Origin of the sequence: Mitsuaria sp. BK041 (assembly GCF_014193085.1) — a bacterium.
Taxonomy (GTDB): Bacteria; Pseudomonadota; Gammaproteobacteria; order Burkholderiales; family Burkholderiaceae_C; genus Roseateles.
Genome location: NZ_JACHYT010000002.1, coordinates 2,039,648 through 2,090,932, shown reverse-complemented (window position 1 = coordinate 2,090,932; position 51,285 = coordinate 2,039,648). Strand labels below are relative to the sequence as shown.

At 69.7% G+C, this 51,285-nt stretch carries 44 protein-coding genes and 1 pseudogene (1 of these 45 running past the window's edge); 21 read left to right on the top strand and 24 right to left on the bottom strand.

Annotated features, from left to right (window positions below; all coding sequences use genetic code 11):
• Positions 1 to 283: 283 nt before the first annotated feature.
• Positions 284 to 2,059, bottom strand: coding sequence for a phosphoenolpyruvate--protein phosphotransferase (gene ptsP / locus FHT38_RS24985; RefSeq protein WP_091731309.1), 1,776 nt, complete (start codon positions 2,057 to 2,059; stop codon positions 284 to 286).
• A gap of 197 nt (positions 2,060 to 2,256) precedes the next feature.
• On the opposite strand from ptsP, the gene FHT38_RS24980 reads away from it, so the two are divergent.
• Positions 2,257 to 3,105, top strand: coding sequence for a GNAT family N-acetyltransferase (locus tag FHT38_RS24980; protein ID WP_183493563.1), 849 nt, complete (start codon positions 2,257 to 2,259; stop codon positions 3,103 to 3,105).
• A gap of 65 nt (positions 3,106 to 3,170) precedes the next feature.
• Here FHT38_RS24980 and FHT38_RS24975 read toward each other — a convergent pair whose 3' ends face one another.
• The 3 genes from FHT38_RS24975 to FHT38_RS24965 all read right to left on the bottom strand — a co-directional run bounded on the left by FHT38_RS24975 (position 3,171) and on the right by FHT38_RS24965 (position 4,463).
• On the bottom strand, positions 3,171 to 3,440 hold the full coding sequence (locus FHT38_RS24975; protein ID WP_091731299.1) for an HPr family phosphocarrier protein: 270 nt from the start codon (positions 3,438 to 3,440) through the stop codon (positions 3,171 to 3,173).
• Positions 3,437 to 3,859 carry a PTS sugar transporter subunit IIA gene (locus tag FHT38_RS24970; protein WP_254783511.1) on the bottom strand — a complete coding sequence of 141 codons (423 nt, stop codon included), beginning with the start codon at positions 3,857 to 3,859 and terminating at the stop codon, positions 3,437 to 3,439. The genes FHT38_RS24975 and FHT38_RS24970 overlap by 4 nt, the downstream gene beginning before the upstream one ends.
• An 85-nt stretch (positions 3,860 to 3,944) precedes the next feature.
• On the bottom strand, positions 3,945 to 4,463 hold the full coding sequence (locus FHT38_RS24965) for a hypothetical protein (protein ID WP_183493562.1): 519 nt from the start codon (positions 4,461 to 4,463) through the stop codon (positions 3,945 to 3,947).
• Between the two features lie 74 nt (positions 4,464 to 4,537).
• Between FHT38_RS24965 and FHT38_RS24960 the strand changes: the two genes are divergently transcribed.
• The 9 genes from FHT38_RS24960 to FHT38_RS24920 all read left to right on the top strand — a co-directional run bounded on the left by FHT38_RS24960 (position 4,538) and on the right by FHT38_RS24920 (position 19,493).
• The gene (locus FHT38_RS24960) at positions 4,538 to 5,803 is read left to right on the top strand and encodes a CaiB/BaiF CoA-transferase family protein (RefSeq protein ID WP_183493561.1); all 1,266 of its coding nucleotides are present in this window, start codon (positions 4,538 to 4,540) and stop codon (positions 5,801 to 5,803) included.
• Positions 5,800 to 6,555 carry an alpha/beta fold hydrolase gene (locus FHT38_RS24955; RefSeq protein ID WP_183493560.1) on the top strand — a complete coding sequence of 252 codons (756 nt, stop codon included), beginning with the start codon at positions 5,800 to 5,802 and terminating at the stop codon, positions 6,553 to 6,555. The genes FHT38_RS24960 and FHT38_RS24955 overlap by 4 nt, the downstream gene beginning before the upstream one ends.
• Before the next feature lie 172 nt (positions 6,556 to 6,727).
• Positions 6,728 to 7,897, top strand: a complete 1,170-nt coding sequence (locus tag FHT38_RS24950; protein ID WP_183493559.1) for a hypothetical protein — start codon at positions 6,728 to 6,730, stop codon at positions 7,895 to 7,897.
• A 66-nt stretch (positions 7,898 to 7,963) separates the two neighbouring features.
• Positions 7,964 to 8,473, top strand: coding sequence for a TlpA disulfide reductase family protein (locus FHT38_RS24945; RefSeq protein WP_091731282.1), 510 nt, complete (start codon positions 7,964 to 7,966; stop codon positions 8,471 to 8,473).
• A 232-nt stretch (positions 8,474 to 8,705) separates the two neighbouring features.
• Entirely contained in the window at positions 8,706 to 10,346 is a 1,641-nt protein-coding gene (locus FHT38_RS24940) for an MdtA/MuxA family multidrug efflux RND transporter periplasmic adaptor subunit (protein WP_183493558.1), read from the top strand.
• 25 nt (positions 10,347 to 10,371) lie between these two features.
• Positions 10,372 to 13,629: an MdtB/MuxB family multidrug efflux RND transporter permease subunit gene (locus FHT38_RS24935; protein ID WP_183493557.1), complete on the top strand. Its 3,258-nt coding sequence runs from the start codon at positions 10,372 to 10,374 to the stop codon at positions 13,627 to 13,629.
• The gene (locus FHT38_RS24930) at positions 13,626 to 16,802 is read left to right on the top strand and encodes a multidrug efflux RND transporter permease subunit (protein ID WP_183493556.1); all 3,177 of its coding nucleotides are present in this window, start codon (positions 13,626 to 13,628) and stop codon (positions 16,800 to 16,802) included. The genes FHT38_RS24935 and FHT38_RS24930 overlap by 4 nt, the downstream gene beginning before the upstream one ends.
• Before the next feature lie 3 nt (positions 16,803 to 16,805).
• Complete coding sequence (locus FHT38_RS24925) at positions 16,806 to 18,260, top strand: efflux transporter outer membrane subunit (protein ID WP_255488917.1); 1,455 nt, start codon at positions 16,806 to 16,808, stop codon at positions 18,258 to 18,260.
• Positions 18,261 to 18,449: 189 nt separating this feature from the next.
• A complete protein-coding gene (locus FHT38_RS24920) occupies positions 18,450 to 19,493 on the top strand; it encodes a hypothetical protein (RefSeq protein ID WP_183493555.1) in 1,044 nt (347 codons plus the stop codon).
• 86 nt (positions 19,494 to 19,579) lie between these two features.
• Here FHT38_RS24920 and lipA read toward each other — a convergent pair whose 3' ends face one another.
• Together lipA and lipB are read right to left on the bottom strand one after the other, a co-directional pair.
• Positions 19,580 to 20,590, bottom strand: coding sequence for a lipoyl synthase (gene lipA, locus FHT38_RS24915; RefSeq protein WP_183493554.1), 1,011 nt, complete (start codon positions 20,588 to 20,590; stop codon positions 19,580 to 19,582).
• Positions 20,591 to 20,620: 30 nt separating this feature from the next.
• Positions 20,621 to 21,289, bottom strand: a complete 669-nt coding sequence (gene lipB / locus FHT38_RS24910; protein WP_183493553.1) for a lipoyl(octanoyl) transferase LipB — start codon at positions 21,287 to 21,289, stop codon at positions 20,621 to 20,623.
• A gap of 61 nt (positions 21,290 to 21,350) precedes the next feature.
• Here lipB and FHT38_RS24905 point away from each other — a divergent pair, with 61 nt between their 5' ends.
• On the top strand, positions 21,351 to 21,899 hold the full coding sequence (locus tag FHT38_RS24905) for a tetratricopeptide repeat protein (RefSeq protein WP_183493552.1): 549 nt from the start codon (positions 21,351 to 21,353) through the stop codon (positions 21,897 to 21,899).
• Between the two features lie 15 nt (positions 21,900 to 21,914).
• Here the strand turns inward: FHT38_RS24905 and FHT38_RS24900 are convergent, their stop codons facing one another.
• The 7 genes from FHT38_RS24900 to FHT38_RS24870 form a co-directional block, all read right to left on the bottom strand.
• A complete protein-coding gene (locus tag FHT38_RS24900) occupies positions 21,915 to 22,205 on the bottom strand; it encodes a DUF493 family protein (protein WP_091731258.1) in 291 nt (96 codons plus the stop codon).
• Between the two features lie 24 nt (positions 22,206 to 22,229).
• A complete protein-coding gene (locus FHT38_RS24895; RefSeq protein WP_091731254.1) occupies positions 22,230 to 23,111 on the bottom strand; it encodes a D-amino acid aminotransferase in 882 nt (293 codons plus the stop codon).
• Between the two features lie 108 nt (positions 23,112 to 23,219).
• Positions 23,220 to 24,389: a D-alanyl-D-alanine carboxypeptidase family protein gene (locus tag FHT38_RS24890; protein WP_091731251.1), complete on the bottom strand. Its 1,170-nt coding sequence runs from the start codon at positions 24,387 to 24,389 to the stop codon at positions 23,220 to 23,222.
• Between the two features lie 13 nt (positions 24,390 to 24,402).
• Entirely contained in the window at positions 24,403 to 25,038 is a 636-nt protein-coding gene (locus FHT38_RS24885; RefSeq protein WP_183485826.1) for an alpha/beta hydrolase, read from the bottom strand.
• 16 nt (positions 25,039 to 25,054) lie between these two features.
• Positions 25,055 to 25,387, bottom strand: a complete 333-nt coding sequence (locus tag FHT38_RS24880; RefSeq protein ID WP_091731244.1) for a ferredoxin — start codon at positions 25,385 to 25,387, stop codon at positions 25,055 to 25,057.
• Positions 25,384 to 26,595, bottom strand: a complete 1,212-nt coding sequence (locus FHT38_RS24875) for a VanZ family protein (RefSeq protein ID WP_091731238.1) — start codon at positions 26,593 to 26,595, stop codon at positions 25,384 to 25,386. The genes FHT38_RS24880 and FHT38_RS24875 overlap by 4 nt, the downstream gene beginning before the upstream one ends.
• Before the next feature lie 7 nt (positions 26,596 to 26,602).
• Positions 26,603 to 27,031 (bottom strand): CopD family protein, encoded by a 429-nt coding sequence (locus tag FHT38_RS24870; protein ID WP_183493551.1) that lies wholly within the window; start codon positions 27,029 to 27,031, stop codon positions 26,603 to 26,605.
• Between the two features lie 218 nt (positions 27,032 to 27,249).
• Here FHT38_RS24870 and hemB point away from each other — a divergent pair, with 218 nt between their 5' ends.
• Both hemB and FHT38_RS24860 read left to right on the top strand, forming a co-directional pair.
• Positions 27,250 to 28,257, top strand: coding sequence for a porphobilinogen synthase (gene hemB / locus FHT38_RS24865; protein ID WP_091731231.1), 1,008 nt, complete (start codon positions 27,250 to 27,252; stop codon positions 28,255 to 28,257).
• A 31-nt stretch (positions 28,258 to 28,288) separates the two neighbouring features.
• Entirely contained in the window at positions 28,289 to 29,383 is a 1,095-nt protein-coding gene (locus FHT38_RS24860) for a magnesium transporter CorA family protein (RefSeq protein WP_091731227.1), read from the top strand.
• Between the two features lie 40 nt (positions 29,384 to 29,423).
• On the opposite strand, the gene ybeY is transcribed toward FHT38_RS24860, so the two are convergent.
• Together ybeY and FHT38_RS24850 are read right to left on the bottom strand one after the other, a co-directional pair.
• Positions 29,424 to 29,870, bottom strand: coding sequence for an rRNA maturation RNase YbeY (gene ybeY / locus FHT38_RS24855; protein WP_091731224.1), 447 nt, complete (start codon positions 29,868 to 29,870; stop codon positions 29,424 to 29,426).
• Positions 29,871 to 30,178: 308 nt separating this feature from the next.
• Positions 30,179 to 31,153: pseudogene (locus FHT38_RS24850) on the bottom strand (PhoH family protein); the annotation flags it as partial.
• Between the two features lie 92 nt (positions 31,154 to 31,245).
• Between FHT38_RS24850 and FHT38_RS25705 the strand changes: the two are divergent.
• From FHT38_RS25705 to ruvB, 4 genes are all read left to right on the top strand, one after another.
• Positions 31,246 to 32,724, top strand: a complete 1,479-nt coding sequence (locus FHT38_RS25705; RefSeq protein WP_310737427.1) for an ATP-binding protein — start codon at positions 31,246 to 31,248, stop codon at positions 32,722 to 32,724.
• A 159-nt stretch (positions 32,725 to 32,883) separates the two neighbouring features.
• A complete protein-coding gene (locus tag FHT38_RS24840) occupies positions 32,884 to 33,537 on the top strand; it encodes a response regulator transcription factor (RefSeq protein WP_091731221.1) in 654 nt (217 codons plus the stop codon).
• A 110-nt stretch (positions 33,538 to 33,647) separates the two neighbouring features.
• Positions 33,648 to 34,217 (top strand): Holliday junction branch migration protein RuvA, encoded by a 570-nt coding sequence (ruvA, locus tag FHT38_RS24835; protein ID WP_091731218.1) that lies wholly within the window; start codon positions 33,648 to 33,650, stop codon positions 34,215 to 34,217.
• Between the two features lie 28 nt (positions 34,218 to 34,245).
• A complete protein-coding gene (gene ruvB / locus FHT38_RS24830; protein WP_091731215.1) occupies positions 34,246 to 35,310 on the top strand; it encodes a Holliday junction branch migration DNA helicase RuvB in 1,065 nt (354 codons plus the stop codon).
• A gap of 111 nt (positions 35,311 to 35,421) precedes the next feature.
• Here the strand turns inward: ruvB and FHT38_RS24825 are convergent, their stop codons facing one another.
• From FHT38_RS24825 to FHT38_RS24800, 6 genes are all read right to left on the bottom strand, one after another.
• Positions 35,422 to 36,366: a porin gene (locus tag FHT38_RS24825; protein ID WP_183493548.1), complete on the bottom strand. Its 945-nt coding sequence runs from the start codon at positions 36,364 to 36,366 to the stop codon at positions 35,422 to 35,424.
• A 125-nt stretch (positions 36,367 to 36,491) separates the two neighbouring features.
• Positions 36,492 to 37,568, bottom strand: coding sequence for a sterol desaturase family protein (locus FHT38_RS24820; protein WP_183493547.1), 1,077 nt, complete (start codon positions 37,566 to 37,568; stop codon positions 36,492 to 36,494).
• Between the two features lie 93 nt (positions 37,569 to 37,661).
• Positions 37,662 to 38,339, bottom strand: a complete 678-nt coding sequence (locus FHT38_RS24815; RefSeq protein WP_310737426.1) for a histidine phosphatase family protein — start codon at positions 38,337 to 38,339, stop codon at positions 37,662 to 37,664.
• A gap of 1 nt (position 38,340) precedes the next feature.
• Positions 38,341 to 38,664: a DUF1840 domain-containing protein gene (locus tag FHT38_RS24810; RefSeq protein WP_183493546.1), complete on the bottom strand. Its 324-nt coding sequence runs from the start codon at positions 38,662 to 38,664 to the stop codon at positions 38,341 to 38,343.
• A gap of 105 nt (positions 38,665 to 38,769) precedes the next feature.
• Entirely contained in the window at positions 38,770 to 40,932 is a 2,163-nt protein-coding gene (locus FHT38_RS24805) for a bifunctional diguanylate cyclase/phosphodiesterase (RefSeq protein WP_183493545.1), read from the bottom strand.
• On the bottom strand, positions 40,929 to 42,221 hold the full coding sequence (locus FHT38_RS24800) for an HD-GYP domain-containing protein (RefSeq protein WP_091731197.1): 1,293 nt from the start codon (positions 42,219 to 42,221) through the stop codon (positions 40,929 to 40,931). Before FHT38_RS24800 ends, FHT38_RS24805 begins: the two co-directional genes overlap by 4 nt.
• Positions 42,222 to 42,419: 198 nt before the next feature.
• Here FHT38_RS24800 and pcaF point away from each other — a divergent pair, with 198 nt between their 5' ends.
• Positions 42,420 to 43,619, top strand: coding sequence for a 3-oxoadipyl-CoA thiolase (gene pcaF / locus FHT38_RS24795; RefSeq protein ID WP_183493544.1), 1,200 nt, complete (start codon positions 42,420 to 42,422; stop codon positions 43,617 to 43,619).
• A gap of 591 nt (positions 43,620 to 44,210) precedes the next feature.
• Complete coding sequence (locus tag FHT38_RS24790) at positions 44,211 to 45,047, top strand: IclR family transcriptional regulator C-terminal domain-containing protein (protein WP_091731190.1); 837 nt, start codon at positions 44,211 to 44,213, stop codon at positions 45,045 to 45,047.
• A gap of 85 nt (positions 45,048 to 45,132) precedes the next feature.
• On the opposite strand, the gene FHT38_RS24785 is transcribed toward FHT38_RS24790, so the two are convergent.
• The 3 genes from FHT38_RS24785 to FHT38_RS24775 all read right to left on the bottom strand — a co-directional run bounded on the left by FHT38_RS24785 (position 45,133) and on the right by FHT38_RS24775 (position 48,662).
• Positions 45,133 to 46,656 carry a 3-hydroxyacyl-CoA dehydrogenase gene (locus tag FHT38_RS24785; RefSeq protein WP_183493543.1) on the bottom strand — a complete coding sequence of 508 codons (1,524 nt, stop codon included), beginning with the start codon at positions 46,654 to 46,656 and terminating at the stop codon, positions 45,133 to 45,135.
• Positions 46,657 to 46,788: 132 nt separating this feature from the next.
• Positions 46,789 to 47,583, bottom strand: a complete 795-nt coding sequence (locus FHT38_RS24780; protein WP_147239802.1) for an enoyl-CoA hydratase-related protein — start codon at positions 47,581 to 47,583, stop codon at positions 46,789 to 46,791.
• Positions 47,584 to 47,783: 200 nt separating this feature from the next.
• Positions 47,784 to 48,662, bottom strand: a complete 879-nt coding sequence (locus FHT38_RS24775; protein WP_183493542.1) for a LysR family transcriptional regulator — start codon at positions 48,660 to 48,662, stop codon at positions 47,784 to 47,786.
• A gap of 137 nt (positions 48,663 to 48,799) precedes the next feature.
• Between FHT38_RS24775 and FHT38_RS24770 the strand changes: the two genes are divergently transcribed.
• Positions 48,800 to 49,777, top strand: coding sequence for a DMT family transporter (locus FHT38_RS24770; RefSeq protein ID WP_183493541.1), 978 nt, complete (start codon positions 48,800 to 48,802; stop codon positions 49,775 to 49,777).
• 135 nt (positions 49,778 to 49,912) lie between these two features.
• Positions 49,913 to 51,285, top strand: partial view of a M13 family metallopeptidase gene (locus FHT38_RS24765; RefSeq protein ID WP_183493540.1) — the 5' portion only. The gene runs 649 nt beyond the window's last position; only the first 1,373 of its 2,022 coding nucleotides appear in the window; the start codon lies at positions 49,913 to 49,915; the stop codon falls past the right edge of the window.

Sequence of the window (51,285 nt, the reverse complement as noted above, 5' to 3'; positions counted from 1 at the left end):
AGATTATGAACGATTCTTTTTGAATCCGTCAAGCAGTCTGCGAAATTATTTTCAGCGTCGACTGCGAGAATCTCGCCGCCAAATGAAAACCGGGAAACCCAGTCAAATCATTTGACTACCTCGGCATATCCTCCGAGGCCGCCGCTCAAAACGTTGTCGTGAGCAGCGAAGACCGAGAGTCTAGCACGAGTTTTTTCGGTCGCGCAACTCCCTCGTCATCTGATCGTCATGACGCGCGTTTGGCGAGCCCCACCCCTATATAGGGAGCGCCGGCCGTCCTGCGTCAATGCAGCCGTGACTGCGGCGCCAGCGCCTCCAGCGCCGCTTTCGCGGGCTCATCGCTTTCCAGGATCCGCGGCAGCGCTGCCGACAGTCGCGGCACGTCCGCCCGAAGGATCCGCTGTTTGACCGACGGGATCTGGGAAGGGTGCATCGAGAAGCAAGTCAGCCCCATGGCCAACAGCAGGTCGGTGAAGGCCGAATCCCCCGCCATCTCGCCGCATACGCTGACTTCCTTGCCGGCCGCCCGAGCCTGGGCGATGGCATTGGCCAGTAGGTGAAGGACCGCGGGATGCCAGGGGTCATACAGATGCGCGACCGCCTCGTCGGCGCGATCGATGGCCAGCGTGTACTGGATCAGGTCGTTGGTCCCGATGGACACGAAGTCCACGTGCCTGAGCAACTGCGGCAGCATGATGGCCGCCGCCGGCACCTCCACCATGACGCCAAGTTGCACCTCGCCGTACGCCTGGCCGGTCTCGTCCAGTTGGCCCTTGACCCGCTTGATGGTTTCCTGGATCTGACGGATCTCCCCCAGGTGGGCCACCATCGGCACCAGCAGCTTCACCTTGCCAAAGGCGCTTGCCCGATAGATGGCCCGCAATTGCTGACGGAACATGCTCGGCTCCGCCAGGCTCCAGCGGATCGCTCGCAGGCCCATCGCCGGATTGAGCACATGCTCGTGGCGGAGTTCATTGACCGACATCCGATCCAGGGGCTTGTCCGCGCCGATGTCCACCGTGCGGATCGTCACCGGCAGGCCGGCCATCGCCTCGACGGCACTCTTGTAGGCAGCGAACTGCTCTTCCTCGCTGGGCAGGTCGCCCTCGCGGTTCATGAACAGGAACTCGCTGCGGAACAGGCCGACGCCGGTCGCGCCCGAGGCCAGCGCCGCCACGGTGTCGCCCGGCAGTTCGATGTTGGCGTGAAGCTCGATGCGCTGCCCGTCCATCGTGATCGCCGGCGTGTGGCGCAATCGGGCCAGCCGCGCGTTCTCGAGCTCCGCCTGGCGCTGCCTGAACCGGTACTCCTCCAGCACGATGGGGGAAGGATTGACGATGACCGTCCCGGCATCGCCGTCGATGATCACCCAATCGTCCTGGCGGATCAGCCGCGAGGCCTCGCGCGTTCCCACCACGGCGGGAATGGCCATGCTGCGAGCCACGATGGCGGTGTGAGAGGTCTTCCCCCCGATGTCGGTGATGAAGCCCTGGAAGACGCTGCGCTTGAACTGGATCATGTCCGCCGGCGCGATGTCGGCGGCTACCAGCAGCAAGGGATCCTCGCCGGCGAAGTCGCGCGCGACCACGGCCGAGGCGCCACTGGGCGACTCGTCCTGCTCGGTGGCGAGCGCAGCCAGCACGCGCTCGACCACCTGCTCCAGGTCGGCCTTGCGCTCGCGCAGGTAGTCGTCCTCCATTTCGTCGAACTGGCGCGCCAGCACCTCGAGTTGCGCCGACAGCGCCCACTCGGCGTTGTAGTGGCGGTCGACGATCCAGTCGCGGGCGGCATCGACGAGCGCCTCGTCGTTCAGCAGCAGCAGGTGGACATCCAGCAGCGCGTCGAGCTCATGCGGCGCGTCCTCCGGCAGCTCGGCCTTGAGGGCCTGCAGCTCGCGCGTCACCGCGTCGCGACCGCGGACCAGCCGCGCATATTCCTGCTCCGCGTCGGCGGCGCCAATGAAGTAGTGGGCGACGTCGACGCGGCTGGACGCGACCAGCACGGCTCGGCCGATCGCCACGCCGCGGGAAACGGGAATGCCGAAGACCTGGAAACTCATGCGCCGACTTTAGCAGCGGGTGTCGAAGCCCTCTTGAGCCGCAGGTGAACTTGCGAAAACCCCTGTGAGCCCGGCGTCAATCGTCCGTGCGGGCGAGCGTGACGACGGCACGACTGTCATGGTTCGTTCACTTGAGGGTCACCGACGCGTCACCGCCGCCGCTCAGCATCCCGGCATCACTTCAGCGAGGCTTTGCCATGAGGGATCTGCCGCTGCCCACCCTGCCCTTCTCCGATCTGCGCCCCGCCGAGGCGCCCCGGAGGTCACTTCCAGCCAGCTCCCAAGACGTCGTTGTCGACGCTGCGCGCGCTCGCTTCCATGTGGGTTGGGCGCGCACGGAGGACGAGGTCCGGCAGGCCCAGCGCCTGAGGTACCAGGTCTTCGTCGACGAAATGGGCGCGCGGCTGAGCGTGCCCGCCGGTGCGCCCGCCGGTCATGACATCGACCTCTTCGATCCCTTCTGCGAGCACCTGCTCGTGCGCACGCTCGACGAGCACGGCCAACCGGCCGAGGTGATCGGCACTTACCGGGTGCTGACGCCGGAGGCGGCCCGCCGCGCCGGCGGCCTGTACAGCGAGACGGAGTTCGACCTGACCCGACTGCGCTCGCTGCGCCCCCGCATGGTCGAGCTGGGCCGCTCCTGCGTGCATCCGGACCACCGCCATGGCGGCGCCATCATGGCGCTGTGGGGCGCGCTGGCCGAATTCATGGTCCGCAACAACCTGGACACGATGATCGGCTGCGCCTCCATCAGCATGCGCGACGGCGGCCACTACGCGGCCAGCCTGTGGCGCCAGCTCGAAGGCAGCCATCTGGCCGACATCGCGTGGCAGGTGCGCCCCCGCCTGCCGCTGCCGGTCGACGACCTGCGCCAGGACCTGGTCGTCGAGCCGCCGCCGCTGATCAAGGGTTACCTGCGCGTTGGTGCGCGCATCCTGGGCCGTCCCGCCTGGGATCCGGACTTCAACACCGCCGACCTGCCGATGATCATGCGCATCGCGGACCTGCCGGCGCGCTACCGCAAGCACTTCCTCGGCGGTCTTTGAGGACGCCCGTCCATGCAGAAATGAAAAGGGCTGCCTCGGCAGCCCTTTCTCGTGACGTGGCCGCCTTACTGGCCTTCGCCGAACTTGTCGTTGACCAGCGCGGTGATCGCCTCGTGCGCGGCCTGCTCGTCCTCGCCCGTGGTCTCGAGTTCCACTTCGGCGCCGATCCCGGCGGCCAGCATCATCACGCCCATGATGCTCTTGGCGTTCACGCGCCGGCCGTTGCGGGTCATGAACACCTCCGCCTTGAATCCCCCCGCCAGTTTGGTCAGCTTCGCCGAGGCACGGGCATGCAGGCCCAGCTTGTTGCTGATGGTGAGGGTCGACTTGATCATGAGCAGGAAGGTTGGGACGAGGAGTGGGTGGAGCACGGCGCCGTCGCGTCGCACAGGATCCCCTGGGTACCGCCCTGGCTGGCGCGCTGCAGCAGCGCATCCAGTCCTTCGCCGGCGTAGCACAGCGAGCGCCACAACATCGGCACGTTGACGCCGGTCAGCACCTTGACCTGCTCGCCTTGCAGGCGCAGCGCGGCATTCGTCGGTGTGGCGCCATAGACGTCGGTCAGCACCAGGGTCTGCAGATGTCCGGAGGCGCTGATCAGCGCCCGCGCCAGCGACTCGACATCGTCGGCGCTCATCTCCGGCGTCACGTCCAGCACGCTGAGCTGCAGCGCGCAGTGCGGGAACGTGTGCTCGGCCACCTGCTTGAGCGCGGTGGCCAGCGGAGCATGGGCGATCAGCAGCAGGCCGGACATGGGGCGCATTATCGTGCGGCGCAGCATGGCGCGGGCGGGGCCCGCACAAATCCTCAATCCGGGGGAGGACGCCTTGGTGGTCCCCTCAAAGGGGCAGTTGCACCGACCCCAGGAACACGTCCCAGGCTTCCGCGTCCAGGCGCTCGCCCTGCAGCAGCAGCTGGTACAGGCGCCCCTCCCGGGAGAACACGGCCTGGCGCACCTGCTGGGCCGGCCGGCCCGGCCGGGCCTCGAAGGCCTGCTGGAACGCTTCGGGATCGACGGCGATCCCGCGGACGCCGAGTGGCGCCGAGGCGCCGGGAGCCATCTGCCGGGCGATGCCGTCGTGCATGCGGCGCATCGCCGCGGAGGTCGCGCGCGCGTCGCCCAGGTCGGTCCAGGTGAAGGAGAACTGCCCGCCGCGGGCCTTGCAGCTCATGGAGCGCACGACGACCGGCTGGCCGGCGGGTCCGGGCTGGGTGCGTTCCTCGCGTTCGGGCTTGCAGGGGAACATCAGCGAGACCTGCGCGCCTTCCGGATCGACCTTGCGCCAGTTCAACGCGGGACTGCAGCCGGCGGCCAGCACCAGCGGCAGGATCGGAACGAGCGGGGCCAGTCGTCGCATCGGGCGATTATGGCGGCCGTGCGACCGGCGCCTGCCTCGCGGGCGACCCCGGCGGCATCCCCCACAATGCCCCGATGAGCGAAGCGAACTCCCCCCGTCCCTCCGCCATGGCCCTGCAGGGCGTGCGCGTTCTGGATCTTTCCCGCGTGCTGGCCGGACCCTGGTGCACGCAGACCCTGGCGGACCTCGGCGCCGACGTCATCAAGGTCGAACGCCCCCCCAGAGGCGGCCATCCCGGCGGGGACGACACCCGCGGATGGGGGCCCCCCTATCTGAAGGACCGCGACGGCCAGGACACCGCCGAGGCGGCGTACTACCTGGGCGCGAACCGCAACAAGCGCTCGATCGGCGTCGACATCGCCAGTCCCAAGGGCCAGGCGCTGATCCGCGAACTGGCCCTGCGCGCGGACGTGGTGGTCGAGAACTACAAGGTCGGCGACCTGACCCGCTACGGCCTGGATGCGCCGGCGCTGCTCGCGCTCAATCCGCGGCTGGTGTTCTGCTCGGTCACCGGCTTCGGCCAGACCGGCCCCTACCGGGACCGCGCCGGCTACGACTACGCGGTCCAGGGCCTGGGCGGTCTGATGAGCGTCACCGGCGAGGCCGACGCGCTGCCCGGCGGCGGACCGCAGAAGGTCGGCGTGGCGGTGGCCGACCTGTTCACCGGCATGTATGCGACGGTGGCGATCCTGGCCGCGCTGCGCCACCGCGACGCGACCGGCGAGGGCCAGGTCGTCGACATGGCGCTGCTGGACACGCAGGTGGCGATGCTGGCCAACCTGGGCGCGAACTACCTGAGCACCGGCCAGGCGCCGCGCCGCATGGGCAATGCCCACCAGAACATCGTGCCGTACCAGGTCTTCCAGGCCAGCGACGGCCACCTGATCGTCGCCGTCGGCAACGACGGCCAGTTCGTCAAGTTCTGCGAACTGCTCGGCGTGCCCGAGCTGGCCCGCGACCCGCGCTACGCGACCAACGCCCAGCGGGTGCGGCACCGCGAGGCGCTGGTCCCGCTGCTGGCCGAGCGCATCGCCGCGCGCCCGCGTCAGCACTGGCTGGGCGCGATGGAAGCGGCCAAGGTGCCGGGCGGCGCGATCAACGACCTGGCCGAGGTCTTCGAGGATCCGCAGGTGCGGCATCGCGGCATGGTCGTGCCGATGGCGCATCCGCTGAGCGACGCGCTACGCGTCGTCGCCAGCCCGATGAAGCTGTCCGGCACGCCGGTGGCCTACCGATTGCCCCCGCCGCTGCTGGGACAACACACCGACGAGGTCCTGGCCGAGCTCGGCCACGGCCCCGAGGCCATCGCCGCCTGGCGCGAGGAAGGAGTCATCGCATGAGCAGCACCGATCGAGACGGCGCGGATCGACCGCGGGGCGTGGACATCGTGCTGGTGCACGGCGCGTGGCTGGGCGCCTGGGCGTGGAAGCGGGTGCTGGCGCCGCTGCGGGCGGCCGGCCATCGTGTCTTCCCGGTGACGCTGAGCGGCGTCGGCGAGCGGGCGCACCAGCCCCACGAGGGCATCCGCCTGCAAACCCACATCGACGACGTCAAGGCCGTCATCGAGTGCGAAGAACTGAGCGACGTGCTGCTGGTCGGCCACAGCTACAGCGGCATGGTGATCACCGGCGTGGCCGACCAGTTGCCGACCCGCATCGCGCGGCTGGTCTACCTGGACGCGGTGGTGCCGGAACCGGGCGAGTCCTGGTCCAGCCGCCACACGCCGGAGACGCAGGCGCAGCGGCGCGAGCTGATCGCGAAATTCGGCCACCTGCCGGTGACCGAGCCGCACGGCATGGGGCTCAAGCCGGAGGACTTCGACTGGATGATGCGCTGCCAGCGCCCGCAGCCGGGCGGCGTCTACGACAGCCCGCTGGACTTCGACAAGGAGGCCTGGCTGGCGCGGCCGCGCACCTTCATCGACTGCAACCGGCCGGCCCTGCTCACCATCGCGGCCGCACGCGAGCGCGCCCGCAGTCAGCCCGGCTGGGAACGCTTCGAGATCCCGACCGGCCACCAGGTGATGATCTCGGCGCCCGAGGCGCTCATCGAGCGCTTGCTCATGCTGGCCGACCGCCAGGCCCAGGGCTGACGGATCGTCCGCCATCCGCCCCCGCCCCCCTGGGAAACGTGAGCCATTTCACGGCATCCCCCCAGGGGGGCGGTTGCCCCCGACTCACGGGATGGCCTCCCCCAGGACCGCGCGGAACCATGGCGCCTCCCCGCCCCGGCATGCCGCCGGCGGCCCACCCGAACGAGAGAGCATGTCCCGCCCGCCCCCCACCGTGGCCGCGCCGCTGGCCGCCAATGACATGGTGCAGCGCCCCAGCGATTCCCAATGGGGCGACATCGTCCAGCAGCTCGGCGCCGAGATCGCCGGCCCGCTGAGCGGGGCCCTGGAGCGCATCCACGCCTTGATCAGCAGTGGCCAGATCGATCGCCAGGGCCTGCGGGCGCTGCGCGACGCGGTGGCGCAGGCCCGCGAGGCCGGGATGGTCAGCCAGCAACTGGCCCGGCTGGCCTCGGGCCGGCTGCGGCTGTCGCGCGAGCAGGTGTCGCTGACGCAGGTGCTGCGCGGCGTGCTGGCGCAGCGCAGCCGCGAGACCCAGGCGCGCGGCATCCAGATCCGCCAGCTGCTGCAACCGATCGAGGTGATGACCGACGCGTCGCTGCTGTTCTCGCTGCTGAACGCGGTGATGGACTGGGCGCTCACGAACACGCATTCCTCGCTGGAGATGCGGCTGGACCTGACGCCCTGGCCCGCCAAGGCGCGGCTGCTGTGCCGCTTCGCCCACCGCTCGCTGGACCTGGGCAGCGCGCCCTCGTCGGCGATCAACGAACCGCCCGAATCGCTGAACTCGCTGACCTGGCGCCTGATCGAGCAGACCGCGCTGACGATCGGCGCGCTGCCGCTGCGCGAGGACGAGGCCGGCATCACGATGCTGACGCTGGAGTTCCCGCACCTGGCCGGCGACGAGCCCGGCGCGCAGCACGGCCCCGCGCCGGTCGCGCCGCCGGACCGGCCCGAACTCGACGATCCGACGCCGTCGCACAACTCCAAGCCGCTGGCGGGCTGCCACCTGCTGATCGTCTCGCCGCGCCGCGAGTTGCGGCAGGAGATCCAGGCCGCGGTGCGCCACATGGGCCTGATCATCGACGCCGTGGGCTCGATGGACGAAGCCCTGCAGTTCTGCGAGGAAGGCCTGCCGCACGGCATCGCCTTCGAGCAGTCGCTGCGCGACGCGGACTTCGATCGCCTGCGCGCCGACATCACCGGCGAGGTGCCCAACTTCAGCTTCGTCGAGGTGATGGACGGCGACCAGCAGACGCAGCTCTCGACCGCGACGGCCGACCACATGGCGCGGATCTCGCGGCAGAACCTGCAGGACGCGCTGCCGTCGGTGCTGCTCTTCGAGCTGTCCAAGGCGCTGTGAGGCCCCCCCCCGCCCAAGCCCCTGCCCGGTGACGGGCCACGGACGACCGGCATACACTCGCCCCCCATGAAGCTGCCTCGCTGGACCGGACTCCTGTTGTTGGTTGCCGCCGTCGGTGTCGGCGCCGGCCTCGCCTACGAGGGCCTGAAGCCCGAACCCGCCCCCCAGGTGGATTACGTGCTGCTCGACGGTTCGAAGCACGCGTCCGCGCAGGCCTGGTCCGGCAAGGTGATGCTGGTCAACTTCTGGGCCACGTCCTGCACCACCTGCGTCAAGGAAATGCCCAACGTCATCGCGACGCATCAGAAGTACAAGGACAAGGGTTTCGACACGCTGGCGGTGGCCATGAGCTATGACCCGCCGGCCTATGTCGCGAACTATGCCGAGACCCGCCAACTGCCCTTCGGCGTCGCGATGGACAGCACCGGCGAGATCGCGCGCCGCTTCGGCAAGGTGCAACTCACGCCCACCACCTTCCTGATCAACAAGCGGGGCGAGATCGTCAAGCGCTTCGTCGGCGAGCCCGACTTCGCCGCGCTGCACGGCACGATCGAGAAGCTGCTCGCCGAGAGCTGATCCGCCCTCGCCGCCCCGAAGCATGCCGCTCCTCGAGCGGCATTTTTCTTGGCCGCTCCTCGGGCGGGGCCGGACGCTTTGCGATTCTTTTCGTCGGCGACACCAGGCTGCTGTCGCCAGATACTAGGGTGTCGACATGCCCGCCGACCCTGCGCCCTGACGGCGCCGCGACGGCCAGCCCGCGTCCCGCTCCCGGCCCGCCAGAGGCCCTCCGCACCAGCGACCGACCCGCATGAACACCAACAACAAGCTGCCCTGCCCGCCGGTCCCCGGCCCCGTCCGCATCCCTGGCGTCCCGAGGCGCCGCCAACAACAAGGCCGCGCGACGCCGTGGATCCTCGCCCTCGTCGTGCTGGCCGCGGCCGCCGGCGGCTGGTGGTGGTGGAAGGGCCGCGGCGCGGACGGCGAGGCCGGCGGCGGACCCGCGCGCGCCGCCAGCGGTCCCGGCGGCGCCAGCCCGGCCGGCGCCGGCGGACGGGGCGGCCGCTTTGCCGCCAACCGGGTGCAGCCGGTCTCGGTGACGCCCGCGCGGCTGCAGGACATCCGTCACACCGCCTCCGCCATCGGCACCATCAGCGCTTCCAACACCGCCGTCGTGCGCGCGCAGGTCAGCGGCGTGCTGCAGCAGCTGCACTTCACCGAGGGCCAGCAGGTGAAGGCCGGACAGCCGCTGGCGCAGATCGACCCGCGCGCCTTCCAGGCCGCGCTCGGCCAGGCCGAGGGCCAGCTGGCCCGCGACAAGGCCACGCTGGACAACGCGCGCATCGACCTGGCCCGCTACCAGGACCTGCTCGCCAAGGACGCGATCGCCCGCCAGCAGGTCGACACGCAGCAGGCGACGGTCCGCCAGCTCGATGGCACGGTGAAGGCCGACCAGGCCGCCGTGGACAGCGCCCGGCTGCAGGTCACCTACACCCGGGTGCTGGCGCCGATCTCGGGCCGCGTCGGCCTGAAGCAGGTCGACATCGGCAACGTCGTGCAGACCAGCGACGCCAACGGCGTGGTCAGCATCACGCAGACGCGGCCCATCGCGCTGACCTTCGCCGTGCCGTCGGCGCTGCTGCCCCAAGTGACCGCCGGCCTGAAGGACAAGGCGTCGCTGACGGTGGAAGCCTGGAGCCGCGACGGCAAGACGCGCCTGGCGACCGGCCGGCTCGCGACCGCCGACAACGCCATCGACCTGAGCACCGACACGATCAAGCTCAAGGCGCTGTTCCCGAACGAGGACGACGCGCTCTACCCCAACCAGTCGGTGAGCGTGAAGCTGCAACTCGCCACCGAGGCCAACCGCCTGGCCGTGCCGGCCGCCGCGGTGCTGCGCGGCGCGCAGGGCTTCTACGTCTACGTCGTCGGCCCGGACAACACCGTGAGCACGCGCGTCGTGCAGACCGGCGCGGTCGACGGCGACTGGATGGCGGTGGACGGCCCGCTGCAGGCCGGTGACCGCATCGTCGTGGACGGCGTCGACCGCCTGCGCGAGGGCGCCAAGGTCGAGGTCATCGCCAACGACCCGAAGCAGCGCGCCGGTGCCAACGCGGCGCCGCGACGCGGCCGCGGCGCGAGCGCACCGGGCGGCGCGGCCTCCGGCGCGCGCGGCGGCAGCCGTCACGCCTCGGGCGCTTCCGCTCCCGCCACTTCCGCGACCCCCGGCGACAACGGCAACCCGGCCGACGCGGCGCTGCGCGCGCCCACCGCCGAGGCGCGCAACGACGCGGCCCAGTCCGGCGGCGAGCGCCCGGCCTGGCTGGATCGGCTGCCGCCGGACCTGCAGGACAAGGTCATGAAGATGAGCCCCGCCGAGCGCGAGGCCTGGATCGCCGAGCGCCGCGCCGAACGCGCCAAGCGCCAGGCCGCCTCCGGCAACGCCCGCTGACCGCGACGAGGGCAAGGCCATGGCCATGAACCCGTCCCGTCCCTTCATCGAGCGGCCGGTCGCGACCTCGCTGCTGATGCTGGCCATCCTGCTGGCGGGCCTGCTGGCCTACCGGCTGCTGCCGCTGTCGGCGCTGCCCGAGGTCGACTACCCCACCATCCAGGTCACGACGCTCTATCCGGGCGCGAGCCCCGACGTCATCTCCACCACCGTCACCGCGCCGCTGGAGCGCCAGTTCGGCCAGATGCCGGGGCTGGGGCAGATGACCTCGTCGAGCTCGGGCGGCGCCTCGGTGATCACGCTGCGCTTCTCGCTGGGCCTGTCGCTGGACGTGGCCGAGCAGGAGGTGCAGGCCGCGATCAATGCCGGATCGAACCTGCTGCCCTCCGACCTGCCGATGCCGCCGGTCTACAGCAAGGTCAATCCGGCCGACGCGCCGGTGATGACGATCGCGGTGACCTCGCCCTCGCTGCCGGTCATCAAGGTGCATGACCTGGTGGAGAACCGCCTCGCGCCCAAGCTGTCGCAGGTCGACGGCGTGGGCCTGGTGAGCATCGCCGGCGGCCGCCGGCCCGCCGTGCGCATCCAGGCCAACCCGAGCACGCTGGCCGCGCTGGGCCTGTCGCTGGACGACGTGCGCAGCGCCATCGCCTCGGCCAACGTCAACCAGGCCAAGGGCAGCTTCGACGGCGCGCAGCGCGCCTCCACCATCGACGCCAACGACCAGCTGCGCTCCGCCGCCGAGTACCAGAACCTGATCATTGCCTGGAAGAACGGCAACCCGCTGCGGCTCAGCGATGTCGCCCAGATCGTCGACGACGCCGAAAACCTGCGCCTGGCGGCCTGGGCCGACACGACGCCGGGCGTGATCCTGAACGTGCAGCGCCAGCCCGGCGCCAACGTGATCCAGACCGTCGACCGGGTGAAGGCGCTGCTGCCCAAGCTGCAGGGCACGCTGCCGGCCTCGGTCGACGTGCAGATCCTGGCCGACCGCACCACCACGATCCGCGCCTCGGTCGACGACACCGAGATCGAGCTGCTGCTCGCCATCGCGCTGGTGGTGGCGGTGATCTTCCTGTTCCTGCGCAGCGGCAGCGCCACGCTGATCCCCAGCGTCGCGGTGCCGCTGTCGCTGGTGGGCACCTTCGGCGTGATGTACCTGGCCGGCTTCTCGATCAACAACCTGACGCTGATGGCGCTGACGATCTCCACGGGCTTCGTCGTCGACGACGCGATCGTGATGATCGAGAACATCGCCCGCTACGTCGAGGAAGGCGACTCGCCGATGGAGGCCGCCTTCAAGGGCTCGAGGCAGATCGGCTTCACCATCATCTCGCTGACCGTCTCGCTGATCGCGGTGCTGATCCCGCTGCTGTTCATGGGCGACGTGGTGGGCCGGCTGTTCCATGAATTCGCGATCACGCTGGCGGTGGCCATCCTGATCTCGGCCTTCGTGTCGCTGACGCTGACGCCGATGATGAGCGCGCGGCTGCTGAAGCCGGAGACCGAGCAGAAGCACTCGCGGCTGGGCACCTGGTTCGGCGAGAAGTTCGAGGCCATGATCCAGGGCTACGGCCGCGCGCTGGACTGGGTGCTGGACCGTCCGGTGCTGACGCTGCTGGGCTTCGCCGCCACGCTGGCGCTGACCGCGCTGCTGTACGTGGTCGTGCCCAAGGGCTTCTTCCCGGTGCAGGACACCGGCCTGGTGCAGGTGATCACCGAAGCGACGCAGAGCACTTCCTTCGATGCGATGAGCGAGCGCCAGCAGCAGCTCGCCGAGGTCTTCCTGAAGGATCCGGACGTCGACCACATCGCGTCCTTCATCGGCGTGGACGGCGCGAACGCGTCGCTGAACACCGGCCGGATGCAGATCACGCTCAAGCCCTTCGCGCAGCGCCACGCGTCGGCCACCGAGGTCATCGCGCGGCTGGGCGACCTGAACCGCCAGGTGCCCGGCATCACCGCCTACATGCAGCCGGTGCAGGACCTGACCATCGAGGATCGCGTCTCCAAGACGCAGTACCAGTTCCTGCTGAGCTCGCCGGACTCGACCGACCTGCAGAAGGCCAACGACGCGCTACTGGAGCGGCTCAAGCAGCTGCCGCAGCTGGCCGACGTCGCCAGCGATCTGCAGAACCAGGGCCTGCAGGCCTGGGTGCAGATCGACCGCGAGGCGGCCGGCCGGCTCGGCGTCACGGTCGCATCGATCGACACCGCGCTCTACAACGCCTTCGGCCAGCGGCTGATCTCGACGATCTACACGCAGGCCAGCCAGTACCGCGTGGTGCTGGAGGCGGCGTCGGAATTCCGCAGCGGCCCGCGCGCGCTCGAAGGGCTGTATGTGCCGGGCAGCACAACGACGACCAGTGCGACCAGTGCGACCGGCACGGCCGCCACCACGACGGTGCAGGTGCCGCTGAGCTCGGTGGCGCAGATCGTCGAGCGGCCGGCGGCGCTGGCGATCAACCATGTGGCGCAGTTCCCGGCCGCGACGATCTCCTTCAACCTGCCGCCCGGCGTCGCGCTGGGCGACGCGGTGCAGGCGATCAAGGCCGAGCAGGCGAAGCTGGACCTGCCCATCAGCGTCGAGACCAGCTTCCAGGGCGCGGCCGAGGCCTTCAGCAATTCGCTGTCCAGCACGCTGTTCCTGATCCTGGCCGCGGTGGTCACCATGTACATCGTGCTGGGCGTGCTCTACGAGAGCTACATCCATCCGGTCACCATCCTGTCGACGCTGCCCTCGGCCGGCGTCGGCGCGCTGCTGGCGCTGCTGATCGGCGGGCTGGACCTGGGGATCATCGCGATCATCGGCATCGTGCTGCTGATCGGCATCGTGAAGAAGAACGCGATCATGATGATCGACTTCGCGCTCGAGGCCGAGCGCGAGCAAGGCCTCGATCCACGCGCCGCGATCCACCAGGCCTCGCTGCTGCGCTTCCGTCCGATCCTGATGACGACGATGGCCGCGCTGCTCGGCGCGCTGCCGCTGATGCTGGGCACCGGCGTCGGCCATGAACTGCGGCATCCGCTGGGCGTGACCATGGTCGGCGGCCTGATCGTGAGCCAGCTGCTGACGCTGTTCACGACGCCGGTGATCTACCTCGGCTTCGCGCGCATGGCGCAGCGCTGGCGCGAACGCCGTGGCGTGAAGCGCGAAACGCGCGCCGCGGCGCAGCACCGCGGTCCCGACGCGCCGGAGATCGCCGATCCGGCCGCGCCGCTCGCGCCCGCCGGTCCGAGCCTGCTCCGGCAACCGGGCGATGACGGCGGAGCGCCGCGATGAATATTTCAGCGCCGTTCATCGCGCGTCCGGTCGCGACGACGCTGATCACGATCGGCATCGCGCTGGCGGGGATGCTGGGCTACCACTTCCTGCCGATCGCGCCGCTGCCGCAGGTGGACTTCCCGACGATCTCGGTGTCCGCCTCGCTGCCAGGTGCCAGCCCCGACACGATGGCCGCGACGGTGGCCACGCCGCTGGAGCGCGCGCTGGGCAGCATCGCCGGCGTGACCGAGATCACCTCGCGCTCCTCGCTGGGCTCGAGCAGCGTGACCCTGCAGTTCGACCTGAGCCGCGACATCAACGGCGCCGCGCGCGACGTGCAGGCGGCGATCAACGCCGCGCGCACGCTGCTGCCCTCGGGCCTGCCCAGCAATCCGACCTACCGCAAGGTCAACCCGGCCGACGCGCCGATCATGATCCTGGCGCTGACGTCGAAGACGCTGACGCGCGGCCAGATGTACGACACCGCCTCGACGGTGCTTGCGCAGCGGCTGGCCCAGGTGGACGGCGTCGGGCAGGTCAACGTCGGCGGCGGCGCGCTGCCGGCGGTGCGGGTGGAGCTCAACCCGGACAAGCTGGCGGCCAACGGCATCGCACTGGACCAGGTGCGCCAGGCCATCACCAACACCAACGCGAACCGGCCCAAGGGCGCGGTCGAACAAGGCGGCCGCTACTGGCAGGTCGGCGCCAACGACCAGGCCCGCACCGCCGCGGAGTACGCGCCGGTGGTGCTGTCCTACCGCGACGGTGCGGCGCTGCGGCTGCGCGACGTGGCCGAGGTCAGCGACTCGGTCCAGGACGTGCGCAACTACGGCGCGTCCAACGGCCAGCCGGCGATCCTGCTGTTCATCCAGAAGGAGCCGGGCGCCAACATCATCGAGACCGTCGCCCATGTGCGCGAGCTGCTGCCGCGCCTGCAGGCCTCGATCCCGCCCGCCATCGAGCTCAAGGTCATCAGCGACCGCACGCCGACGATCCGGGCCTCGCTGGACGAGGTGCAGCGCGCGATGGCGATCGCCGTCGGGCTGGTGATCCTGGTGGTGCTGCTGTTCCTGCGCAGCTGGCGCGCGACGCTGCTGCCGGCGGTGGCGGTGCCGGTCTCGCTGGCCGGCACCTTCGGCGTGATGTACCTGTGCGGCTACAGCCTGGACAACCTGTCGGCGATGGCGCTGACGGTGGCCACCGGCTTCGTCGTCGACGACGCGATCGTGGTGCTGGAGAACATCACCCGCTACATCGAGCAGGGCCTGACGCCGGTCGAGGCCGCGCTGCGCGGCGCGCGCGAGATCGGCTTCACGGTGATCTCGATCAGCCTGTCGCTGGTGGCGGTCTTCATCCCCATCCTGCTGATGGGCGGCGTCGTGGGGCGGCTGTTCCGCGAGTTCGCGGTGGTGCTGTCGGCGTCCATCCTGGTGTCGATGGTGGTGTCGCTGACGACGACGCCGATGATGGCCTCGCGGGTGCTCCGGGCCCGCCCGGAACCCGCGCACGGCGCGGCGGTGCGGCGCCAGGGCCGGCTCGCGCGCGCGGCCGGCCGCTTCAACCGCGCGCTGGCGCGGGGCTACCGGCGCTCGCTGATGTGGACGCTGCGCCACCAGCCAGTGGCGCTGCTCTCGCTGGTGGCGGTGATCGCCCTGAACGTGCACCTGTACGGCGTGATCCCCAAGACCTTCTTCCCGCAGCAGGACACCGGCGTGCTCATCGGCGGCGTGCAGGCGGACCAGGGCAGCTCCTTCGAGATGATGCGCAAGCGCGTCGACCGCTTCATGGAGATCATCCTGTCCGACCCGGCGGTGCAGAACGTCAACGGCAGCACCGGCGGCGGGCAGCGCAACTCGGCGAACTTCTACATCACCCTCAAGCCGCTGAAGGAACGCAAGGTCTCGGCCGACCAGGTGGTGAACCGGCTGCGCGACAAGATGGCGCACGAGCCGGGCGCCAACCTCTTCATGGTGCCGGTGCAGGACATCCGCATCGGCGGCCGGCAGGCCAACGCGCAGTACCAGTACACGCTGCAGGCCGACGACCTGGCGGTGCTGCGCGAATGGGAACCGCGGGTGCGCAACGCCCTGTCCAACCTGCCCGAGCTGACCGACGTCAACACCGACCAGCAGGACAAGGGCATGCAGACCTCGCTGGTGATCGACCGCGATGCCGCGGCACGGCTGGGCATCAGCGTCAGCACCATCGACACGACGCTGAACAACGCCTTCGGCCAGCGCCAGGTCGGCGTGATCTACAACCCGCTGAACCAGTACCGCGTGGTGATGGAGCTCGCGCCGGAGTACCTGCAGGGGCCGGAGACGCTGCGCAAGCTCTACGTGACCAGCAGCTCGGACGCGCAGGTGCCGCTGTCGGCGTTCAGCCGCTTCGAGACCACCAACACGCCGCTGTCGGTGAACCACCAGAGCGGCACGCCGGCCTCGACGATCAGCTTCAACCTGCCCGAGGGCGTGTCGCTGTCGCAGGCGACCGACGCGATCAACAACGCGATGGCGGAGCTGGGCATCCCGGTCTCGGTGCGGGGCACCTTCGCGGGCACGGCCAACGCGTTCCAGGATGCGCTGAAGTCGCAGCCCATCCTGATCGGCGCGGCCATCATCGCGATCTACCTGGTGCTGGGCATGCTCTACGAGAGCCTGGTGCATCCGGTGACCATCCTGTCGACGCTGCCGTCGGCGGGCGTGGGCGCGCTGCTGGCGCTGATGATGTTCCACACGGAGTTCTCGATCATTGCCTTGATCGGCGTGGTCCTGCTGATCGGCATCGTGAAGAAGAACGCGATCATGATGATCGACTTCGCCATCGCGCGGCAGCGCACCACCGCGCACCTGACGGCGGGCGCGGCGATCTTCCGCGCGGCCAAGCTGCGGCTGCGGCCCATCCTGATGACGACCTTCGCGGCGATCTTCGGCGCGGTGCCGCTGGCCATCGGCAGCGGCGATGGCGCCGAGCTGCGCCAGCCGCTGGGCATCGCGATCGTCGGCGGCCTGATCCTGAGCCAGCTGCTGACGCTGTACACGACACCGGTCGTGTTCGTGATGATGGAAAGGCTGCGCCAGCGCGTGATGCGGCGCCGCGCGGCGAAACGCGCCGCCGGCGCCGCGCGTCCGCCGCACGAGGCGCCCCCGACGACTCCCGAGCCGCCCGCGGCTCCGACCCTGCAGGGCTGAGACATGCCGATCCCGATGACCTCGACGACCTCGACTTCATTCCTTCGTCCCTCGCTGCCGGCCGTGGCGGCGGCGGTGCTCGTCGCACTGCTGAGCGGCTGCGCGGTGACGCGCGTCGATCCGCCCGCGCCGGTCGCGGCGCCGGCGCAGTACAAGGAGGACGGGCTCTGGAAGCAGGCCCGGCCCGCCACCGCCGAGCCGGTCCCGGAGCAGTGGTGGACGCTGTTCGACGACCCCGTGCTGAACGACCTGCAGCGCCGCCTGGTGATCGGCAACGAGAACCTGAAGGCCGCCGTGGCGCAGCTGGCCGGCGCGCGCGCGGCGCTGGAGGCGAGCCGTTCGGCGCTGCTGCCGACGCTGTCGGTCGGCGTGTCGGGCACGCGCAGCGCGAGCCCGGATGGCAACGTCACCAACGGGACGATCAACCGCGGCCCGACCAACAGCGTGCAGGCCTCGCTCAACGCGAGCTGGGAGCCGGACCTGTGGGGCCGGCTGCGGCTGGCCAGCGAGGGCGCGGGCGCGACGCTGCAGGCCACCGCGGACGACCTGGCGGCGGCGCGGCTGAGCGCGCAGGCGACGCTGGCGCAGACCTACTTCTCGCTGCGCACGGCGGAGGCGCAGGAAGCGCTGTACGACCGCAGCGTGCAGGCCTACCAGCGTTTCCTGGACCTGACGCAGGCGCGTTACCAGAGCGGCGTGGCCGCGCGCAGCGACGTGCTGCAGGCGCAGACGCAGCTGCGCTCGGCGCAGGCGCAACTGCTGGAGACGCGGTCCACGCGCGCCCAGCTGGCGCATGCGATCGCGGTGCTGCTCGGTCTGCCGCCGTCGGCGCTGGAGCTCTCGAAGAATGCCGCGCTGCCCACGCCGCCGGAGGTCCCGATGATGCTGCCGTCGCAGCTGCTCGAGCGCCGGCCCGACATCGCCGCGGCGCAGCGGCGTGTGGCCTCGGCGTATGCGCAGATCGGCGTGGCGGACGCGGCCTACTTCCCGTCGCTGACCTTGTCGGGCAGCGGCGGCTACCGAAGCAGCACGCTCAGCAAGCTGCTGTCGGCGCCCAACCTGTTCTGGTCGCTCGGCCCGTCGCTGGCGCAGGCGATCTTCGACGGCGGCCAGCGCAAGCTGGCGAGCGCGCAGGCCCGCACCAGCGCGGAGGTCGCGACCTCGACCTACCGGCAGACGGTGTTGACGGCGCTGCAGGAGGTCGAGGACAACCTGATCCTGGCCGACCACCTGCGTGAAGAGGCGCGGCTGCAGCAGGAGGCGCTGGCATCAGCGCAGCGCAACCTGGAACTGGTGACGGACCAGTACCGCGCGGGCACGGTGTCCTTCCTGGACGTCACGACCGCGCAGAACAGCGCGTTCAATGCGGAGGCCTCGCTGCTGTCGGTGCGCAACCGGCAACTGGCGGCGATCAGCCTGCTGCTGAAGAACGTGGCGGGGCGGTGGACGCCGGCTTGAGGCGGCGTGAGGCGACATAAGGCTGCGCGCAGCGACCTGCCGTGGGCCAGTGGTCCGGTTGTCTTCGCTGCGCAACAAGGGTGCTGACCCTTGAGTTCAGTCGGAATTGAGCGCTCCTAGCATGCCTCTCATTGGGCGCCTTGACGCCCGTGAGACTGACCGCGACGGACGTCCGCGAAAGGAACAGGCATGCAGATCGATCCCGCAGCGAGGGCGGCCGTGCGCGGCGCCCTGCCCCCACCGACGAGGGCCGAGGATCTCGAGCGGTATCACGCCGTCGAGACCTACATCACCCAACACGCGCCGCAATACCGGATCCAGTTGCGCCCGCAGTACCGCGAGCGCCTGTCCACCATTCCCGCCGACCTGGCCAAGGAGCAGTTGGACATCGAGCTGTTCAAGATCCAGAAGGACATTGAACTGGAACATCGCCAGCGAGCCGCCAGCATCCAGTCGATGCCCTTGGACTCCGCGTCGGGGTCGAGCGAGTACGCAGCGCTCTACCGGCAATACCTGGACGAGGAGAACGAGCTCGGGAAGGCGGCGCTGGCGCGCTACGTCGTGCACCGCCGCACGATTCTGGAGATGCTCGAGGGTGCGTTGAAGATCCAGGACTCCGGCGCTTACGCGCGCGAGGACCTCATCCACGGCCTGATCTTTCCAATGCGGACGACGTCGGATGAAGTGGACTTCACGAGGCAAAACCTGTGGGTCGTCGATGAACGGCTCGCGTATCACACGCACCTCGCGTCGGACCTGCCGATGAGCCGGCTGACGCCCATCGCCGTGGCGGACCGCGATGAACCGGATCTCGTGGTGTTCAACACCCCGCGGGCCTTCGCCGATACCAAGAGCCCGTACCAGTCGGTCGTCATCGTCGAGTTCAAGCGCCCCGAAAGGAATGAGTACCCCGCCCGGGAGGAGAACCCGGTCGAACAGGTCCTGCGCTATGTCCGCAAGATCAAGGAGGGCCAGGCCAAGGACCGCGACCTGAAAACCATCAACGTCGGCGCGATCCCCTTCTACGCCTACATCCTGTGCAGCCTCACGCCCCGCATGCGCGCCATCGCGGAAGACCACGACTTCGTGCGGACGCCTGACAACGAGGGCTACTTCAAGTACCACCAGAGCCAGGGCTGCTACATCGAGATCGTGTCCTACGACAAGGTGCTCAACGATGCGAAGAAGCGCAACCGCGCCTTCTTCGAAAGGCTGCAGATTCCCGCCACCTGAATTCCCGATTCGACCTCGCAACGGACGACGGCTCCCGAAGGAGCCGTCTTTCGTTCAGCGCGTCAGCCGCGCCCGGCCTCAGCGACTCAAGCCGCCGAGGCCTTCTCCGCTTCGGCTTTCTCCAGCGCGGCGTGGGCCTGCTGGTCGGCGTGGTAGCTGGAGCGCACCATCGCGCCGACGGCGGCGTGCGTGAAGCCCATCTTGTAGGCCTCTTCCTCGAACATCTTGAAGGTGTCCGGATGCACGTAGCGGCGCACCGGCAGGTGGTGGCCCGACGGCGCCAGGTACTGGCCGATCGTGATCATGTCGATCTCGTGGGCGCGCATGTCGCGCATGACCTGGAGGATCTCCTCGTCGGTCTCGCCCAGGCCGACCATGATGCCGCTCTTGGTCGGCACGCCCGGCACCGCTTCCTTGAAGCGCTTGAGCAGGTTCAGGCTGAACTGGTAGTCCGAGCCCGGACGCGCTTCCTTGTACAGGCGCGGGGCGGTTTCCAGGTTGTGGTTCATCACGTCCGGCGGCGCCGCCTTCAGGATGTCCAGCGCGCGGTCCATGCGGCCGCGGAAGTCGGGCACCAGCACCTCGATCTGCGTCGTGGGGCTGAGCTCGCGCACCTTGCGGATGCATTCGGCGAAATGGCCGGCACCGCCGTCGCGCAGGTCGTCGCGGTCCACGCTGGTGATCACCACGTAATTCAGCTTCAGCGCCGCGATCGTCTTGGCCAGGTTCAGCGGCTCGTCGACGTCCAGCGGATCCGGCCTGCCGTGGCCGACGTCGCAGAACGGGCAGCGCCGGGTGCACTTGTCGCCCATGATCATGAAGGTCGCCGTGCCCTTGCCGAAGCACTCGCCGATGTTGGGGCAGGAGGCTTCCTCGCAGACCGTGTGCAGCTTGTGCTCGCGCAGGATCTGCTTGATCTCGTAGAAGCGGGTCGACGGGCTGCCGGCCTTCACCCGGATCCAGTCCGGCTTCTTCAGCTGCTCGGCCGGAATGATCTTGATCGGGATCCGCGCCGTCTTGGCTTGCGCCTTCTGCTTGGCGGTCGCGTCGTAGTCGGACGCGCTCTTGGCTTCGTGGGTGACGTTCTCGGTTGCCATCAGGCGCTCTTTCGGTTCCGGGTTCGAGCCTCAGGGTTCCAGCTGCGCGGCGAGCCGTTCAGCGAACCGCTGGGCCACCGTGGCCCAGTCCGTGAAAACCCCGAGTGTACCGAGGTCCACCGTCTGGAGCCCTGCGTACCCGCACGGATTGATGCCCAGGAAGGGCTTCAGGTCCATCGCCACGTTGAGCGCGACGCCGTGGTACGTGCAGTGCCGGCTGATCTTGATGCCCAGCGCCGCGACCTTGCCCAGCCCCCGGAACGGGTCGGCCGGATCGGCCGGTCCGGTCAGCGCGGCATGCGCCCCGGGGTCCTCCAGCCGCACGTAGATGCCGGGGGCGCCGGCCACGCGGTGGCCGGTCACGCCGAAGCCGTCCAGCGTCTGGATGACGGCGGTTTCGAGGCGGAAGACGTATTCCTTGACGAAAATGCCCAGCCGCTTGAGGTCGACCAGCGGATAGGCGACCACCTGTCCCGGGCCGTGGTACGTGACTTGGCCGCCGCGATTGGTCTGCACGACGGGAATGCCCTGGGCGTCGAGCACGTGGTCGGCCTGGCCGGCCAGGCCCTGGGTGTAGACGGGATCGAATTCGCAGAGCCAGAGCTCGTCCGGCGTCTCTGGACCGCGCGCGTCGGTGAAGGCGCGCATGGCATCCAGCGTGGCCGCATAGTCGACGCGGCCCAGGGTCTTGATCAGCATGCCGGCATGCTAGCCGCGATGGACCTAGCATCGGCCGCATCGGGACATTCAGGAGTGCGCCATGTCGCGCCACCTCATGCGCTTCGCCGCCGTGGCGATCGCCTTCGGACTTGCGCTGCCCGCGGTGGCGGCCCCCGCGCCGGCCGCGCGCGTGACGCTCGAACAGGCGCTCGCCACCTACGAGCGCGGCGACCTGCCCGCCGCCGAGCGCCAGTTCCGGCAGCGCGCCGAGCTGGCGCTGGGCCAGTTCCACGAGCAGGGCGAGGATGGGCGTCCCGATCTGGTCCAGGCCCAGTCCTGGTACCTGAAGGCGGCGGAACACGGCAGCGTCGATGCGCAGGTCGCGGTGGCCACGGCGTTCTACCTGGGCCGCGGCGCGGCGAAGAATTTCGCGCAGGCTGCGCAGTGGTATCGCGAGGCCGCCAAGGGCGGCGATGTGGGCGCGCAGTACCTGATCGCGTCGATGTATGAATCGGGCCTGGGCGTCGAGCGCGACCTGCGCCTGGCGCGCTACTGGTACGACATCGCCGCCCGCAACGGCGACGAAGCCGCGCCCTACAAGCTCAAGGCCGTCGACGACGCGCTGGCCGCGGACGCCGGCACGGTCTGATCGCGGCTCAGGGCGTCAGAGGACGACCTTCACCATCGGGTGCGTGGTCAGCGTGCGGTACAGCTCGTCGAGCTGTTCGCGGCTGGTCGCGGTGACGGTGATGGTGAGGCCCAGGTAGTTGCCGCCCTTGCTCGGGCGCTGCTCGACGGTGGACGCGTCGAAGCCCGGGTCGAACTGCCGGGCGACGCTCACGATCGCCTCGACGAATCCGTCCACGTGCGCGCCCATCACCTTGATGGGGAAGCGCGACGGGTATTCGATGAGCGACTGCTCGGGCGGGATCGGGGCGTTGGTGAACGAGGTCATGATGGGGAATCCAAATGGGGATGCTCAGAGGCTTTGCAAGCGCTTGGCCCGCTGGTACGCCTCATAGAGCTTCGCGTAGACCGGCCCCGGCTTGCCGCGCAGCGCGCCGTGGCCGACCGGCTCGCGGTCCAGCCGCGTGACCGGGGCCACCTCCTTGCTGGCCGAGGTCAGCAGGATCTCGTCCGCGGTGGGCAGCTCGGTCTCCGCGATCGGTCGCAGGTTGCAGGCGATGCCGAGTTCCTCGCACAGCTCCTGCAGCAGCCGCACGCGCACGCCCTCCAGCAGGGCCTCGCCCGGCGGCGGCGTCAGCAGCGCGCCGTCGCGCACGATCCAGACGTTGCTGCTGGAACCTTCGGTCAGGCAGCCGTCGCGGATCAGCAGCGTCTCGTCGGCGCCCTGGTCCGCCGCCACCTGCCGCGCCAGCACGTTGCCCAGCAGCGAGATGCTCTTGATGTCGCCGCGCTGCCAGCGGAAGTCGCGCGCCGTCACGCAGCTCAATCCCTGGTGACGCTGCTCCGGCGTCAGCGCATGCATCGGCTGCGTGTACGCGAGCACCGTCGGCTCCAGGTCCTTGGGCATCGCATGGCCGCGCGCCGCGACGCCGCGCGTGACCTGCAGGTAGATCGACTGGTCCTCGACCTCCGGCAGGTGCGCCACCAGGCTACGAAGCAGGTCGAGCCAGGCCTCGCGTTCATACGGATCCTCGATCCGCAGCGCCTTCAGGCTGCGTCCGAGGCGGTCGAGGTGGTCGTCGACCCGGAACAGGCGCCGGCCGTAGACCGGGATGGCCTCGTAGACGCCATCGCCGAACAGAAAGCCGCGATCCATCACCGGCACCCGGGCATCGCCGAGCCGACCGAGATGGCCGTTGAGGTAGCAGGGCAGGTCGGCCCAGGGCATCGTCATCGGTGGCTCCCGCAAGTGGTCAGGCCCAAGCCGTCGACTGTACGCCGCCGGCCCGGCCCGCCAACCCCGGCAAGCGAGGGGCCTTGGCCGGCCAGGACCAGGCGCGGCTTACTTGATCCAGAGACGGATCGCGTCCCAGGCGCGGCCGAAGATGCCGGCCAGCGGCACCTCGTGCTGCACGACCAGCGGCACTTCGGCCACCGGCGCGCCGCCCGAGGTCGTCACCTTCAGCGTGCCCACGCGCTGGTTCAGGCCCAGCGGCGCGACCAGCGGATCGGTGCGCTGGATGTCGGTCTTGAGCTTGCCGCCCTCGCCGCGCGGCACCGCGACGAACACGGCGTCCGCCGCGCCGAGCTTGGCTTCCGGCACCGCGCCCTTCCACACCTTCACGGTGGTGATGGGCTGGTTCTTCTCGAACAAACGTACCGCGTCGAACGCGGCGTAGCCCCAGTTCAGCAGCTTCTGGCTCTCGGTCGCGCGGGCTTCCTTGGAGGCGGTGCCCATCACCACGCTCAGCAGGCGACGCTTGCCGTTGGGCACGTCGCGCTGGGCGCTGGCCGCCAGGCAGTAGCCGGCGGCATCGGTGTAGCCGGTCTTGCCGCCGTCCACCGACGGATCGCGGCCCAGCAGCATGTTGCGGTTGGACTGCTTGATCTTGTTGAAGGTGTACTCGCGCTTGGAGTAGTACTCGGCGTAGTACTGCGGGAAGTCCTGGATCACGTGCGAGAAGATGACCGCGATGTCGCGCGCGCTCGTCTTGTGGCCGGGCTCGGTGATGCCGGTGACGTTCTTGAACGAGGTGTTCTTCAGGCCCCAGGCCTGCGCCTGCTTGTTCATCATCGCGACGAACTGCTCGACGGTGCCGCCCACGCCCTCGGCCAGCGCGACCGAGGCGTCGTTGCCCGACTGGATGATCATCCCGCGGATCAGCTCGTCGACCTTGGGCGTCATCGTGGTGTCGATGAACATCAGCGAGGGATCGCCCTTGCGCTCGTCCCAGGCGCGTTTGGAGACGGTCAGCGTCTGCTCCAGCGTCAGGCGCTTGGCCTTGAGCGCGTCGAAGACGATGTAGGCCGTCATCAGCTTGGTCAGCGAGGCGGGATCCTGCGGGGTGTCGGCGTCGCGCTCGGCGAGCGTCTGGTTCGTGGTCAGGTCCAGCAGGACGAAGTTGCGGGCCGCGATCTCGGGCGGCGTCGGCGCCTGCGCGGACGCGCCGGTCACCATCAGGAAGCTGGACAGGCCCACGCCGAGGGCAAGGGAAGCGAGGAAGCGTTTCATTCGAGGGAAATCCTTAGGCGCGCGCTTCGCCGACGGCATGCCAGCTGCGCAGCACGAGGTTCTTGAGCAGCGGCAACTGCCCATGGAAGAAATGCCCGACGCCGGGCACCACGATGACCGGCAGCGCCTGCGGGCGCGCCCAGTCCAGCACCGCGCTCAGCGGCACCACATCGTCCTGTTCGCCGTGGATCACGACGGTATCGGCCGGCACCGTCGCGACGCCGAAGCGGCTGGCGGCCGGACCGACCAGCAGCAGGCGCTCGGCCGGCTGCTCGAGCTGGAGCGCCGCCTGCGACGCGACGAAGCCGCCGAACGAGAAACCGGCCAGCGCCAGCGGCAGCGCCGCGTCGCGGAAGGCGGCGATCACGGCCAGCGCATCGTCGACCTCGCCCCGGCCCTCGTCCCAGCCGCCCTGCGACTTGCCGATGCCGCGGAAGTTGAAGCGCACGGTGCGATAGCCCAGGTGCACGAAGGCGCGGGCGATCGTCTGCACCACCTTGTTGTCCATCGTGCCGCCCTGCGTCGGATTGGGATGGCAGATCACCACCACGCCGCGCAGCGGACCGGCGTCGACCGCGGGTTCGTCGACGGCGCATTCGATCTCGCCGGCCGGGCCGGCGATCTGCCGGCGCTGGGTCTGTGCATTCATCGAGTCGGGCTCCCGCTCAGCGGCCGACCGAATCGTCGAGCACCAGGCGCTCGACGACTTCGCCGTGCTTGAGATGGCGCTCGACGATCTCGTCGATGTCGCTGTTGTCGACGAAGGAGTACCAGACCGCGTCCGGGTACACCACCGCCACCGGCCCCCCGGCGCAGCGGTCCAGGCAGCCGGCCTTGTTCACGCGCACGCCGCCCTTGCCGGCGAGCTTCTCCGCTTTCACCCGCTGCTTGCAGTGGTCGAAGGCGGCCTGCGCATCGTGCTGCAGGCAGGCGTTCTCGCCCTCGCGCTGGTTCAGGCAGAAGAAGATGTGGCGTTGGTAGTAGCTGGTGGAGCTCATCGCGGGATTGTAGTTTCAGGGTTTCCACCGACCGGCCGTTCGTGCGTTTCGTCACGACCTGCTTGTCCTTCAGAGCGCCCGCCCGGCGGTGGTTCCGGCGGCCGCGGCGGCAAGGGCCGGTCGCTCTGCGTGACCCCGTACAGCAGCCAGGCCAGCGCCGCGAAGGGCCACAACCAGCCCACCCATTGCGCCAGCCCGTACAGGTTGACGAAGCGCCCCTGCTCCCAGAACTGCAGGCTCTCCAGCAGGTAGGGGTCGGACGGGGCCTCGGCCATCAGCGCGATCAGCGCGGTCAGCACCACCAGGCCCCAGGCCGCGTTGGCGCGCCGGGACATGAACGCCGCCAGCAGCGCCAGCACGCCGCCGGCGATCAGGCCGGGCTCGGTCGTCGGCGTCAGCCAGGCCCAGGCGTGGTCCGGTCCGAAGTTCAGCAGCGTCGACCAGGCCGTGGTCGTCACGCCGAGCGCCACCGCGCCCAGCACCAGCAGCGCCCGCCGCCGGCCCGGCCGGGCCACCGACAAGGCCAGCAGGCAAGGCGCCAGCAGCCCCATCGCGATGGCGATCGCCTCCAGGCCGGGGGGCAGCGGCGGATCGTCGGCGAGTTCCCGGGGCACCAGCTCCCAGGGCGTGTTCTGGAGCAGCAGCTCCGCCCATTCGCGCAGGCGGGGAAACAGCTGGCCCAGGCCCAGCGGCAGCGGCGCCGGATACAGCAGGCCCACCGGCCACAGCGCCAGCAGCGCCAGCGCGCCGGCGCTGTGCGGCACGAACCAGCGCTCGCGCCAGCCGTTCCAGCGCGCCAGACCGTCCAGTCGCAGCACGCCCCAGGCGCAGAACGCGCCCAGCCAGGCGCCGGCGCTGTTGAGCAGGAAGTCCGCCAGAGAAGGAACGCGGCCAGGGAGGAAGTACTGCAGCGTCTCCATCGCGAACGACAGCAGGGGCAGGCCGACCAGCGTCAGCAGCAGCGCGCGCCACAGGCCGCCGCCACTGCGGATCACCGCGGAAAAGCACAGCAGGCCCAGCGGCCAGTAGCCGGCGACGTTGATCCAGAGGTCGAACTTGCCCCAGTAGCGCGGCCAGGGCAGGCCGATGACGCCGGGCCAGGGCAGGCTCGGCGGCATCCGCCAGGGCCAGAAGGGGTAGAGGCTGGCGTAGACCACCAGCACGGCGTAGCACAGGGCCAGCCAGGTGGCGGAGCTGCGCCGCTGCATCACGGGATCAGAAAGGCTTGACGACGACCAGGATCACGATCGCCGCGAACAGCAGCACCGAGACCTCGTTGAAGACGCGGAACCACTTGTGGCTGCGGCGATTGGCGATCAGCTCGAACTTGCGCAGGAAGGCGCGACACATGTGGTGGTAGCCGATCACCGCCACCACCAGCGCCAGCTTGGCATGCATCCAGCCATTGCCCGGACCGCGACCGATGCCGTAATAAAGCCAGAGAATGCCGCCGAAGAGCAGCGCCAGCAGCATCAGCCCGCTGCTGAAGCGGTAGAGCTTCAGGGCCATCAGCAGCAGTCGCTCGCGTTCGGCATGGCTGTCGGCCGGCACCATGGCCAGGTTCACGAAGATCCGCGGCAGGTAGAACAGGCCGGCGAACCACGCGGCGACGAAAATGATATGAAGCGCTTTGATCCAGAGCATCGCGGCATTATGGATGGCGCGAAAAAAAACCCCGGCTTCACAGCCGGGGTCGGAAAGCCTTATCGCTGTCATCACGCTAAGGCTCCTGCTCAGGGAGGAAAAGCAGGGAACGACAGCCGAACGGCTATCATTCAGGAGCGACTTTAACAGATCTGCCGAATTTCGGAATCTCGGCTTTCCCCTAGCGCCCCCCAACCCGGTGGTATTTCTCGGAAACCATGCAACTTCCCGCACCTTATCCCGCCAGCCGCCCCCGTCGCCTGCGTCGCGATGCCTACACCCGGGCGCTGGTCCGCGAACACCGACTGCACGCCAGCGACCTGATCTTTCCGGTCTTCGTCCATGAGGGGGACAACCGCGTCGAACCGATCGCGTCCATGCCGGGGGTGTCGCGGCTGAGCCTGGACCGCCTGATCCCCGTCGCCCAGGAATGCGTGGAACTGGGCATCCCCGTGATGGCGCTGTTCCCGGCGATCGACCCGGCGCTGAAGACGCCCGACGGCATCGAGGCGACCAATCCCGACGGCCTGATCCCGCGCGTCGTGCGAGCGCTCAAGGAGCGCGTCCCGGGCCTGGGCGTGCTGACCGACGTCGCGCTCGACCCCTACACCAGCCATGGCCAGGACGGCGTGCTGGACGAGCAGGGCTACATCCTGAACGACCGCACCGTGGAACTGCTCAAGGCGCAGGCGCTGGTCCAGGCGCGCGCGGGCGTGGACATCGTCGCCCCCAGCGACATGATGGACGGCCGCATCGGCGCCATCCGCGCCGCGCTGGAGGCTGACGAGCACATCCACACGCGGATCATGGCCTACAGCGCCAAGTACGCCAGCGCCTTCTACGGCCCGTTCCGCGACGCGGTGGGCTCGCGCGCCAACCTGGGCAAGGCCGACAAGAAAACCTACCAGATGGACCCGGGCAACAGCGCCGAGGCGCTGCGCGAGGTCGGCCTGGATCTGGCCGAGGGCGCCGACATGGTGATGGTCAAGCCCGGCATGCCTTACCTGGACATCGTGCGCCTGGTGAAGGAGGAGTTTCGCGTCCCGACCTTCGCCTACCAGGTCAGCGGCGAGTACGCCATGATCAAGGCCGCCGCCGCGAATGGCTGGCTGGACCACGACGCGGTGATGCTCGAGGCGCTGCTGGCCTTCAAGCGCGCCGGCGCCGACGGCATCCTCACCTACTTCGCGATGGACGCGGCGCGTCTGCTGCGCGCCGGTGCCTGAGGCCGCGGCACGCGGCCTGCCCGACCGACGCATGCGCATCTTCCATCTCAGCGACGCGCTCTACGAAGAACTGGCCGCGCTGCCCGAGGACCTCCCCCCGGAGGGCTTCCTGTGGATCGGCCTGCCGCGACGCGAGTTCGAACTGCAACTCGGCGCGCTGCAGCAGCGGCTGACACGCTGGTCGGGCGCGCAGCTGCTCGACCTGCATGTCTCGGACCTGATGAATCCGCAGCTGCCCTCGCACTTCGACTACACCAGCTGGTACGACCTCATGGTCTTCCGCCGGCTGGCGACGATACCGGGCAGCCAGCAGCTCCTGGCCGACGACGAACCCCGCAACGCCGCGGGCGTCAACGACGCGCTGAAGGCGATCGACACCAGTCCCGTCGGTTTCGCCGTCTTCGACCGCGTCCTGATCACGGTGCATCCGGGCGAGTGCTCGCTGCGCGACTACTTCGCCGGCAAGCTCGGCGCGCAGCAGGAGGGCCGCGACCTGCGCGGCAGCACGCGGCTCCCGACCAGCCCGGCCGAGCTGATGCTGCGCATGGTCAACCACATGGTGGACAGCTACCTGGACCTGCGCCGGCTGCTGACCCGCCAGCTGACGACGCTGCAGGGCCTGCTGCTGGACCGCCGCGGCCACTTCCGGGACTGGTCCGTCGTGCTGCATGCGCGCGACACGCTCTCGCGATTGGAGGACCTCTGCGAGGACCAGCGCAGCGCGGTGCAGGAGTGGATCGACGCGCTGGGCGAATGGCCGGCCGGCGATGCCCGCGCGGAGCGCGAGCGCGAACTGCTGCGTGTGCGCTCGCGGGACGTGCTCGAGCACATCGAGCGGGTGCTGACCCATGTCCGGCGGCTGGAGACCTCCGCGGAGACCTCGGTGCAGATGCACTTCTCGCTCACCGGCGAGCGCACCAACAACATCATGCGGACGCTGACCGTGCTCACGGCCATCTTCCTGCCGCTGAACCTGATCACCGGCGTCTTCGGCATGAACTTCGACAACCTGCCGCTGATCCACGCCGCCACCGGCTTCTGGATCGCCGTCGGCGTGATGGTGGTCACCGCGCTGGCGCTCGGCGCCTTCTTCTGGCGCAAGCGCTATCTCGGCTCCCAGCAGTAGCGAGCAGTAGCGCTCGGGCGCCGGCCGCGGCGCGCCCGCCTCAGCGCTTCGCGTAGGGATCGGCGAAACCCAGACCGAGCATGATCTCGGTCTCGCGCGCTTCCATGCACTCGGCCTCGTCGTCTTCCTCGTGGTCGTAGCCCTGCGCGTGCAGCGTGCCGTGGACCAGCATGTGCGCGTAATGCGCGGCGAGGTCCAGGCCCATTTCCTTGGCCTCGCGCTCGACGACCTCGGCGCAGATCACCAGGTCCGCGGCGACCACCGGCTCGTGCGTGTAGTCGAAGGTCAGCACGTTGGTCGCGTAGTCCTTCGAGCGGTACTCGCGGTTGAGCGCCTGTCCTTCCTCCGCGTCGACGATGCGCACCGTGATCTCGCCCGGCAGCTCGAGCGCCGCGCGCATCCAGCGGATGACCTTGTGCCGCGGCAACTGCGCCTTGTGGCGCGGATCGGCGAATTGCAGCGACAGGCTCAGTTCGGGACGGCTCATCGGGCGACTCCCTTGCGAGCCGGCTTCGCGGCGGATGTCTTCACCGCCGGTGTCTTCGCCGCCGGCTTCTTCGGCGCAGGCTTCTTGATGGCGGGCTTCTTCACGGCAGGCGCCTTGGCGACAGCCTTCGTGGCGGCCGCCGGCCTTGCCGCCGGCTTCCTCGCAGCAGGCTTCGCAGGCGCAGGCGTCGGCGCGGCTGCGTCGTCAAAGCGGGCCGCCGATGCTTCGCGCAGCTGGATGGCGCGCAGCCGGCGCTCCTCGCGCTCCTCGGCGAAGCGGGCTTCGCGCTCCTGCTGCTCGCGGGCTTCCTCGCGCGCCGCCACTTCGTCCCGGTCCTCGTAGGCCTGGACGATGCGCGCCACCAGCGGATGGCGCACCACATCGGTCCGGTTGAAGCGCGTGATCGCGATACCGTCCACGCCGTCCAGCACCTGCTCGGCATCGACCAGCCCGCTGTGCATGCCGCGCGGCAGGTCGATCTGGCTGGTGTCGCCGGTCACCACGCACTTGCTGCCGAAGCCGATGCGGGTCAGGAACATCTTCATCTGCTCGGGCGTGGTGTTCTGGGCCTCGTCGAGGATGACGAACGCATGGTTCAGCGTGCGTCCCCGCATGAAGGCCAGCGGCGCGATCTCGAGCTGGCCCTTCTCGAAGGCCTTGGTGACGCGGTCGAAACCCATCAGGTCATAGAGCGCGTCGTACAGCGGGCGCAGGTAGGGATCGACCTTCTGGGTCAGGTCGCCGGGCAGGAAACCCAGCCGCTCGCCGGCCTCCACGGCCGGACGCGTCAGGATGATGCGCTGCACCGTCGAACGCTCGAGCGCGTCCACCGCGCAAGCCACCGCCAGGAAGGTCTTGCCGGTGCCCGCCGGGCCGATGCCGAAGCTGATGTCATGCGACAGGATCCGGCGCAGGTAGTGATGCTGGTTGGCCGTGCGTCCGGCCAGGTCGGCGCGGCGCGTGCGCAGCACCACGTTGTCCTCGTCGTCCGGCGTGGCCGGGCCGGACCGGGCCGGCGCGCCCACGTCGTTGGCCGCCTCGACGATCGCCAGCCGCAACGTCTCGCCGGGAATGGCCCGGTCGGCCCGCGCGTAGAGCGCCTCCATCAAGGCCAGCGTGCGCTGCGCCGCGGCGCGTTCGCCCTCGATGTTGAAGTGCTCGGCGCGATGGGTGATCCGCACGGACAGGGCCGCCTCGATCTGGCGGAGGTGCTCGTCCAGCGGGCCGCACAGGTGCGACAGGCGCCGGTTGTCGGCGGGGGTGAAGGCGTGGCGCAGGTTCAAGGCGGAGGAAGCTCCGTATTCAGGGGGGTTGAGGGCGGTATTGTCGCGCGTCGATGTGCCACGCGCGTGCCGCGCCTGCACAATCGCGCCCCATGCACCGGACCACAGAACAACACGGGGAGGCCGCCGGCCGCAACTCGGCCGCGGCGGCACCGGGCGCCGCGAGGCAGTTCGCCGCCGGCACCGCGGCCGCCATGACCCTGGCGGTGCCGGTCTGCCTCGCCCAGGTGGCGGGCGCCGCGGCCGCCGGTGGCGACGGCATCTCCTCCTGGTCCTTCGCGACGCTCTGGAGCAAGCTCGCGCCGCAGCTGGCTTACGGCCTGCAGTCCGCGCTGGTGTTGATGGCCTTCGCGCTGGGCCTGCTGATCTGGCAGCGCCGCGCCCAGCGCCACATCGCCTGGCTGCTCGCGCTGATGCCGGGCTGGGTGGTCATGGTCGGCCTGTCGCCGCTGTCCTCCTGGCAGACGGCGATCGCGGTGGTCCTGGCGCCGTGGCTGCTCTGGTGCGCGGTCCATTACCTGATGCGTCGCACGCGGCGCCGCGACCGGCGCCTGCATCGCCTGCTGCTGGCGCAGGCCCTGCTCTTCCCTGCCGCCCTGCTGCTGCCGGTGCCGACTTCGCGCGTGGCCGGCTTCGCGCTGTGGTGGCTGGGTGCCCAGTTGCTGGTGACCATGGGATGGCATCTCTGGCAGCTGTGGCAGGACATGTTCCTGCCGACGCTCGAGGAGCGCTACCCGCGCTTCGACTTCGTCCTGAGCTGCGTGCTGATCGGCTTCGGCGCGCTGGCGGTGCTGTCGGCATGGTTCCTGCCGGGCAGCGGGCTGGCCGGCATCCTCGGCCCGCTGTCGCTGCTGGGCCTGGGCCTGCATCGCGTGCGCGAGTTCGCCCGCGCGCTGACGCAGGCCGAGCTCGCCGTGCTGCAGGGGGAGCTGCGCCTACAGGAACGCATCGCGGAACTGGAGCGCCATTTCGACCAGGTCGCCGAGGCCAAGCTGGAGCAGGTCACCGAGCGCGAGCGCAAGCGCATCGCCGCCGACCTGCACGACGACCTCGGCGCCAAGCTGCTCACCATCGTCCACACCAGCGAGTCGGACCGCATCTCGACGCTGGCGCGCGAGGCGCTCGAGGAAATGCGGCTGTCGGTGCGCGGCCTGACCGGCAAGCCGGTCCAGCTGCTGGACGCGCTCGGCGACTGGCGCGCCGAGGTGGTGTCCCGCCTGGCCCAGGCCAACATCCTGGCGGAATGGAAATCGCCGGCCGAGGACATCGAGCACACCTTCCCCGCGCGCGCCTACGTGCAGACCACGCGCATCCTGCGCGAATCGGTCAGCAACATCATCAAGCACAGCGGCGCGACGCACTGCGTGATCAGCTGCTCGGCCCAGGACGGCTACTTCTCGGTGGTGATCCAGGACAACGGCCAGGGCATCCCGCTCGAGCTGGAAGGTCGCCTGGACAAGGGACACGGCATGGCCAGCATGAAGGCACGCGCCAAGCAGATGCATGGCCAGTGCCTGGTCGAATCCGGCCCCGGCTGGGGCACGGTGATCCGGCTGACCATCCCGCTTTGAGGCGCGCCGGCTGCAAAGCCGCCCGCGGCGTGATCCATTGCCGACGACGCCACACTCCGGCGCCGATCCGGATGGTCAGCCCGCCGAGAAAGCCGTACCGTTGCAAACACCCGCCAGGCAGGCTGCCGGCGCCTCATTCCTGAGCAAGAATCCCGCGCCATGAACCACATCCTGCTGCTCGAAGACATTCCCGAAATCCGCGCCTGGCTCAAGGTCCTGGTGAAACAGGTCTTCGCCAACGCGGTGGTCACCGAATGCTCGCGGGTGCAGGACGCGCTGCAGCAGGTCAGCACGCAGCGTTTCACGCTGGCGCTGCTGGACCTGGGCCTGCCCGACGGCTCCGGCGTGGACGTGATCTCGGCGCTGCGCGAGAAACAGCCGGAGGTCCAGTCGGTCATCGTCACCATCCACGACGACGACGAGCACCTCTTCCCCGCGCTGCAGGCTGGCGCCTTCGGCTACCTGCTCAAGGAACAGTCGCGCGAGCTGCTGGTCGAGCAGCTGCAGCGCATCAGCCAGGGCGAGCCGCCGCTGTCGCCGTCGATCGCGCGCAAGGTCATCGCCTACTTCACCTCGCAGCGCCGGCCGCAGGCGGCGCAGGTGCTGCACGAGGTCTCGCTGACCGACCGCGAAACCGAGGTGCTGCTGCGCGTGGCCAAGGGCTTCACGCTGCCGGAGATCGGCGTGCAGCTGGGCCTGTCGCGCCACACGATCGCGGACTACGTCAAGCAGATCTATCGCAAGCTCAACGTGAGCTCGCGCGCCGAGGCGGCTCTCGAAGCGCAGCGCCTGGGCCTGTTCGGCCGCAATTGAGCGCCGCACCGGCCGCGCGCCGGGCGGGGTTCTCAGGCCTCGGGAAAATACTGGACAAACATCCAGCGAAACGCCCGCCGGGCGCCGCCGAACGCGGATAATCCGCGCCCATGATCGGCAAGCTCACCGGCGTCATCGCGGAAAAGTCGCCCCCGCAGGTTCTCATCGACGTGCAAGGCGTCGGCTACGAAGTCGACGTGCCGATGAGCACCTTCTTCAACCTGCCGAACCTGGGCGAGCGCGCCACGCTGTTGACGCACCTCAGCATCCGCGAGGACGCCCATGTGCTGTTCGGCTTCCTCACCGCCGAGGAACGCGCCACCTTCCGCCTGCTGATCAAGATCAGCGGCGTGGGGCCGAAGATGGCGCTGTCGCTGCTGTCGGGCATGTCGGTCGGCGACCTGGCGCAGGCGGTGTCGCGCCAGGAGGCCGGGCGCCTGGTCAAGGTGCCGGGCATCGGCAAGAAGACCGCCGAGCGGCTGCTGCTGGAACTCAAGGGCAAGCTCAGCCCCGACCTGTCGCAGCCGGTGGCGATCGCGAACGACGCGCAGGCGGACATCCTGCAGGCGCTGGTGGCCCTGGGCTACAGCGAAAAGGAAGCCGGCGCCGCGCTCAAGACGCTGCCGGCGGACGTCGGCGTCAGCGACGGCATCAAGCTGGCGATGAAGCACCTGTCATGATCGGCCCCCAGCCGCCCCGTCCCTCGCCATGAGCATCCAGACCGACGACTTCACCCCCGCGCCGCAGCAGGCCCGCCTGATCAGCGCCCATCCCGCCTCGCCCAACGAGGACGCGATCGAGCGTGCGCTGCGGCCCAAGCTGCTCGATGAATACGTCGGCCAGGCCAAGGCGCGGGAGCAACTGGAGATCTTCATCGGCGCCGCCAAGAAGCGGCGCGAGGCGCTCGACCATGTGCTGCTGTTCGGGCCCCCCGGCCTGGGCAAGACCACGCTGAGCCACATCGTCGCCGCGGAGCTGGGCGTGAACCTGCGCCAGACCAGCGGGCCGGTGCTGGAGAAACCCAAGGACCTGGCGGCCATCCTGACCAACCTCGAGCGCAACGACGTGCTCTTCATCGACGAGATCCACCGGCTGTCGCCGGTCGTCGAGGAAATCCTGTACCCGGCGCTGGAGGACTACCAGATCGACATCATGATCGGCGAGGGCCCGGCGGCCCGCTCGATCAAGCTGGACCTGCAGCCCTTCACGCTGGTCGGGGCCACGACGCGCGCCGGCATGCTGACCAACCCGCTGCGCGATCGCTTCGGCATCGTGGCGCGGCTGGAGTTCTACACCGCCGACGAGCTGCAGCGCATCGTGACGCGCTCGGCCTCGCTGCTCGGCGCGGCGATCGAGCCGGCCGGGGCGCTGGAGGTGGCGCGGCGCTCGCGGGGCACGCCGCGGATCGCCAACCGGCTGCTGCGCCGCGTGCGCGACTATGCCGAGGTCAAGAGCGACGGCACCATCACCCGCACGATCGCGGAAAAGGCGCTGGCGATGCTGGACGTCGATCCGCTGGGCTTCGACCTGATGGACCGCAAGCTGCTGGAAGCGGTGGTGCACCGCTTCGACGGCGGCCCGGTGGGACTGGACAACGTCGCCGCCGCCATCGGCGAGGAGCCCGGCACCATCGAGGACGTCATCGAGCCCTATCTGATCCAGCAAGGCTTCCTGCAGCGCACGCCGCGGGGACGGATCGCGACGCTGGCGGCCTATCGTCACCTCGGCGTGGCGCCGCCCAAGCAGGCGGGGCAGCTGTTCGACCTCGAGTAATCGAATCAGGGGACCGGACAAGGGACGCGGCGGCGAGCGCCGCGCCACCGAACGACGGCAGCAATGAAAAAGGCGCTCCGAAGAGCGCCTTTGTCGTTCCTGATCCGGGGATCAGAAGTTGTGACGAATGCCCAGAGCGAACGAGTTCAGGTCGTCGGCCTTGTTCGCGGTGGTGGCGTCCACGGCGGTGTAGAAGGCGTAGAGCTTGGTGCGCTTGCTCAGGTTGTAGTTGTAGGCCAGCGTGTACTGCTTGCCGCCGTTGCGACCGCTGTTGAACGAGGAGCCACCGGCCTTGGTGCCACCGACGTTCAGGTGGAATTCCGACTGGCCCATCGTGTACATCACGGCGGCACGGCCGATCCAGCGCGTGTCCTTGCCCAGCGAGCGCGAGTCGTCTTCACGCTGCGCGTAGCCGCCGAAGGTGAAGGCGCCCAGTTCGTACAGGCCGCGGATGGCCCACTGGTTGGCGTCGCCCTGCTTGCTGTAGCCGGCGCCCAGGTGCAGCGGGCCCTGGTCGTAGTTCAGCGCCACGTCGTAGCCGCGCGGATCGACGCCTTCACCGGCGTGCAGCGCGAACTCGGCGTTGAAGCCGCTGATGTTCGGGGTGAAGTAGCCGACCTTGTTGGTCTGCGTGAAGCCGGCGCCCGAGTACAGCTTGTCTTCCGACGTGCCGGTGTCGTGGTTGTGCATCGACACGTAGTCGGCGGTGGCGTAGTAGGAGCCCGGGGTCCAGCGGCCCAGACGGACGGCGCCGAAGTCGCCGGACAGCTGCACGCTGGCTTCACGGTTCCAGAACGCCGAGTTGGTCTGGCGGCCGTCGTCCGAGTTCAGGCCGTGCTCCAGGGCGAAACTGGCCTTCAGTCCGCCACCCAGGTCTTCCGTACCCTTGAAGCCCAGACGGGAGTTGTTGTTGATCACCGAGGCAACGCGGTCGCGGTTGCCGGTCTTGATGCTTTCCACCGAGGTGTTGATGCGGCCCCAGAGCGTGACGGAGCTTTGCGCGAACACCGGTGCGGAGAGAGCCGCGATGGCCGCAGCGATTGCAATCTTCTTCATATCCACCTTCATCAGTTGGAGGTTTCAGCCGGTCTGGCTCAATGGCGGTACTGCAAGGTGTGCGGAGTATAGAAGTGCGTTGCACGCACCCATAACACTCGACGCGAAATTGCAACAGTTCCCCGTTAGGGGTGGGATCCAGGCGGCAAAGGTGTAAGCAGACGGGCCGTCAGCACCTGTCCGGCCAGCAGTCCGACCAGCACGGCAAGCTGCCCCGCAGCCCCGAGCCGGTGGGCGTTCCAGAGGAACAGTGCCACCGCGCCGAGCATCAACAGGAACATCGCCGCGGCCGCCCACGCGCGCGAGGGCGCGACCGCCGGGTCGAAGAGCGCCCGCGCCCGGGGGTCGTAGCCGGGCGCTATGCGAGCACCGAGGCCGGGCTCCCAATGCGCCGGCTCCCACCAGAGCCGCAGCTTGTCCCGCCAGCGCGGCGTGCGTCGCATCTTGCCGATCAGCCGGGCGTAGACCTGGACGTTCGCCGTCCAGGGATTCCAGCTCCGCAGCGCGTCACGGGTGCCGTAGACGCAGGGCTCACGGTCCAGTTCTTCCTGGAAGCTGCCGAACAAGCGGTCCCAGATCACCAGGATTCCGCCGTAGTTGCGATCGAGATAGGGGTCGTTGACGGCGTGATGCACGCGATGGTTCGACGGGGAGCAGAACCAGCGGTCGAACCAGCCCAGCTTGCCGATCTGCTGGGTGTGCACCCAGAACTGGTACAGCAGGTCGACCAGGGCGACCACGGCGTAGACCAGCGGCGGGAAACCCAGGATCGCCATCGGCATGTAGAAGATCCATCCGACCAGCCAGCCGCTGCCGGTCTGGCGCAGCGCGGTGGACAGGTTGTAGTCCTCGCTCTGGTGATGCACCGCATGGGCCGCCCACAGCAGCGCCGTGGTGTGGCCGAGCCGGTGATGCCAGTAATAGAGGAAGTCGTAGAACAGCAGCCCCAGCAGCCAGACCCACCAGGCCCCCGCGTCCAGCCGCGCCAGCGCCGCATGCTCGAAGACCCAGGTGTAGATGCCCAGCGTGAAGAGCTTGGTCAGCACGCCCACGACCTGGCTGAGCATGCCCAGCGCGATGCTGCTGATCGCGTCGTTGAGCCGGTAGGTGTTGCGGCCGCGGCGCAGGCCGATCCAGTACTCCAGCCCGATCAGGGCGAAGAACACCGGCGTGGCCAGCACGATGATCTGTGCGTCGGTCATGTGTCTCCTCGATGAGCGCTCGATGCGGCGCTTCTGTCGATGTCGCGGCCACGGTCCGACGCCTGAGGCGTCCGGTCGCCGCGGTCCGCAGGCTCAGGCCTTGGCCGTCTGCGGCGCGGTGGGCATGAATCCGGGTACGCCGGGATCGTCCAGCGCCAGGCCGTGCAGGTGATGGTCGTCGTTCCAGCCCACCAGGCTGAAGCCTTGCGGCGAATGCAGCAGCCGGTTGATGCTGGCATTGCCCAGGACCCAGCTGCGCGGCGCCTGCAGGTCGATGCGGGTCGCGGCGCGATAGAGGCAGTCCAGGACGCCGCCGTGCGCGACGATGGCGATCGTCTGCCCGGCGTGCGCCGTGGCCAGTTCGGACACCACCGCGATGCAGCGCGCATAGAGCGCGGTCAGGCTCTCGCCGCCGGACGGCTCGAAGTCCGGATCGCGGCGGCGCCAACGCAGCGCGTCCTCGGGAAACGCGGCCTCGACCTCGGTCCAGAGCTTGCCTTCATGGACGCCGAACGCCCGCTCGCGCAGGCGCGTGTCGTGGCGGACTTCCAACCCATGCGGCGCCGCGACATGCCGGGCGGTCACCGCGGCCCGGGCGAGGTCGCTGGCGTAGACCGCGTCGATCGCGTGCTCGGCCAGCGCGGCGCCGAGCCGCTCGGCCTGGCGCATCCCCATCGCGTTCAACGGCAGGTCGAGGTGGCCTTGCAGCCGGCCTTCGCGGTTCCACGCGGTCTCGCCGTGCCGGATCGCCAGGATCTGGGTCGATTCCACCTCAGACGCCCCAGACCACATCGGCATTGGCGGATTGCGCGACGCGCAGCAGCTCCAGCAGCGGCCACAGCCGCTGACGCAGCATCACCTCCGGCTTGGGCGGCGCCTTGCGGCCCTCGGCCTGCGCCTCCTGCGCGGCGCGGTCCAGCGCCTGCTGTTCCTCGGCGATGGCCGCCTCGCCGCGCGCGATCAGCGCCGGCAGGTCCCCGGCCTGGAAGATGCCCTGCGCCGCGGGCTCGCGTCCCAGCGCCTTCAGCGCCTGATCGCCATGGGCCGCCAGCATGATGACGTCGGCGCCCGCCTTCGACTTGAACTTGTACAGCACGCTTGTCTCCCGGCCGTCGACGGCGGCCACCGGCGCATTGTGCCGTCGTCGTTGGAACGCCAGTGGAGAGGTCTCCCGATCCGCACCCGCGCGCGGCCGTCCGCGTCAGGCGCCGCGCAGCAGGTGCACCGACGCGCGCGCCGGACGCAGCACCGCGGTCTGCGCGCGCGCCGCCTGCCCGGCCTGTGCCTGCGCGGCGATCTGGGCGTGGCGCTCTTCGAAGGCCCGCGTCTCCAGCGCCGGCGCGCACAGGAAGCCCTGGTACTCGTGGCATCCGCAGCGGGCGAGGAAGTCGCGCTGCGCCTCGGTCTCCACGCCCTCGGCGATGACCTGCAGGTTCAGCGCGCGGCCCATCTGCACGATGGCGTTGACGATGCCGGCGTCGCTGGCGTCGCCCGGCAGGCCCTTGACGAAGCTGCGGTCGATCTTGAGCCGCTGGATCGGGAAGCGCTTCAGGTAGCCGAGGCTGGAATACCCGGTGCCGAAGTCGTCGATCGCCATCAGCACGTCGAGCTCCGACAGCGCCTGCATGCGATGCAGCGCCTCGTCCGCGTCGCGCAGCAGCACGGATTCGGTCAGTTCCAGTTCCAGCAGCGACGGCGGCAGGTCATAGGCGCGCAGCGCCTGGGCGACCTGCTCGACGAACTGCGTCTGCTGGAACTGCAGCGCCGACACGTTGACCGCCACCGGCACGCGCAGGCCTTTCTCCAGCCATGCCGCCGCCTGCGCCACCGCCTGCTGCAGCACCCATTGGCCGATCGCGACGATGAAGCCGCTCTCCTCGGCGACCGGAATGAACTCGGATGGCGGCACGTCGCCGCGCAGCGGGTCGCGCCAGCGGATCAGCGCCTCCGCGCCGATCAGCTCGCCGGTCTCGAGCGACACCTGCGGCTGGAAGTGCAGCCGGAACTCGTGTTCCTGCAGCGCCTGGCGCATCGCATGGTCCAGCCGCATGCGCGACAGCAGGTCCACGTCCTTGCGCGGCTGGTGGAAGCGGAACGCGCTGCGGCCGCTTTCCTTGACCCAGTGCATCGCGCGTTCGGCGCTGGCGAGCAGTTCCTCGGCGCTGGCGCCGTCGCCCGGGAACAGCGCGATGCCGGTGCTGCAGGTGACGGTGAAGCTCAGGGTGTCGAAGCAGAAGGGGCGCGACATCGCCTCCTGAACGCGACGGGCCGCGTGCTCCGCGCCGCGGGCGTCGGCCTGATGGATCAGCAGCGCGAACTCGTCGCCGTCCAGGCGGGCGACCGTGTCGACCTCGCGCAGCGACTCCTTCAGACGCAGCGCGACTTCCTTGAGCACGCGGTCGCCATAGGCGTGGCCCAGCGTGTCGTTGATCTGCTTGAAGCGGTCCAGGTCGACGTTGAGCAGCGCGAAGGGGGTCGTCTCGCGCCGCGCCATGGCCTGCGCGTAGTCGACGCGCTCCATCAGCGCGCGCCGGTTGGGCAGGCCGGTGAGCATGTCGTTGTGGGACAGCTCCTCGATGCGCTGGTGCGCCGCGAGCTTCTCACTCAGGTCGCGGAACGAGTAGACGCGGCCGATCGGCCGGCCGCGGCTCCACTGCGGCAGCGACACGCGCTCCAGCACGCGGCCGTCGATCAGCTTGAGGTTGTCGCTGGTATGCAGCAGCGGCGATTCCTGGATCGCGCCCAGGCGCATCGCGTAGGCGGCGCCGTCGACGACGCTGCGACGCATCCAGGCCTGCACGGCCTCGTCGTTGCGGTCGTTGAGCAGGTCCTCGGGAATGCCCCACAGCGACGCCAGCCGCTGGTTGAAGCTGCGGATGCGGCCCGCCAGGTCAGTCACCAGGATGCCGTCGGCGGTCGATTCCAGCGTCGCGCGCAGTTCGGCGAGCAGCGTCTCCCGCTCCTCGTCATGCTGGCGCTGCTGGGTCTGGTCGCGCATGGCGACCAGCCACAGCCCGTCGCCCTGTGGCTGCGCCACGTGGCTGATGCGACGCGAGACCCACAGCATGCGTCCATCGGCGTGGCGCATCATCGTGTCGGTGTGCAGGCTCTCGCGGCGACCGATGGCGGCGTCCATCCAGAACAGCGCATCCTCCGGCGTCGAGGCCAGCGACTCGACGCTCGCGCCGACCAGATCCTTCGACGCCATGCCGAGCAGCTGCTGCGACGCCGCATTCACCGCGACCACGCAATGGGTGCGCGCATCGACGAGCCACACCGCTTCCTGCAGGCCGTCGATCAACGGCAGGAAAGCGGTGTTGAACGCGGCGGGCGCTGCGACCGGCGATCGGGCGGGGAAGTTCACGCGGCCATCTCCCCGGGCGGCATGGGCTGCGCGCCGGCCGACTCGAAGAAATAGGCGATGCGGCTGCGAGGGCTGAGGTAGTCCAGCGACGCCCGCGGCAGCTGCTGCGGCTTGACGCTGCGGCGGATGCCGAGGTCGGGCAGCTCTTCCAGGTTCAGGACCAGGGCTTCTTCGCGCGGCACCTTGGCGTCATGGACCATGACCCGGGGCTTGAGCGGCCGCGAGGAGTTCACCGCCACGACCAGCGCATAGCGGTCGTCGGTCAGCTGCACGACGGAGCCCGGCGGGTACACCCCCATCATGCGGATGAAGGCATTGAGCATCGTGGCGTCGAAACGGCTGCGCCCCTGCGCGAACATCAGCGAGAGCGCCTCGTGCGGCGTCATCGCCTTGGAGCTGAGCAGCGGATTGCACAGCCCGTCGAAGCGGTTGACCAGCGCCACGATGCGGGCGCCGATGCTCATGCGGTCGGCGTTCAGGCGCTGCGGGAAGCCGCTGCCGTCGGCGTGTTCATGGTGCTGGGCGATGATCAGCAGCGGGCCGGCGCCCACCCCCATCTTCTGGCCCACCATCACGCCCTTGGCGACGTGCTGCTGGTACGCGGCGACCTCGGCGGCGGTGAAGCTGTCGTCGCGATGGCGGAAGCGGGGCGTCAGCTCCATCTTGCCGATGTCGTGCAGCAGCGCGCCCTGGCCGAGGTCCAGCATCTCGTCGCGCCCCAGGCCGAAGGCCCGGCCCAGCAGCATCGCGATCACCGCGACGTTCAGCGCATGCGCGGTGCCGCGGTCGCCGGCACCCTCGTTGAGCAGGCGGATGTTGATGTCGCCCTCGACCAGCATCTTGTCCAGCAGCGCGCGGGACAGCGCGGCGGACCGGTCGCGGGCGTCGGTCGGCTCGCGCGGCACCAGGTCGATCAGGTCGCGCAGGGCGGTGGCCGCCTCGGCGTACTGGCGCTCGCACAGCAGCAGCGCCTCGCGCTGCTCGGCCAGCAGCCGACGATGACGCTCGCGGGCATCGTCCTCAGCGTCGTGAGCGGCCTCGGCGACCACGGCCGGAGCGGCGGCCGTCGGCGGCATCGGCGTGGCTTCCAGCGGGAGCTCGCTCTTGCCCGGGCTCCAGCGCACCTGCTTCAGGCCCAGCCGGCGCAGGATCAGCAACTGCTCCTCCGAACTCAGCTTGAAGCTGCTGAGCGGGAAGGGATGCGACATCCAGCCGAGGTCGAGATGAATGAACATCCCCACTTTCAGCTGGTTCACATCGATGAGCGGATCGGCCGATCTGTCCTTCATTCTTGTAGTTCCGCGCCCGGTTCAGACGCCCTCGTCAGCAGCTTCGGCTGCCCAGGGCCGCAACTTAAATGAAAAGCGCGTCCATCGCGCGGCGCCGCGCATGATCCCGGACTGTGCGTGCAACTTGTCACGGGTTTTTCCTGAGGACCCCTATGATCCCGCGCAGCCCGCATTCTCATAAATATTCAGGAGACTTTCATGCATGCCTTTGTTTGCGATGCGCAGCGCACCCCTTTCGGGCGGTACGGCGGCGCCCTGTCGGCGGTCCGGGCGGATGACCTGGGCGCGGTGCCCATCCAGGCCTTGATGGCCCGCCATGCGGGGCTGGACTGGGAGGCGCTCGACGACGTGTTCTACGGTTGCGCCAACCAGGCCGGCGAGGACAACCGCAACGTGGCGCGGATGTCGGCGCTGCTCGCCGGCCTGCCGATCGCGGTGCCGGGCGTGACGCTGAACCGCCTGTGCGGCTCCGGCATGGATGCCGTCGGCACCGCGGCCCGGGCGATCCGCGCGGGCGAGGCGCAGCTGCTGATCGCCGGCGGCGTCGAGAGCATGAGCCGCGCACCGTTCGTGATGCCCAAGGCGGAAAGCGCCTTCTCGCGGGCGAATGCGATCTACGACACCACCATCGGCTGGCGCTTCGTCAATCCGAAGATGAAGGCCCAGTACGGCGTCGACGCGATGCCGGAGACGGCGGAGAACGTCGCCGTCGATTTCGGCATCGAGCGCGAGGCGCAGGACCGCATGGCGCTGGCCAGCCAGACCAAGGCGCTGGCCGCGCAGCGCAGCGGATTCTTCGACGCCGAGATCTGCCCGGTGACGATCCCCCAGAAGAAGGGCGAGGCGGTGGTCGTCCGCCAGGACGAGCATCCGCGCGAGACCAGCCTGGAGGCGCTGGCCAAGCTGAAAGGCGTCGTCCGACCGGACAGTAGCGTGACCGCTGGTAACGCGTCGGGCGTCAATGACGGCAGCTGCGCGCTGCTGATGGCCAGCGAGGCGGCGATCGCCCGGCACGGCCTGACCCCGCGCGCGCGGGTGCTCGGCATGGCCACCGCCGGTGTGGCGCCGCGCATCATGGGCATCGGCCCGGCGCCGGCGGCGCGCAAGGTGCTGGCGCAGGTCGGCCTGACACTTGAGCAGATGGACGTCATCGAACTGAACGAGGCCTTCGCGGCGCAGGGCCTGGCGGTGCTGCGCGACCTGGGCCTTCGCGACGACGATCCGCGCGTCAACCCCAATGGCGGCGCGATCGCGCTGGGCCACCCGCTCGGCGCCAGCGGCGCCCGGCTGGTCATGACGGCGATCAACCAGTTGCATCGTTCGAATGGTCGTTATGCGCTGTGCACGATGTGCATCGGCGTCGGCCAGGGCATCGCGGTCGTCGTCGAACGCGTCTGAGCCTCTCCGCTTCGGCCCGGCGCCTGAGCGCGGGCCCAGGCGCCAATCAACGGCCGCTCCGGATCGATACGGGGCGGCCGTTTTCAATAGTCAGACGATTGACTTCGCCGCCCTCGGTTGTCTGACCTCTTTTTGGTGCATCCAACCCCGCCAAGAGCGGCCTTGTGCGGCGTTTCGCCCATATCCAAAAGTTGGGGGCGCTAAAGAAATAGTCATGGGCGCCCGTAGGACCACGCAGGCGCCAATCGCACATCGCGTGGGATACTGACCGAGTTTGATGGCGCATACCGCTCATATATGTAGGGCGGCATCGTCACAGGCATGATGTCTGACTATTGACGGCTTGCTTAGCGACGCTCCGATCGCGATTCCGCGCACCTTTTCCCCGCTGACCGCCCGACCACACCGCTTCCCGCAGGCGGTGGGGCGCTGTGCGCAGCAAATGCACCAAAGTAATGCATTGAAGTGCGAATAGCGGAACAAAACAATTGCCCTGGCAAACATTCTTCACAGGGTTGTCCCTATAGTTTTGGACATCACCTGCTTACGCCCAGCAGATTTGGGCGTCAAACGCACGACCACCTCCCCACCATGTCCGCTGCTCGAGCCCACGATGAAGACCTGACCGCCATTCCGGTGGTCGCCCCCTCCCCCGAAGCTGAAGTCCGCACCGGTCCGCTGAAACGCGACCTGGTCGCCGGCCTGGAGAAAGGCCTGGCCGTGATCGAAGCCTTCGATCAGGAACGTCCCCGCCTGACCATCAGCGAGGTCGCCGGCCGCACCGGCCTGACCCGCGCGGCCGCCCGCCGCTACCTGCTGACGCTGACCCACCTGGGTTTCGTCTCGCAGGACCGCAAGATGTTCGCGCTGACCCCCAAGGTGCTGCGCCTGGGCCAGAGCTACATGCACTCCGCCCGCCTGCCCCGCATCATCGAGCCCGAGTTGCACAAGCTGGCCTATGCGATGAAGGAAGCCTCCTCGGCCGGCGTGCTGGACGGCAACGACGTGATCTGCATCTCGGCGACGAGCGCGGGCCGCGTGGTCTCGCCGACGCTGCAGCCGGGCACCCGCGTGCCGGCCTACTGCACCGGCAACGGCCGCGTGCTGCTGGCGGCGCAGCCGCAGGCGGAAGTCGATGCCTTCATCGCCCGCCAGGAACTGACCGCGCTGACCCCGCACACGATCACGCACCCGGAGCGTCTGCGCATCGAGATCGCCCGCGCCCGCGCCCAGGGCTACGCGCTGATCGACCAGGAGCTGGAGCAAGGCCTGCGCTCGGTGGCCGTGCCGCTGAAGAACTACAAGGGCGACACCGTCGCCGCGATGGCCATCAGCGTCCACGCGACCCGCATGAGCATGGAGCAGATGGTCGAGCACTGCCTGCCCCCGCTGCTGCAGGCGCAAGCGCATCTGCGCATGCTGCTCTGAGGCCGTTGCGGCTCAACGAAGAAGCGCCCCGAGGGGCGCTTTTTGCTTGTGCGACCGCGAGCACCGCGGGCCGCAAGAACCGCGTTCAGGCCCAGAGACGCTGGCGCAGCAGCGGGCTGATCCGGTACCGCTCGCTGCGATAGGCCTCGAAGAGCCCCGCGAGCGCATCGACCACGAGCGGCGCACCCAGTTGCGCGAGCCACTCGAAGGGCCCGGCGGGATAGTTCACGCCCAGCTTCATCGCGGTGTCCGCGCCGGCCTCGTCGCAGACGCCCTGCCAGACGGCATCGGCGCCCTCGTTGATCAGCATCGCGATCGTGCGGGCGACGGCCAGGCCCGGCACGTCGCGCAGCACCAGCGGCTCCCAGCCGAGGCGCCGCAGCAGCGTCTCGGCATGGGTCTGCTGGACGTTGTCCACGCGCGGCCCGAAGGCGATCGCCATCCCCTCGATCCGATCGGGCGCGAGCGGCCAATCGATCACCGCGAGGCCGGGTTGGCTGCGCTCCCGCGCGAGCTGTGCGGCGCAGCGTCCGCGCGTGAAATGCAGCTGGACGCCTTCGACCGCGACGCCTTGCCAGTCAGCCGTCTCGTCGCGCTCGAACGCGAGGCCTCGGGTGCCCATCCAGCCGCCCAGCAGCTCCACCAGTGGGCCGCGACCCGACAAGGTCACCGCGCCGACGTCGCCATCGATCACCGCGACGGGCGCGGCGTTCTCGGGCGTGCCCTCGTAGAAGCCCTTCCCCGCCTTGCGCCCGAGGCGGCCGCCATCGACGAGCGCCTTCTGCACCAGCGAAGGCTGATAGCGCTTGTCGCCGAAGTTGGCCTCGAAGACCGACTGCGTGACCAGGTAGTTGGTGTCGTGGCCGATCAAGTCCATCAGCTCGCAAGGCCCCATGCGGAAGCCGGCGCCGCGCAGCGCCCGATCCAGTTGGGCCGGGCTGCCGGCCTGCTCCTGCAGCAGTTGCAGCGTCTCTGCGTAATACGGGCGCGCGATGCGGTTGACGATGAAGCCGGGCGTCGACTTCGCATGCACCGGCGTCTTGCCCCAGCGGCGCGACAGCGCCTCGATGGCCTGCGCGGCGGAGGCGTCCGTCTCCGCGCCCCAGACGACCTCGACCAGCTTCATCAGCGGCACCGGGTTGAAGAAGTGCATGCCGACGAGCCGGCGCGGATTCGCCATGCCGTTGGCCAGCGCGGTGATGCTGATCGACGAGGTGTTGGACGCGATCAGCGCATCGGGCGGCAGCAGCGCGTCGAGTTCGCGCAGCAGCGCCTGCTTGGGTTCGAGCTTCTCGACGATCACCTCGATGACGAGCGCGGCGTCCGCCAGCTCCGCGGTCGAGGCCGCCGGCGACAGGCGCGCCAGCACCGCGTCGCGCGCATCGCGTTCCATGCGGTCCTTCGCCACCAGGCCATCGAGCGCCTTGCCGATCTGCGCGATCGCCGCCGCGGCGGCGCCTTCGCGCAGGTCCATCAGCCGGACCGGATGGCCCGCCTGCGCCGCCACCTGCGCGATGCCCGCGCCCATCACGCCGGCGCCGATCACCGCCACCGGTGCCTGCGCCGCATCGGCGCTCGCGATGCGCCAGGTTCCCGTCGATGCCGTCATTGCTGTCTCCATCATCTGTTTCGAATCTTGTGCGCGTGGCCGCTGCGCGTCAGTCCCGCGGGCGTCAGCGCCGGGGCACCCGAGGCCGGACCCCGAATGCTGGCCGCGCGCATCCGGCGATCGATCCTGAGGTCAGGACGCCGCGTCGGTCTTCGGCACCCAGGCTGCGGGGCGCTTGCCCAGGAAGGCCGCGAAGCCTTCCTTGGCTTCGGCCCCCATGCGCACGCGGGCGATGGTCTGCGCGGTGAGTTCACGCACCTCGCCGTCCACCGGCCCCACGTCGAGTTGCGCGAACAGCGCCTTGATCTCGGCCTGCGCCTGCGGGCCGTTCATCAACAGCTCCGCGACCCAGCGCTCGACGGCCGCGTCGAGCCCGCCGGCGGCATCGCTCTCCACGACCTCGTGCAGCAGGCCGATGCGCAGCGCCTCGGCGGCGGGAATGCGGCTGGCGGTGAGCGCGAGCCGGCGCGCCTCGCGCGGGCCCACGGCATTGACCACGTAGGGGCCGATGACCGACGGCAGGATGCCGAAGCGCGCCTCGCTGACCGCGAACTGCGCGCCCGCCGCGGCGACGGCGATGTCGCAGGCGAGGGTCAGGCCCACGCCGCCGCCCAGCGCCACGCCGTGGACCTTGGCGATCGTCGGCTTGGGGCAGCGCGCGATGCGGTCCAGCATGGCGGCGAAGCGGCGCGCGTCCTCGACGTTCCAGTCCTGCGTCGCTTCCGACGCTCGCTTCATCCACTGGAGGTCGGCGCCGGCGCTGAAGGCCTTGCCGGCGCCTTCGAGCACGACGATCCGCACGGCGGGGTCCCGGCCCAGGCGGTCGAAAGCGGCATCGAGGTCCGCGATCATGGCCTCGTCGAAGGCGTTGAACACCTCGGGCCGGTTCATCGTCACGCGCGTCACGCCGCGCGCATCGGTCGCCATCTGCAGGGTTTCCACGTGCGAGTCTCCTTGTGATCGGCGGAGTATCGCAGCCCGACCGGTCGGTCGAAAAAGCCCCTCACGTCCACCCGGACCCGGACCCGGACCCGGACCCGGACTCGGACCCGCCGAGCCGAGCCGTGCCGCGGGAGCGCCCCGGTGGGCCTCAGAAGAATGGCGACGCGTCGAGCGCCACGGCGGGATCAGTCCTGCCAGACCTCGTGCACCAGCTCGCGCAGCGCCTGCAGCGCGTGGTCCTCGGCCTGTTCCTGCTGGAGCCAGCACAGCCAGGTCTCGTCCTGCCAATGCGGCCAGATGCGCAGCTCGCCGGCGTCGACCGCCGCCTGCGCCTGGTCCTTGCGCAGCACCGCGGCGCCCAGTCCGCTGGCGACCATGCCGCGCACGGCGGCCTCGGTCTCCGCCATCAGGCTGTGCGGCGGCTCGCGGCCGGCGCTCTGGAACAGCCGCTCGGCCGCCGGACGCAGGCCGCAGTCGGGCGGCGTGCCGATCCAGGGCAGCGACAGCAGCGCCTCCCGCGACACCGGCCACTCCCGGTCGGCGAAGCGGCGCGGCACCGCCACGGCCAGTTCCATCCGGCGCAGGCGCTCGACCACCAGCCCGTCGGCCACCTCGCCGTCGTAGAGCACGTAAGCGCAGTCGACCTCGCCGCGGCGCAGCGCCTGCACGCTGTGCAGCGACAGGCGCTGCATCAGCTGCAACCCGATGCCGGGATGGCGCTCCGCCAGCTTCACCAGCACCTCGCCCAGGCGCAGCGCCAGCGGGTCGGTGACCGTGCCCATGCGCAGCCGCCCCTGCACCTCGCCACGGATCTGCGCGGCGGCCTGGCGCAGGCGCTGCGCCGCGTCGAGCGTGCGGCGCGCCTCCTCGGCCAGCTTCTCGCCCGCAGCCGTCAGCGTCATGCCGCGCGAACTGCGCTCGAACAGCTGCACGCCCAGCTCCTCCTCCAGCGCCTTGATCTGCGCGCTGACGGCGGGCACGCTGGTGAACACCTTCTCCGCGGCGCGGGTCAGGTTCCGTTCGGCCACGACGGCCAGAAAGCTCTTCAGCTGGTACAGCTCCATGGGGCGGAATTGTGACCAGCCGCCGGGCCGGCGGCGTTCGGATTCTTCAAACGCCTGTTCCAAACAAGCGCATGGACCGCGCGCGGGGCGGCGCCCAGACTGCCCTCCCATCGCAGTTGCCAAGAAGGCCGGTCGCCATGACGCCCACTTCCCCTCCCATTGCCGCCACCGTCGCGATGCTGTTCGCGGCGATCTCCTGGGGCAGCCTGTTCCTCGTCGGCAAGCCGGTGCTGGGACGGTTGGACCCGGTCTGGTTCACCGCGGTCCGCTACCTGCTGGCCGGCGTCGGCATGACGCTGCTGGTGATGCGCTTCGGCCAGCGCCCCTGGGACAAGCTGAGGACGCACTGGGTCACGCTCACCGGCCACGGCGTGCTGGGCTACGGCTTCTTCGGCGTGCTGGTGCTGGAGGGCCTGAAGCTGTCCCTGCCCTCGCACGGCGCGGTGCTGATGGCCACGATGCCGATGACGACGATCCTGCTGCGCTGGCTGCTGGACGGCCACCGGCCGGGCCTGGGCGTGGCCGGCGCGGCGGTGCTGGCGCTGGGCGGCGTGGTGATGGTGTCGGGCGTGCTCGGCCGCGGCGATGGTCCGCCCCACATGCTGCTGGGCGACGCGCTGACGCTGCTGGGCACGATCGGCTGGGTGCTCTACACCCGCGGCGCGGCCCGGCTCCCCACGCTGAGCCCGCTCGAATACACCGGCCTGACCGCGATCGCGGCGCTGCCGTGGCAACTGCTCTTCGCCGTCGCCATGACGGCCGGTGGCTGGGTCAACGCGCCCACCTGGCAGGACCTGACGCCGGTCGCGCCGCACCTGCTCTACATCGCCGCGGTGCCCACTGTCGCCGCGGTCGTGGCCTTCAACTTCGGCGTGCGGCAACTCGGCGCGTCGCGCGGCACGCTGTTCCTCAATGGCGTCCCGGTGTCGGCGCTGCTGATGAGCGTCGCGCTCGGCCAGCATCCGGCGGCGCAGGAGTGGATCGGCGCGGCGCTGGTGATCGCGGCGCTGACCCTGAGCACGCGCGCTCCCGCGCCGGCCGCGCGCCCCTCGCCTCAAGAGGGCGTGAAGACGCGGGCGGCGACCGGTGCCGACAGGCGGTGTCCAGCCACTTGAAGGGCCTGCCGGCAAGCTGGAAAGCCCCGGTGCGACGGCCGCCACAAGCGGCCTCATGGCTTTTGTCACGGGTCTGCCTTGTGGCATAGGCTTCCGGCTCCGACGGGCCCGGCCCGCACTCCAGATCTGCTTGCGATGAAGAACGTCCTCCGCCTCACCACCCTCGCCCTGCTGATGCAGCTGGGCGGCCTCGCGATGGCGGCGCAGCCGCAATCGGGCCTCGACCTGAAGGGCTACGACAAGACCGTGCGTCCCCAGGACGACCTGTTCCGCGCCGCCAACGGCCATTGGCTGTCGACCACCGAGATCCCCGCGGACAAGGCCTCCTACGGCGCCTTCCACCTGCTGGCGGACCTCTCCGACAAGCGTGCCCGCGCCATCATCGAGGACCTGTCGAAGAAGAAGGCCCAGGGCGGCAGCGTCGAGCAGAAGATCGGCGACTACTACGCCGCCTACATGAACACCGCGGCGATCGACAAGGCTGGCCTGGCCCCGATCAAGCCGCTGCTGGACAGCATCGCCGCGATCCAGACGCGCACGCAGCTCGCGACCTGGCTGGGCGCGCAGACCGGTGTCCTCGACACCCCGGTGCCGCTGGGCATCGAGGCCGACTACCAGGACCCCACCATCAACCGCCTGCAGACCTGGCAGGGCGGCCTGGGCCTGCCCGACCGCGACTACTACCTCAAGAAGGACGACGAGCGCCTGGCCAAGGCCCGCGCCGCCTACGTCGACTACCTGCAGACGCTGGCCAAGGCCGCCGGCATCGCCGATCCGGCCGGCAGCGCGCAGCGGGTGCTGGCGCTCGAGGAGCGGCTGGCCGAGGTGCAGTGGGACAAGGTCTCGCTGCGCGATCCGCAGAAGACCTACAACCCGATGACGCCGGCCGAGCTGGCGCAGAAGGCGCCGGGCTTCGACTGGAACGCCTTCTTCACCGGGGCCTCCCTGCCGGGCCTGGACAAGCTGTCCGCGTCGCAGCCGAGCTACCTCACCGGCGCGGCCAAGCTCCTGGGCGAGGCTCCGCTGGAGGACCTCAAGCTCTACCTCAGCTTCCGAGCCATCGACGCCAATGCGCCGACGCTGCCCAAGGTCTACCGCGACGCCCACTTCCAGTTCCACGGCGCGGCGCTGACCGGCGCGAAGAGCCCGCTGCCGCGCTGGCAGCAGGCGGTGGGCAACGTCAACGGCGCGCTCGGCGAGGCGGTCGGCGAGGTCTACGTCAAGCGCTACTTCCCGGCCGCCGACAAGGCCCGGATGCTGCAGCTGGTCAACAACCTGCTGGCCTCCTACAAGGAGTCCATCGACAAGCTCAGCTGGATGACGCCCGCCACCAAGGCGCAAGCCCAGGACAAGCTGTCCAAGTACATGGTCAAGATCGGCTACCCCGATGTCTGGCGCGACTACGGCGCGCTGGAGGTCAAGGCTGGCGACCCGGTGGGCAACAACCTGCGCGCGGCCACCTTCGAGTGGAAGCGCCAAGCCGCCAAGGCCAGCAAGCCGGTCGATCG

What these genes read in the sequence shown, in the direction of transcription:
- ptsP (WP_091731309.1), bottom strand. Translation starts at nt 2,059, where the DNA reads ATGAGTTTCCAGGTCTTCGGCATTCCCGTTTCCCGCGGCGTGGCGATC.
- FHT38_RS24980 (WP_183493563.1), top strand. Translation starts at nt 2,257, where the DNA reads ATGAGGGATCTGCCGCTGCCCACCCTGCCCTTCTCCGATCTGCGCCCC.
- FHT38_RS24975 (WP_091731299.1), bottom strand. Translation starts at nt 3,440, where the DNA reads ATGATCAAGTCGACCCTCACCATCAGCAACAAGCTGGGCCTGCATGCC.
- FHT38_RS24970 (WP_254783511.1), bottom strand. Translation starts at nt 3,859, where the DNA reads ATGTCCGGCCTGCTGCTGATCGCCCATGCTCCGCTGGCCACCGCGCTC.
- FHT38_RS24965 (WP_183493562.1), bottom strand. Translation starts at nt 4,463, where the DNA reads ATGCGACGACTGGCCCCGCTCGTTCCGATCCTGCCGCTGGTGCTGGCC.
- FHT38_RS24960 (WP_183493561.1), top strand. Translation starts at nt 4,538, where the DNA reads ATGAGCGAAGCGAACTCCCCCCGTCCCTCCGCCATGGCCCTGCAGGGC.
- FHT38_RS24955 (WP_183493560.1), top strand. Translation starts at nt 5,800, where the DNA reads ATGAGCAGCACCGATCGAGACGGCGCGGATCGACCGCGGGGCGTGGAC.
- FHT38_RS24950 (WP_183493559.1), top strand. Translation starts at nt 6,728, where the DNA reads ATGTCCCGCCCGCCCCCCACCGTGGCCGCGCCGCTGGCCGCCAATGAC.
- FHT38_RS24945 (WP_091731282.1), top strand. Translation starts at nt 7,964, where the DNA reads ATGAAGCTGCCTCGCTGGACCGGACTCCTGTTGTTGGTTGCCGCCGTC.
- FHT38_RS24940 (WP_183493558.1), top strand. Translation starts at nt 8,706, where the DNA reads ATGAACACCAACAACAAGCTGCCCTGCCCGCCGGTCCCCGGCCCCGTC.
- FHT38_RS24935 (WP_183493557.1), top strand. Translation starts at nt 10,372, where the DNA reads ATGAACCCGTCCCGTCCCTTCATCGAGCGGCCGGTCGCGACCTCGCTG.
- FHT38_RS24930 (WP_183493556.1), top strand. Translation starts at nt 13,626, where the DNA reads ATGAATATTTCAGCGCCGTTCATCGCGCGTCCGGTCGCGACGACGCTG.
- FHT38_RS24925 (WP_255488917.1), top strand. Translation starts at nt 16,806, where the DNA reads ATGCCGATCCCGATGACCTCGACGACCTCGACTTCATTCCTTCGTCCC.
- FHT38_RS24920 (WP_183493555.1), top strand. Translation starts at nt 18,450, where the DNA reads ATGCAGATCGATCCCGCAGCGAGGGCGGCCGTGCGCGGCGCCCTGCCC.
- lipA (WP_183493554.1), bottom strand. Translation starts at nt 20,590, where the DNA reads ATGGCAACCGAGAACGTCACCCACGAAGCCAAGAGCGCGTCCGACTAC.
- lipB (WP_183493553.1), bottom strand. Translation starts at nt 21,289, where the DNA reads ATGCTGATCAAGACCCTGGGCCGCGTCGACTATGCGGCCACGCTGGAT.
- FHT38_RS24905 (WP_183493552.1), top strand. Translation starts at nt 21,351, where the DNA reads ATGTCGCGCCACCTCATGCGCTTCGCCGCCGTGGCGATCGCCTTCGGA.
- FHT38_RS24900 (WP_091731258.1), bottom strand. Translation starts at nt 22,205, where the DNA reads ATGACCTCGTTCACCAACGCCCCGATCCCGCCCGAGCAGTCGCTCATC.
- FHT38_RS24895 (WP_091731254.1), bottom strand. Translation starts at nt 23,111, where the DNA reads ATGACGATGCCCTGGGCCGACCTGCCCTGCTACCTCAACGGCCATCTC.
- FHT38_RS24890 (WP_091731251.1), bottom strand. Translation starts at nt 24,389, where the DNA reads ATGAAACGCTTCCTCGCTTCCCTTGCCCTCGGCGTGGGCCTGTCCAGC.
- FHT38_RS24885 (WP_183485826.1), bottom strand. Translation starts at nt 25,038, where the DNA reads ATGAATGCACAGACCCAGCGCCGGCAGATCGCCGGCCCGGCCGGCGAG.
- FHT38_RS24880 (WP_091731244.1), bottom strand. Translation starts at nt 25,387, where the DNA reads ATGAGCTCCACCAGCTACTACCAACGCCACATCTTCTTCTGCCTGAAC.
- FHT38_RS24875 (WP_091731238.1), bottom strand. Translation starts at nt 26,595, where the DNA reads ATGCAGCGGCGCAGCTCCGCCACCTGGCTGGCCCTGTGCTACGCCGTG.
- FHT38_RS24870 (WP_183493551.1), bottom strand. Translation starts at nt 27,031, where the DNA reads ATGCTCTGGATCAAAGCGCTTCATATCATTTTCGTCGCCGCGTGGTTC.
- hemB (WP_091731231.1), top strand. Translation starts at nt 27,250, where the DNA reads ATGCAACTTCCCGCACCTTATCCCGCCAGCCGCCCCCGTCGCCTGCGT.
- FHT38_RS24860 (WP_091731227.1), top strand. Translation starts at nt 28,289, where the DNA reads ATGCGCATCTTCCATCTCAGCGACGCGCTCTACGAAGAACTGGCCGCG.
- ybeY (WP_091731224.1), bottom strand. Translation starts at nt 29,870, where the DNA reads ATGAGCCGTCCCGAACTGAGCCTGTCGCTGCAATTCGCCGATCCGCGC.
- FHT38_RS25705 (WP_310737427.1), top strand. Translation starts at nt 31,246, where the DNA reads ATGCACCGGACCACAGAACAACACGGGGAGGCCGCCGGCCGCAACTCG.
- FHT38_RS24840 (WP_091731221.1), top strand. Translation starts at nt 32,884, where the DNA reads ATGAACCACATCCTGCTGCTCGAAGACATTCCCGAAATCCGCGCCTGG.
- ruvA (WP_091731218.1), top strand. Translation starts at nt 33,648, where the DNA reads ATGATCGGCAAGCTCACCGGCGTCATCGCGGAAAAGTCGCCCCCGCAG.
- ruvB (WP_091731215.1), top strand. Translation starts at nt 34,246, where the DNA reads ATGAGCATCCAGACCGACGACTTCACCCCCGCGCCGCAGCAGGCCCGC.
- FHT38_RS24825 (WP_183493548.1), bottom strand. Translation starts at nt 36,366, where the DNA reads ATGAAGAAGATTGCAATCGCTGCGGCCATCGCGGCTCTCTCCGCACCG.
- FHT38_RS24820 (WP_183493547.1), bottom strand. Translation starts at nt 37,568, where the DNA reads ATGACCGACGCACAGATCATCGTGCTGGCCACGCCGGTGTTCTTCGCC.
- FHT38_RS24800 (WP_091731197.1), bottom strand. Translation starts at nt 42,221, where the DNA reads ATGAAGGACAGATCGGCCGATCCGCTCATCGATGTGAACCAGCTGAAA.
- pcaF (WP_183493544.1), top strand. Translation starts at nt 42,420, where the DNA reads ATGCATGCCTTTGTTTGCGATGCGCAGCGCACCCCTTTCGGGCGGTAC.
- FHT38_RS24790 (WP_091731190.1), top strand. Translation starts at nt 44,211, where the DNA reads ATGTCCGCTGCTCGAGCCCACGATGAAGACCTGACCGCCATTCCGGTG.
- FHT38_RS24785 (WP_183493543.1), bottom strand. Translation starts at nt 46,656, where the DNA reads ATGACGGCATCGACGGGAACCTGGCGCATCGCGAGCGCCGATGCGGCG.
- FHT38_RS24780 (WP_147239802.1), bottom strand. Translation starts at nt 47,583, where the DNA reads ATGGCGACCGATGCGCGCGGCGTGACGCGCGTGACGATGAACCGGCCC.
- FHT38_RS24775 (WP_183493542.1), bottom strand. Translation starts at nt 48,662, where the DNA reads ATGGAGCTGTACCAGCTGAAGAGCTTTCTGGCCGTCGTGGCCGAACGG.
- FHT38_RS24770 (WP_183493541.1), top strand. Translation starts at nt 48,800, where the DNA reads ATGACGCCCACTTCCCCTCCCATTGCCGCCACCGTCGCGATGCTGTTC.